Annotated in this window: 51 protein-coding genes (2 of these 51 running past the window's edge); 35 read left to right on the top strand and 16 right to left on the bottom strand. The window is 33.6% G+C overall.

What is annotated here, in order from left to right:
• The 16 genes from BUE10_RS19475 to BUE10_RS19550 all read left to right on the top strand — a co-directional run.
• Window positions 1-162, top strand: partial view of a hypothetical protein gene (locus BUE10_RS19475; RefSeq protein WP_073487829.1) — the final stretch only. The gene continues 342 nt to the left of window position 1, outside the view; the window shows 162 of its 504 coding nt (coding positions 343-504); its start codon lies off the left edge, out of view; it ends in the stop codon at window positions 160-162.
• Between the two features lie 202 nt (window positions 163-364).
• Window positions 365-637, top strand: coding sequence for a DUF4134 domain-containing protein (locus tag BUE10_RS19480; RefSeq protein ID WP_410503646.1), 273 nt, complete (start codon window positions 365-367; stop codon window positions 635-637).
• Between the two features lie 19 nt (window positions 638-656).
• Window positions 657-971: a DUF4133 domain-containing protein gene (locus BUE10_RS19485; RefSeq protein ID WP_073487833.1), complete on the top strand. Its 315-nt coding sequence runs from the start codon at window positions 657-659 to the stop codon at window positions 969-971.
• Between the two features lie 32 nt (window positions 972-1003).
• Complete coding sequence (locus tag BUE10_RS19490; protein WP_073487836.1) at window positions 1004-3472, top strand: TraG family conjugative transposon ATPase; 2469 nt, start codon at window positions 1004-1006, stop codon at window positions 3470-3472.
• Window positions 3473-3483: 11 nt separating this feature from the next.
• Window positions 3484-4173, top strand: a complete 690-nt coding sequence (locus tag BUE10_RS19495; RefSeq protein ID WP_073487839.1) for a conjugal transfer protein TraI — start codon at window positions 3484-3486, stop codon at window positions 4171-4173.
• 15 nt (window positions 4174-4188) lie between these two features.
• Window positions 4189-4803, top strand: a complete 615-nt coding sequence (locus BUE10_RS19500) for a hypothetical protein (RefSeq protein WP_073487842.1) — start codon at window positions 4189-4191, stop codon at window positions 4801-4803.
• A gap of 11 nt (window positions 4804-4814) precedes the next feature.
• Entirely contained in the window at window positions 4815-5450 is a 636-nt protein-coding gene (locus BUE10_RS19505; protein WP_073487845.1) for a hypothetical protein, read from the top strand.
• Window positions 5451-5461: 11 nt separating this feature from the next.
• Window positions 5462-6661 carry a conjugative transposon protein TraJ gene (traJ, locus tag BUE10_RS19510; protein WP_073487847.1) on the top strand — a complete coding sequence of 400 codons (1200 nt, stop codon included), beginning with the start codon at window positions 5462-5464 and terminating at the stop codon, window positions 6659-6661.
• A 30-nt stretch (window positions 6662-6691) separates the two neighbouring features.
• Window positions 6692-7300 (top strand): conjugative transposon protein TraK, encoded by a 609-nt coding sequence (gene traK / locus BUE10_RS19515; RefSeq protein WP_234984774.1) that lies wholly within the window; start codon window positions 6692-6694, stop codon window positions 7298-7300.
• Window positions 7300-7749, top strand: a complete 450-nt coding sequence (locus BUE10_RS19520; RefSeq protein ID WP_073487853.1) for a hypothetical protein — start codon at window positions 7300-7302, stop codon at window positions 7747-7749. The genes traK and BUE10_RS19520 overlap by 1 nt, the downstream gene beginning before the upstream one ends.
• A 14-nt stretch (window positions 7750-7763) precedes the next feature.
• Window positions 7764-9056 (top strand): conjugative transposon protein TraM, encoded by a 1293-nt coding sequence (gene traM / locus BUE10_RS19525; protein WP_073487855.1) that lies wholly within the window; start codon window positions 7764-7766, stop codon window positions 9054-9056.
• A gap of 18 nt (window positions 9057-9074) precedes the next feature.
• On the top strand, window positions 9075-9905 hold the full coding sequence (gene traN, locus BUE10_RS19530; RefSeq protein ID WP_073487858.1) for a conjugative transposon protein TraN: 831 nt from the start codon (window positions 9075-9077) through the stop codon (window positions 9903-9905).
• A gap of 27 nt (window positions 9906-9932) precedes the next feature.
• Window positions 9933-10724, top strand: a complete 792-nt coding sequence (locus tag BUE10_RS19535; protein WP_073487861.1) for a hypothetical protein — start codon at window positions 9933-9935, stop codon at window positions 10722-10724.
• Between the two features lie 5 nt (window positions 10725-10729).
• On the top strand, window positions 10730-11014 hold the full coding sequence (locus BUE10_RS19540) for a hypothetical protein (RefSeq protein ID WP_073487864.1): 285 nt from the start codon (window positions 10730-10732) through the stop codon (window positions 11012-11014).
• Window positions 11015-11042: 28 nt separating this feature from the next.
• The gene (locus tag BUE10_RS19545) at window positions 11043-11378 is read left to right on the top strand and encodes a helix-turn-helix domain-containing protein (protein WP_073487867.1); all 336 of its coding nucleotides are present in this window, start codon (window positions 11043-11045) and stop codon (window positions 11376-11378) included.
• 122 nt (window positions 11379-11500) lie between these two features.
• A complete protein-coding gene (locus BUE10_RS19550; RefSeq protein ID WP_073488022.1) occupies window positions 11501-11749 on the top strand; it encodes a hypothetical protein in 249 nt (82 codons plus the stop codon).
• Window positions 11750-11771: 22 nt separating this feature from the next.
• Here the strand turns inward: BUE10_RS19550 and BUE10_RS19555 are convergent, their stop codons facing one another.
• The 3 genes from BUE10_RS19555 to mnmE all read right to left on the bottom strand — a co-directional run bounded on the left by BUE10_RS19555 (window position 11772) and on the right by mnmE (window position 15144).
• Window positions 11772-12917, bottom strand: a complete 1146-nt coding sequence (locus tag BUE10_RS19555; protein WP_073487870.1) for a tyrosine-type recombinase/integrase — start codon at window positions 12915-12917, stop codon at window positions 11772-11774.
• Window positions 12918-12922: 5 nt separating this feature from the next.
• Window positions 12923-13492: a helix-turn-helix domain-containing protein gene (locus BUE10_RS19560; protein ID WP_073487873.1), complete on the bottom strand. Its 570-nt coding sequence runs from the start codon at window positions 13490-13492 to the stop codon at window positions 12923-12925.
• A gap of 251 nt (window positions 13493-13743) precedes the next feature.
• Entirely contained in the window at window positions 13744-15144 is a 1401-nt protein-coding gene (gene mnmE / locus BUE10_RS19565) for a tRNA uridine-5-carboxymethylaminomethyl(34) synthesis GTPase MnmE (RefSeq protein ID WP_073487876.1), read from the bottom strand.
• Between the two features lie 183 nt (window positions 15145-15327).
• On the opposite strand from mnmE, the gene BUE10_RS19570 reads away from it, so the two are divergent.
• The 10 genes from BUE10_RS19570 (at window position 15328) to BUE10_RS19620 (ending at window position 34375) form a co-directional block, all read left to right on the top strand.
• Complete coding sequence (locus BUE10_RS19570; RefSeq protein WP_073487879.1) at window positions 15328-16161, top strand: universal stress protein; 834 nt, start codon at window positions 15328-15330, stop codon at window positions 16159-16161.
• 70 nt (window positions 16162-16231) lie between these two features.
• Window positions 16232-18004 carry a MutS-related protein gene (locus BUE10_RS19575; protein ID WP_073487882.1) on the top strand — a complete coding sequence of 591 codons (1773 nt, stop codon included), beginning with the start codon at window positions 16232-16234 and terminating at the stop codon, window positions 18002-18004.
• A 620-nt stretch (window positions 18005-18624) separates the two neighbouring features.
• Window positions 18625-19635, top strand: coding sequence for a LacI family DNA-binding transcriptional regulator (locus tag BUE10_RS19580; RefSeq protein WP_073488025.1), 1011 nt, complete (start codon window positions 18625-18627; stop codon window positions 19633-19635).
• Window positions 19636-19929: 294 nt separating this feature from the next.
• Window positions 19930-23022 carry a SusC/RagA family TonB-linked outer membrane protein gene (locus BUE10_RS19585; RefSeq protein WP_073488028.1) on the top strand — a complete coding sequence of 1031 codons (3093 nt, stop codon included), beginning with the start codon at window positions 19930-19932 and terminating at the stop codon, window positions 23020-23022.
• A gap of 11 nt (window positions 23023-23033) precedes the next feature.
• Entirely contained in the window at window positions 23034-24548 is a 1515-nt protein-coding gene (locus BUE10_RS19590; protein ID WP_073487885.1) for a SusD/RagB family nutrient-binding outer membrane lipoprotein, read from the top strand.
• Window positions 24549-25001: 453 nt separating this feature from the next.
• Window positions 25002-26990 (top strand): beta-mannosidase, encoded by a 1989-nt coding sequence (locus BUE10_RS19600; RefSeq protein ID WP_073487889.1) that lies wholly within the window; start codon window positions 25002-25004, stop codon window positions 26988-26990.
• 291 nt (window positions 26991-27281) lie between these two features.
• On the top strand, window positions 27282-29561 hold the full coding sequence (locus BUE10_RS19605) for a GH92 family glycosyl hydrolase (protein ID WP_073487891.1): 2280 nt from the start codon (window positions 27282-27284) through the stop codon (window positions 29559-29561).
• Window positions 29562-29704: 143 nt separating this feature from the next.
• Window positions 29705-31984 carry a GH92 family glycosyl hydrolase gene (locus BUE10_RS19610; protein ID WP_073487892.1) on the top strand — a complete coding sequence of 760 codons (2280 nt, stop codon included), beginning with the start codon at window positions 29705-29707 and terminating at the stop codon, window positions 31982-31984.
• A 5-nt stretch (window positions 31985-31989) separates the two neighbouring features.
• Window positions 31990-33465, top strand: coding sequence for a glycoside hydrolase family 125 protein (locus BUE10_RS19615; protein WP_073487895.1), 1476 nt, complete (start codon window positions 31990-31992; stop codon window positions 33463-33465).
• A gap of 10 nt (window positions 33466-33475) precedes the next feature.
• The gene (locus tag BUE10_RS19620; RefSeq protein ID WP_073487897.1) at window positions 33476-34375 is read left to right on the top strand and encodes an ROK family protein; all 900 of its coding nucleotides are present in this window, start codon (window positions 33476-33478) and stop codon (window positions 34373-34375) included.
• A 64-nt stretch (window positions 34376-34439) separates the two neighbouring features.
• Here BUE10_RS19620 and BUE10_RS19625 read toward each other — a convergent pair whose 3' ends face one another.
• Entirely contained in the window at window positions 34440-35069 is a 630-nt protein-coding gene (locus BUE10_RS19625; protein WP_073487899.1) for a DsbA family oxidoreductase, read from the bottom strand.
• A 412-nt stretch (window positions 35070-35481) separates the two neighbouring features.
• On the opposite strand from BUE10_RS19625, the gene BUE10_RS19630 reads away from it, so the two are divergent.
• Window positions 35482-36135 (top strand): hypothetical protein, encoded by a 654-nt coding sequence (locus tag BUE10_RS19630; protein ID WP_073487902.1) that lies wholly within the window; start codon window positions 35482-35484, stop codon window positions 36133-36135.
• A 415-nt stretch (window positions 36136-36550) separates the two neighbouring features.
• Here the strand turns inward: BUE10_RS19630 and dnaN are convergent, their stop codons facing one another.
• The 6 genes from dnaN to BUE10_RS19660 all read right to left on the bottom strand — a co-directional run bounded on the left by dnaN (window position 36551) and on the right by BUE10_RS19660 (window position 42167).
• On the bottom strand, window positions 36551-37669 hold the full coding sequence (gene dnaN, locus BUE10_RS19635) for a DNA polymerase III subunit beta (RefSeq protein WP_053472764.1): 1119 nt from the start codon (window positions 37667-37669) through the stop codon (window positions 36551-36553).
• Between the two features lie 106 nt (window positions 37670-37775).
• Complete coding sequence (gene gldG / locus BUE10_RS19640) at window positions 37776-39461, bottom strand: gliding motility-associated ABC transporter substrate-binding protein GldG (protein ID WP_073487905.1); 1686 nt, start codon at window positions 39459-39461, stop codon at window positions 37776-37778.
• A complete protein-coding gene (gldF, locus tag BUE10_RS19645; RefSeq protein WP_073487908.1) occupies window positions 39461-40186 on the bottom strand; it encodes a gliding motility-associated ABC transporter permease subunit GldF in 726 nt (241 codons plus the stop codon). Before gldF ends, gldG begins: the two co-directional genes overlap by 1 nt.
• A 157-nt stretch (window positions 40187-40343) precedes the next feature.
• The gene (locus BUE10_RS19650) at window positions 40344-40640 is read right to left on the bottom strand and encodes a putative quinol monooxygenase (protein ID WP_073487911.1); all 297 of its coding nucleotides are present in this window, start codon (window positions 40638-40640) and stop codon (window positions 40344-40346) included.
• Between the two features lie 138 nt (window positions 40641-40778).
• Window positions 40779-41297 (bottom strand): hypothetical protein, encoded by a 519-nt coding sequence (locus BUE10_RS19655; RefSeq protein ID WP_073487914.1) that lies wholly within the window; start codon window positions 41295-41297, stop codon window positions 40779-40781.
• Window positions 41298-41339: 42 nt separating this feature from the next.
• Entirely contained in the window at window positions 41340-42167 is an 828-nt protein-coding gene (locus BUE10_RS19660) for an SAM hydrolase/SAM-dependent halogenase family protein (RefSeq protein ID WP_073487917.1), read from the bottom strand.
• 182 nt (window positions 42168-42349) lie between these two features.
• Here BUE10_RS19660 and BUE10_RS19665 point away from each other — a divergent pair, with 182 nt between their 5' ends.
• From BUE10_RS19665 to BUE10_RS19700, 8 genes are all read left to right on the top strand, one after another.
• On the top strand, window positions 42350-43300 hold the full coding sequence (locus BUE10_RS19665; protein ID WP_073487920.1) for a PhoH family protein: 951 nt from the start codon (window positions 42350-42352) through the stop codon (window positions 43298-43300).
• A gap of 127 nt (window positions 43301-43427) precedes the next feature.
• On the top strand, window positions 43428-43820 hold the full coding sequence (locus BUE10_RS19670) for a c-type cytochrome (RefSeq protein ID WP_073487923.1): 393 nt from the start codon (window positions 43428-43430) through the stop codon (window positions 43818-43820).
• Window positions 43821-43827: 7 nt separating this feature from the next.
• Window positions 43828-44313 carry a hypothetical protein gene (locus BUE10_RS19675; RefSeq protein ID WP_073487926.1) on the top strand — a complete coding sequence of 162 codons (486 nt, stop codon included), beginning with the start codon at window positions 43828-43830 and terminating at the stop codon, window positions 44311-44313.
• Entirely contained in the window at window positions 44310-44672 is a 363-nt protein-coding gene (locus tag BUE10_RS19680) for a DUF1801 domain-containing protein (protein WP_073487928.1), read from the top strand. Before BUE10_RS19675 ends, BUE10_RS19680 begins: the two co-directional genes overlap by 4 nt.
• Window positions 44673-44809: 137 nt before the next feature.
• A complete protein-coding gene (locus tag BUE10_RS19685) occupies window positions 44810-45634 on the top strand; it encodes a Cof-type HAD-IIB family hydrolase (RefSeq protein WP_073487931.1) in 825 nt (274 codons plus the stop codon).
• A 300-nt stretch (window positions 45635-45934) separates the two neighbouring features.
• Window positions 45935-46888 (top strand): phosphoribosylaminoimidazolesuccinocarboxamide synthase, encoded by a 954-nt coding sequence (locus BUE10_RS19690; RefSeq protein ID WP_073487934.1) that lies wholly within the window; start codon window positions 45935-45937, stop codon window positions 46886-46888.
• A gap of 32 nt (window positions 46889-46920) precedes the next feature.
• Window positions 46921-48051, top strand: coding sequence for a glycoside hydrolase family 26 protein (locus BUE10_RS19695; protein WP_073487937.1), 1131 nt, complete (start codon window positions 46921-46923; stop codon window positions 48049-48051).
• A 449-nt stretch (window positions 48052-48500) separates the two neighbouring features.
• A complete protein-coding gene (locus BUE10_RS19700) occupies window positions 48501-48887 on the top strand; it encodes an ankyrin repeat domain-containing protein (RefSeq protein ID WP_073487940.1) in 387 nt (128 codons plus the stop codon).
• Between the two features lie 183 nt (window positions 48888-49070).
• Here BUE10_RS19700 and BUE10_RS19705 read toward each other — a convergent pair whose 3' ends face one another.
• From BUE10_RS19705 to BUE10_RS19730, 6 genes are all read right to left on the bottom strand, one after another.
• Window positions 49071-52169 carry an efflux RND transporter permease subunit gene (locus tag BUE10_RS19705; protein ID WP_073487943.1) on the bottom strand — a complete coding sequence of 1033 codons (3099 nt, stop codon included), beginning with the start codon at window positions 52167-52169 and terminating at the stop codon, window positions 49071-49073.
• 3 nt (window positions 52170-52172) lie between these two features.
• Window positions 52173-53258, bottom strand: a complete 1086-nt coding sequence (locus BUE10_RS19710; RefSeq protein WP_073487946.1) for an efflux RND transporter periplasmic adaptor subunit — start codon at window positions 53256-53258, stop codon at window positions 52173-52175.
• A gap of 12 nt (window positions 53259-53270) precedes the next feature.
• Window positions 53271-54518 carry a TolC family protein gene (locus tag BUE10_RS19715; RefSeq protein ID WP_083598192.1) on the bottom strand — a complete coding sequence of 416 codons (1248 nt, stop codon included), beginning with the start codon at window positions 54516-54518 and terminating at the stop codon, window positions 53271-53273.
• A gap of 87 nt (window positions 54519-54605) precedes the next feature.
• Window positions 54606-55967: a HAMP domain-containing sensor histidine kinase gene (locus tag BUE10_RS19720; RefSeq protein WP_073487949.1), complete on the bottom strand. Its 1362-nt coding sequence runs from the start codon at window positions 55965-55967 to the stop codon at window positions 54606-54608.
• Window positions 55964-56644, bottom strand: a complete 681-nt coding sequence (locus BUE10_RS19725) for a response regulator transcription factor (protein ID WP_073487952.1) — start codon at window positions 56642-56644, stop codon at window positions 55964-55966. Before BUE10_RS19725 ends, BUE10_RS19720 begins: the two co-directional genes overlap by 4 nt.
• 63 nt (window positions 56645-56707) lie before the next feature.
• Window positions 56708-57671 carry the 3' portion of a M42 family metallopeptidase gene (locus tag BUE10_RS19730; protein ID WP_073487955.1) on the bottom strand. It continues 125 nt past the right edge of the window, so only the last 964 of its 1089 coding nucleotides appear in the window; its start codon lies beyond the right edge, outside the window — the gene reads right to left on this strand; the stop codon is at window positions 56708-56710.

Genomic DNA, 57671 nt, shown 5'->3' on the forward strand with positions numbered 1-57671 from the left:
TTTGAAAATTATCTTAGATTATTGCTTTCCGAATACCCGTTTGTAAAGATTTCAGCTTTACGGGAAAATATAAATAAACTTATTGTTTCAGAATCTGAAAAATACCCAAACCTTCTTTTGACATATCCGCAGACCGATAGTTTGTGGGATGATGCTATTTAAACATAAAGAATATAGTGGAGGAATAATCCCTGTTCTCTCTGGTGCGGTATGGCTTAATGTGACAGGAAATAGAGCTGTAACGGTGAGTATTCCTCCGCTTATTATTGAAAATAATCGAAACTTTAAATGATGTGTGATGAGAAAATGTAAAAAGGATCTAAAGTGTTTTTCGAAAGTGAAATTAATATCAGTTCTAGCAGTAATGCTGTTGCTATTTATAAACTTCAAAGGATATGGTCAGGATGGTGTTGCCGGAATAAATGAAGCCAATCAAAAGGTCAGGAGTTACTTTGATGCCGGTACGGAACTTATGTATGCCGTTGGAGCATTACTTGGACTAATTGGTGCAGTGAAAGTGTACCAGAAATGGAATGCTGGCGATCCGGATACTGGTAAAGTTGCTGCTGCCTGGTTTGGGAGCTGTGTTTTTTTAGTTGTGGTGGCTACAGTTATCAAATCCTTTTTTGGAGTTTAAAAATATGAAACTTTGAAAAATGAGCAACAGCGTATACCAAATCAATAAAGGAATTAACCAATCAATTGAGTTTAAAGGGCTAAAAGCTCAGTACATATGGTACTTGGGTGGAGGTATGGTTGGGCTTATGATTCTTTTTGCAATTCTTTTTTTTATTGGAATTCCTTCTCTAATCTGTGTTGCATTTATTGGTGTCGCAGGAACTGTAATGGTTGTCAAAATTTACAAAATGAGCCATCAGTATGGAGAATACGGCATGATGAAAGCCATAGCCAAAAAGCAGATTCCAAAGAATGTAAAAGTCTATAGCAGGAGAATTTTCACTAATGGATAGTTATGGGATCTTAATGGTAAAATTAAGTAGTGATGGAGAAAGTGATAGATGATGTTTTACCAATTATGGACGTTCAGCATGACTGTATCTTGTCCAAGCAGGGAGATGTAACGGTAGTTTTTAAAGCAGAACTTCCTGAGATTTTTACTTTATCGGACCAGGAATATGAGGTGTTTCATCAGAGCTGGATTAAAGCGATTAAAATACTTCCAAAGTTTTGTGTATTCCATAAGCAGGACTGGTTTTTGGAGAGTCAATATAAGGCAGATTTTAGAAATGATGACAGCAGTTTTTTAACCAGAAGCAGTGAGCGGTTTTTTAATGAAAGACCGTTTTTGGATCATTCCTGCTATATTATAATAACTAAAAAACCGATAGGAAGAAAAAACTCAAGTTCGTTATTTTCTAATCTAATCCGAAGTTCCATTGCACCGGAGGAAACACTAAAAACCCAATTGCTTCAAGATTTTATTGACAGCACAGGCCAGTTTAAGAGAATTATGGAAGACAGCGGTTTTGTAAAGCTAACCCGCTTAAGAAACGACAAGCTTAAGAGCCAGAACCGTAATATTGGTCTTGTAGAGAAATATTGTTTTTTATCTGACAATGAAAACTCATTTGTGTATCAGGATATTAAATTTAGTGAAGGATTACAGGTAGGAGATAAGAACTGTCAATTATTTACATTAGGAGACGCTGCTGACTTGCCCGCCCTTTGCGGATCAAGAATCAATTATGACCGGTATTCCACAGATAAAACAAAGTTCAGCGTAGGATTTGCCTCGACTCTTGGACAATTATTATCATGTAATCATATCTATAATCAGTACATCTTCATTGAAGATGCTCAGAAAACCATTCAAAAACTGGAAAGTAAAAGACTGCGATTGCAGTCGTTATCTGCCTATAGCAGGGAGAATCTAATAGCCAGAGATGCTACAAACGATTTTTTAAATGAAGCTATTTCTCAGCAGAGACTTCCAGTTAAAGCGCATTTTAATGTACTGGCCTGGACGTCAGATCTGGAGGAATTAAAGGATATCAAGAACAAAGTATCATCGGCTCTGGCACAGATGGATTCTGCAGCTAAGCAGGAAACAGTAGGAGCACCACAAATTTATTGGGCAGGAATACCCGGCAACGCAGCTGATTTTCCAATGAATGACACCTTTGATACTTTCACCGAGCAGGCTGTCTGTTTTTTAAATATGGAAACAGGTTACAGATCTTCTTTGAGTCCTATGGGAATCCGACTGGGAGATCGGTTAACTGGCAAACCTGTTCATGTCGATATTAGTGATGAACCTGTAAAAATGGGTATATGTACGAATCGCAATAAGTTTATATTGGGGCCATCAGGAAGCGGTAAATCATTTTTTACCAATCATATGGTAAGAAGCTATTATGAGCAGGGAACACATATTGTGCTGGTGGATGTCGGGCACAGTTACAAGGGATTATGTGATATGGTTGGCGGCTATTATTTTACTTATGATGAAAAGAATCCCATCAGGTTCAATCCTTTTTACATCAGCGAAGGGGACAGCCTGGATACAGAGAAAAAAGAAAGCATTAAGACGCTTTTATTGGCTCTTTGGAAAAAAGACGATGAAACTTTCAACAGGAGTGAATATGTTGCTCTGTCAAATTCACTACAATTATACTATGAGAAATTGGAAGCTGATTCTTCAATTTTTCCCTGTTTCAACACCTTTTATGAATTTTTGAAAGATGACTTTGTTCCCATATTGGAAAGTGATAAGGTAAAAGAAAAAGATTTTGATGTCAATAATTTTCTTTACGTGCTCCGTCCGTATTATAAGAACGGTGAGTTTGATTACCTGCTGAATGCGACCGAAAATCTGGAGCTTTTGAAAGAGCGGTTTATAGTTTTTGAACTTGATAATATCAAAGATCACCCTATACTTTTTCCGGTGGTGACGATCATTATTATGGAAGTATTTATCAGTAAAATGCGAAAGCTTAAAGGGATTCGTAAAATGATATTGATCGAAGAGGCGTGGAAAGCAATAGCGAGGGAAGGGATGGCTGAATATATTAAGTATTTGTTCAAGACTGTGCGGAAGTTCTTTGGAGAGGCTATTGTAGTGACTCAGGAGGTTGAAGATATTATTTCTTCGCCTGTAGTCAAACAGGCGATTATCAATAACAGTGACTGCAAGATCCTTTTGGATCAAAGCAAGTATCAAAATAAATTTGATCAGATTCAGGAACTTCTGGGACTCACCGAAAAGGAAAAGGCTTTGGTGCTGTCGGTAAATAAATCCAATGACCCTGATAAAAAATATAAGGAAGTATTTATATCACTGGGAGGAATGCTTTCCAAAGTGTATCGAACGGAAGTTTCGCTTGAAGAGTATCTGGCGTATACAACTGAAGAAAGTGAGAAGGTAAAAGTGAATGCTTATGCTAAAAAGTATGATGGAGACATTAAGAAAGGAATCGCCGCTCTGGCATTTGATATGAGAAATGCAACTTAAATGAAGGAAAAATGAAAACGAAAATGAAATTGATGATTTACGCGCTTTGCTTTTTACTGGTAAGTGCACCTGTCAGACCAGCCGAAACCAATGCTGCAATTCCAATACTCGAGATAGTAAAAGCGGTTACAAAAAAGGTAATAAAAGCTATTGACCTCGGAATCCAACGATTGCAGAATAAAACCATCTGGTTGCAGAATGCACAAAAGCAGGTTGAAAATACACTCTCAAAACTAAAGCTTGATGAGATCTCAAATTGGACAAAAAAACAGCGAGACCTCTATAAAGGCTACTATGAGGAACTTCAGAAAGTAAAATCTATAATTACCTATTATCAGCGAATAAAAGAAATTACAGCTAAGCAGACAAAATTAATTGAAGAATATGAAAGAGCCTGGAACTTGTTTAAACAGGACCGTCATTTTAATGCTTCTGAACTGGAATATATGGAAAAGGTTTATGCTGGAATTCTGGAGGAGAGCATGAAAAATATTGATCAGATATTCTCCATCCTTGAATCTTTTACAACCCAGATGAGTGATCTAAAGAGACTGGAGATTATTAATGATGCAGCTGATCAGATAGATGCCAATTACGATGATCTGACGCTTTTTAATAAACAGAATGTTCTTCTGAGTCTGCAGAGAGCCAAAATCGCCAATGATGTAAATAAAGTCAAACAATTTTACGGAATTCCGTAAACAAACATAAAAAACATGAAAAAGATACTATTAGTACTCTGCATTATGGGGTTATGTTCTGGGGAAATTCAGGCTCAGGCCAAGCAGAGAAAGATGCTGCTGCTGCAGATAGCAGCACTGCAGACTTATATTGGTTATGCTAAAAAAGGATATACAGTTGTCAAAAACGGACTGAATTTTATAGGAGATGTAAAAAATGGAGAGGTCAGTCTTCATGGAGATTATTTTAGTTCACTTAAAAAAGTGAATCCAAAGGTGAGAAATTATCTTAAATCTGCGGAGATTATTTCTTTACAGATTAAAATCTTAAAAGTTCATAAAAAGACTTTAGAACATCTAAGTCATGATGACTTATTCCATGGGGATGAGCTGGATTATATAGAGAAAACTTTTAGGCATTTAATTGATAACTGTAATGAAACGCTTGACCAGCTGTTAATAATTTCAACCGATACCAAACTTGAAATGAAAGATGATGAGAGGATAGAACGTATTGACGACTTGCATAAAACAATGATGGAAGATTATTCTTTCTGCGAAAATTTTAGCCGGGAGATAAAAATATTGTCATTGTCAAAAGCTAAAGATAAAAATGATGTCAAACAAAGCCAGCTTTTACTGGGATTATAAAGTAATTAATCATGAAAAAGTTAGTATTAATTTTTGTATTGTCTTTGCTGTTATGCTTCCCGTTTAAAACGCGGGCGCAGTCTCAGGAAATCCAGCAGCTGATTTTGAATATCGAAAAGCTCTCTCAGTTTAAGAAGATCCTGAGTGATATGAAAAAAGGCTATGATATTTTAAATGGCGGATACAAAGTAGTAAAAGACCTGTCCGAGGGAAATTTTTCTCTTCATAAAACTTTTCTCGATGCCTTGATGCAGGTAAGTCCAGTGGTTAAAAATTATAAAAGGGTTGGAGATATCGTTAAATATCAACTACTTCTTATGAAGGAAAGTAAAATTGCTTTGAATCGCTTTAATAAAAGCGAGAGTTTTACAGTCCAGGAAATTAACTACTTTGAAAAGATATATTCCAACTTGTCAAGGCAAAGCCTTAGAAATCTTGACGAGCTCATTACAATAGTTACGGCCGACAAACTAAGAATGTCGGACGATGAAAGATTGGAGGCCATTGACAAAATATATCTTGATATGCAGGAGAAAGTATTGTTTCTTAAAGCTTTTAATTCTTCATCCAATGTTCTGGCGCTACAGCGTGCTAAGGAGAAAAGTGATGTAACTGCACTACGTCATACTTACGAGATAAAAAACTAATTCTTGTCAATATGGTAAATCTAAATAAGAGGACTGCTTTTGCAGTCCTGGCATCACTTATACCTTTTTTAAGCCATGCGCAGGGAATCGGAGGCGAGATCGGAAGTCTGCATAGTGTGCTGGAACAGCTTTATGATGAGATGATGCCTTTGTGCAGTAACCTGATTGGAGTAGGGCAGGGTATAGCCGGATTTGCAACGATTTGGTATATAGCCTCACGAGTCTGGCGACATATTGCTAATGCGGAGCCGATTGATTTTTACCCGCTTTTCAGACCCTTTGTGATTGGCTTCTGCATCATGATTTTTCCATCAGTTCTTTATTTGATCAATGGGGTTATGAAACCGACAGTTACGGCTACAGGGGCTATGGTAGAAGGATCCAATAAGGCAATTGAAGTTCTTTTAAAGGAGAAAGAAAAAGCAGTAAAAGAAAGCGATCCATGGAAGATGTATGTCGGTGTTTTAGGAACAGGTGACAGGGACAGATGGTACAAGTATACACATAATGATTCCGATCCCGCCGATGAAGGTATGCTGGAAGGAATAGGGAATGATGTCAAATTTGCAATGGAGAAGGCTTCGTATAGTTTTAGAAATTCTGTCAAGGAATGGGTGAGCGAAGTTCTGAGAATTCTCTTCGAGGCCTCTTCATTGTGTATTGATACGCTTAGGACTTTTCAATTGGTAGTGCTCTCAATATTGGGACCTTTGGTTTTTGGAATTGCAGTTTTTGACGGTTTTCAACATACCCTTACTGTTTGGCTGGCCAGGTACATCAATATTTATTTGTGGCTTCCCGTTGCCAACATTTTTGGAAGTATTATAGGTAAAATCCAAGAGCAGATGCTCAAATTGGATATCACGCAGATCAATACTTCGGGAGATACATTTTTCAGCAGGACTGACATGGGATATCTCATTTTTATGATCATTGGAATTGTAGGCTATTTTACAGTACCGTCTGTTGCTAACTATATTGTGCATGCCGGCGGAGGTGGAGCGCTTGGGCAGAAAGTGACCAGCATTTTTGGAAACTCAGCTACTTCTATAATTACAAGAACATCGGGTGGGGCGGGGATGGTAATGGATGTAATGGGTGATGCTGACAGCAGAATGACAAAGAGTATGGCTGCAACGGCAGGTAGCAATCCATATTTTGTAGAAAAGGGAAACTACATGAGTGACAAGCTCAAGGGAAATTCTAAATAATTTAAATCAGAAATAATCATGTTTACCAAGATGAAAAATATTGACACAGCATTCCGCTATATCAGGGGATTTACAATGCTTGTAATTGTCAGCTGTATTATTATCTGCTGTTACACACTTTATAAAAGTTTTACAACTGTTACCCTGATGCAGGACAGGGTTTACATCTTGGTAAATGGGAAAGCTTTGGAGGCTTATTCCTCGGAAAGAAAAGATAATGTGCCTGTTGAGGCAAGGGATCATGTAAAAACATTTCACTTATTTTTCTTTACCCTCGACCCCGATGATAAAGTTATCAAGACCAATGTAACTAAGGCTCTTTATCTGGCGGATGATTCTGCAAAAAGAGTGTATGATGATCTTAAGGAAAATGGTTATTACTCAGGTATTATCTCCGGGAATATCAGCCAGACCATTTCAATTGACAGCATCAATATTGATACTAATGAATACCCCTATCATTTTAAATGCTATGCAAAGCAAAACATCATAAGGACTACCAGTATTTTAAATCGAAACCTAGTTACGGAAGGAACACTCAGAAATGTTTCCAGAAGCGATAATAACCCTCATGGTTTTTTGATAGAACGCTGGAATACTATTGAGAACAAAGATTTAGGAGTTGAAAACAGGAAATAATGCAACTATTTAGAAAAAATAGAGAGATTCGAATAAGTCCAAAATATTATCTGCTTCTGCAGGATAAGTGGGCAAAAAAAATGAGCGTATTGACTTCGGATTTATCAAAGCAAAGTCTTGTCTTTTATTTGATCCTATTTATACTTATCACCGGAGGTATTAGTCTTTATAATGTCTACAGTGGTTTCTCTTCCAAAGAATACAAGCAGACAGGTATTGGAATTAGAATTAATTTCAAGTCTTTAATTGTGCCCAAGCCCTCATTGAATAGAGCAAATGAAACTCTGTTGCCAAAAGAAAAATTTGAAAATATTACAAGCTTCAGCATCTATTTAGACAGTCTTAAAGAGTCAGAAGGAGGAAGAAAAATTTACGACAGTATTAAGAATTACAGACCTGGTCTTTTGGACAGCCTGATATTTATTGAAAATTATTATAAAATGAATTAAAAAAAAATAAACACATGGAAAAGAAAACAATAACAATCAAAGAGCTTAAACAGCGCAAAATGCTACTTGTGCTGCCTATCTTAATACTCCCGTTTTTAACGATGTTATTTTGGACATTAGGTGGAGGCAAAGGTACTGCTGCTGTTAATATAACAGAGGATAAAAGAGGTTTTAATATCGCTCTTCCTGATCCTAAATTCAAGGAAGATTCGTCGTTGGATAAAATGAGCTATTATGATCAGGCAGCAATTGATTCTCTAAAACTACAAGAGCAGATCAAAAAAGATCCAAATTATTCAATAACTGGATTTTCTCATGATTCTTTATTGGTTTCAAACGAATTGGAAATAGATCCTGGAATGTTTAGAAAAGGAAAAACAGCTTTAAACACAAGTTCTCTAAGGGGTGAGACTGAACAGAAAATGTATCAAAAATTAGAAGCGCTTCAAAAGGCAATTACTGAGCCTCCAAAACTCATAGATACTGATCAGGACATGAGAGAATTTGAATATAGAAATTCTACCGATACTGCATCACAAGAGATGAAAAGTTTAGAACAGGTGATGTCTGTAATGAATGCACCTTCAGAACCGGATCCTGAACTCAAACAGCTCGGAGGAATGCTGGAGAATATTCTTGATATTCAGCATCCTGAGCGTGTACAGCAGAGATTAAGGCAAACCTCAAAAAGTCAAAAGGGAAAAGTGTTTGCTGTCAATAAAAAGGTAGAGGAAGAGCATATTACCTCACTACAAGGTACAGGTATAAATCACCCAGCCACACTAAAAGCTAATTCTTTTTATTCTTTAGAGGATACCGGTGTAAATGATGAGATTCAAAATGCACTGGAAGCGGTGGTTCATGAAACGCAGTCTATTATTAACGGCTCCATAGTAAAGCTCAGATTAACGTGCGATGTATTTATTAATGGGACCCTGATTCCAAAAAATAGTTTTGTTTTTGGAACAGCTACTTTAAAAGGGGAGAGGCTGGAAGTTAAGATCAGCTCAATAAAATTTAAGAATTCGATTTTTCCTGTTGAACTCTCTGTTTATGATATGGATGGCATTAGTGGTATCTATATTCCCGGAGCTATAAACAGAGATGTTGCAAAAGCCTCGGCAGACCGTTCTATGCAGAGTATTGGTATTGAAGGATTGAATGATTCATGGGGCGCACAGGCGGCAACAATGGGTGTTGAAGCTGCCAAAACCCTTCTGAGTAAAAAAGTAAAATTAATAAAGGTGGCTGTAAAAGCAGGCTATCAGGTATTACTTTATGATGAGAAAGAAAAAAATGCCAAATAACACTAAAATATTTAAAAGATGAAAAATATTAAATCATGGTTAACCATTGGAATTTTTATAATTACTATTGCTGTATCTGCTCAGGATAATCAAAGCATTAAAGCTAATAATGTGCAGTTAAGTTACGCTAAAACCACTAGTATTGTATTTCCATACGCTGTCAAAAGTGTGGATCGAGGTAGTCAGGATATTTTGGTTCAAAAAGCAAAAGGAGTAGAAAATATATTGTTATTAAAGGCTGGCAAACAAAACTTTACACAGACTAACCTGACTGTTGTTACTTCAGATGGAAAGCTCTACAGTTTCGTTTTAAATTTTGATGAGCTGTGTCCCACTTTAAATTTAACACTAGAACTCGGTCCGAACTTAGATAGAGATGTACTTTTTTCTGCAGAGCATAAAAACCAAAGAGAAATTCAGCAATATTCCCAGCTGGCATTGTCAAAGAAAAAAAAAGTGTCAGGACTCGGTGCAAGCAAGTTTTCTCTAAAGCTCAGGGTAAATGGGATATTCATACATCAGGATGTAATGTATTTCAGAGTACTGATTGGAAATAATTCAAGAATTAATTATGATGTAGACCAGCTGCGTTTTTTTATCAGGGATCAAAAAAAATCAAAACGTACAGCCTCACAGGAATTGGAAATACTGCCACTTTCTGCAACTTCAAATATTTCTAAAATCTCAGATAATTCGGAGTTAACTCTTGTTTTTGCAATACCAAAATTCACTATTCCGGAGAAAAAACTTTTTACACTTCAGTTAATTGAGAAAAACGGAGGCAGGCATCTGGAATTAAATATCAAAAACAGTGATCTGACTCGTTTGGAAATATTGTCAAACTTATAATCAAATACTAATTTAAAATTAAAGATCATGAACGAGAAAAATGTAGAGTACTTGAAAGATCAGTTGAAATATACTGGATTTGGCGACGGATTGGAAAATGCACTTGTAGAGAATATCCAAAAAGGAAGCCCTGAATTTAAATTGGATCACGAAACCAAATATGGAACTGATACTGTTTTAACTTCATTAAACTTCAAAAAGTCAGAGCAGAGTGATATGTACTTTTTTAATTCATATGATATGGATGTCCAAAAGCAAGGACGCCCAGTTGAATTTTCGCAGACATTTTATATTAATAGGGATAATAATATAACAGCGAAGGAAGCCTATAATTTAATGGAAGGCAGGGCAGTTAACAAGGATCTCAAAAATAAAGAAGGAGAAGTGTACAATGTCTGGCTTAAGTACGACTATAAAGAAGCAGACGATAAAGGCAATTTCAAACTTAATCATTACCATCAAAATTATGGCTACGATCTGGAAGCCAGTCTTTCAAAGCATTCAATTAAAGAACTGGAGACCCCAAAGTACAAGGAAGATCTTATGAACTCACTCAAAAAAGGTAACATTCAATCCGTTACGTTTGTCATCGCTGGGGAAGAAAGAAAACAGTTTGTTGAAGCAAATCCGCAGTTCAAAACAATTAATGTATACGATAGTGCAATGCAGAGAATTAATGACCGTGAGAGTAAAGATCAGAAGCAGAACCAGACGCAGGCTAAAACTGAAAGTAAGGAAGCAAAGCAGAATCAGGATGCGGATGCTGATTCAAGTCCGAAAAAAAACGCTAAAAAAAAGAAGCAGGGTAATTCAATTTAAATGTTATGGATAATTTAAAACCCTTATCGGATTTCTTTACAGCAATTGAGAATGATTTTAGGATCAGTACAACGCATATTGCTATGTATGCCGCTTTGCTGCATTGTAGGGTAGATAAGGGTTTTGCTAATCCAATACAAATATTTAGAAGAGAATTGACTCCAATTGCCAAAATTTCTTCACTGTATACTTATCATAAATGTATTCAGGAATTAAGTGATTATGGTTATATTAAATACGAACCGTCCTTCAAGAAAACCCAAGGCAGCAAGGTCTATTTTGTAGATTAAAATCAAATAATAATTAATATTTTGAATTATGAGACATTTTACATTTGATCAGTTACCTGAAGCAGTATCTCATTTATATGAAAAATTGGATAATATAGAAAAGTTTCTAGAACATTTGTCTAATGAATCTATTCAGAAAGAGGAGCTTATGACTATTTCAGCCGCTTCAAAAATGCTAAATCTTTCCGTTGCTACAATTTACAGCAAGGTATGTCGAAGAGAAATACCAGTTAACAAACAAGGCAAACAATTGTATTTTTATAAATCGGAACTCCAGGAATGGATAAAATCAGGCAGGGTAAAGACTAGCCTTGAAATCGCAAAAGAAGTTAAATTAAATCCTCATTCAAAATTAAAACTCTAATTTTTTTGTCTGTGAAATTGTTACAATTTGTGCCATTAACATTATCTTTTTGGCAAAATCAATATCAATTAATTTTTATCTTTGATTTCGAATTAATCATTTATAATTTAAAAATATTTGCAATGGATAAAGCTATAAAACTAAAAGTTCGCAAGGAATTAGATGCTAGACAACAGTTGAATATAATTAAATTAAAAGGTAGTCTGATCTCTAAGGGCTACACCGAAATTATACATATTCTGGATCAGGATGAAGACTTTCATATCAATTCTTTTGAAACTCCATCAGAAACGAATAATGAAGTCCAGGAATTTATTAAAGCTTTCATTACCAAAGAAGACCTAACGGATACTGTCGCACTTTTCAAATAAAGAGGTTATTAACTCTGATTTGTTAGTAGAGGTTTATTCTCTCAGAAGCTTCTCTTTTTCTTTCGTCAACAATTTTTGTATAGACCTGGGTAGTCTGGATGCTTTTATGTCCAAGCATTTTAGACAGAGTATATATATCTGTACCCGAATATAACTGCAGTGTCGCATATGTATGTCTGAAGCAATGAAAAGTAATGTGCTTTGAAATACCAGCTTCCTTAATCCAATTAGGTATAGTACGGTCAAAATCCCATTTTTTCAAATCTTTAAATACAGGTTCATTTCCAGGTTGAGGCTCTCCAAGAAGCTCATAGGCTTGCTTTGGTATTGGAAGGGTTTCCTGTCCATCGGTTTTTTTCTGTTTAAATCGAATAAAAAAACCGTATCCCTCCATAAATTGGATTTCTGACCATTGCAGTTTTGAAATATCGGAGTATCTAAGTCCTGTTAAGATTGAAAACAGGCTTACTAATTTTACAATTGGATCCTTGCAGTCTGTATTAAAGAGCTTTCTGGCTTCCTCAATAGTCAGAAAATTTTTTTGTGACTCTTTTTCAGTAATACCGACAACGGCGGCGTTAATATCGGATCTTAATTTTCCTTCCTTGTAAGCATTTTTCAGTGTTGCTTTAACCTTATTGAAATAGCTGAGTGCAGAATTGTTGGATAATTTTTTCCCATGATTTCTTTTGCTTTGGGCTCTTAGCAGATATAGGCGAAAGTCTTCAATCAACTGGATTGTAATTTCAGAAAATGTGATATCATTGTTATTTAGGAAATCTGAAAAATATCCAATTGAGATAATCCATATCTGATAATTATTACCATTTCTTTTCTCTGCTTCTTTTTTAAAATAGTCAAGAAAAGATTCTGCGGCTATTTCCTGCATCAATAGCTGTTCTTTTTCAAATTCACTATAAATATTATCTTTATTAAGTTCTGTTTGTCTTCTAATTTTTATCAGTCCGGCAATTCTTAGTGTTTCTTCATTTGACATTTTTTCAACTGCACTTTTTGGCTTATCATATAAGTAAAGTTTTAAAAACTCACGCCTGGTTAGCTGATTAGTCTGACCATGTTTAATAGGAGGATAGAAATCCAGGTATAGAGATTTTCTGCCTTTTGATATGGCCTTTTTTCTAAGTGTTATATTAATTTTTTGTACCACGATAACTACTTTTTAAATATTGTTTCAATATCCGCTTTAGCAACATAAGTGAATTTCCCCTTGGTAAACTTGTGAATGTTGTTTCGCTTGATGATGTTATAAAGGGCGCCACTTGAAATATTAAATTTCTGCTGAATCTCTGTTATAGTATAACAGTCTGATATCTCTGTATTTTTTTTCTTTTCTTTTGGGCGTATTACAATTTCATAATTAGGTTCGATAATCTGAAATAGCGCGTCTAATTCAGATCTCTTAATTACTGTCATCCGCTGGGAGAAATTATAAGCAATAATTTTGTTCTCGTTAATTAAGCGGTAAATAGTCTTTGGTGCAAAACCAAGCAGTAAAGCCACTTCCTTTACAGTTAAAAATTCTTTGTCTTTAAGATCAAGTATTGGCTTGCTTCTAATAGTTGTTGTTTCAAGATTACTGCTAGCTATTTTCTGTTGCCTGGTTCTTCTTTTGTACGCTTTACTGCTGCATGTTAGAGAACAAAATTTTGTCTTTGTTGTTTTTGCTGTAAATTCTTTTTCGCAAAATTGACAGATTCTGGTCACTTGTATATTTGAACTCATCTCTTTTATAATTTGCCCCAATATTTTCTCAATAAGAGTATATAAGTTCCTTTAAGGGAACTTAAGGGACATAATTTGTCCAAATTTCATATTGATCGTAACGAATTGATTTTGAGGTACAATTGAGATACAAAAATATGCAAAAAATAGTATTTCCTCCAAATAGAAAACCGCATAAAAAAATGCTATAATGTTTATTTATAGTATTTTAACGTTTTATTTAGTAATGTGTTTTGTGTTGTTTTACAGTCTTATTTTCCGATGCAGAAATTAGCAAAAATATTTCCCAGTAATTCATCATTTGAAACCTGACCTGTAATAAGTCCAAATTGATATAAAGCCTCACGGATATCAAGCGCAATTAAATCACTTGAAAGATTTGTTTCAAGACCGAATTTTACTTTTTGTATTTCATCTAAAGCTTTTAATAAAGAATCATAATGTCTTGTATTTGTGACAATAGTTTCGTTGTTACGTAAAGCTCCAGTATTTACAAAAGACAGTAATTTGTCTTTCAATTCCTCAACGCCAATTTTCTCTTTTGCAGAAATTTTTAAAAGTGTTAATTCTAAAGTTTCGAGTTTTTTATTGATTAAATCAATTTCATTTTCGCTCAATAAATCAACCTTATTTATAACAACCAAAATTGGTTTTAGAGGATATTTATTTTTAACTTTTTCAATTTCGACAATATAATCAGAACCTGAAACCTGAAACTTGAAACCATCAAACAAGAAAATTACAACCTGTGCCTGTTCAATTTTTTCGAAAGTTTTTTTGATTCCGATGCTTTCTACAACATCTTTAGTTTCACGGATTCCGGCTGTATCGATGAATCTAAAACCAACTCCGCCAATTACCAATTCATCTTCAATAGTATCACGGGTTGTTCCGGCTATGTCTGACACGATGGCGCGTTCTTCATTTAATAATGCATTTAATAAAGTCGATTTACCAACATTTGGTTCACCAACAATCGCAACTGGAATTCCGTTTTTAATAACATTTCCAACTGCAAACGAATCGATTAATCGTTTTAAAACAAATTCAATTCGGTTTAATAATTCATGAAATTGTGTTCTGTCTGCAAATTCTACGTCTTCTTCAGCAAAGTCAAGTTCTAATTCAATTAAAGAAGCAAAATTCAAAAGCTCTTCACGTAATTTAGCAATTTCATTACTGAAACCACCGCGCATTTGCTGCATGGCAATTTGGTGAGATGCTTCATTATCAGATGAAATTAAATCGGCAACGGCTTCTGCCTGTGATAAATCCAGTTTTCCGTTTAAAAAAGCTCTTAACGTAAATTCTCCTGCATCAGCCATTCGGCAGCCTTTTCGCAATAATAACTGAATAATCTGCTGTTGAATATAAGTAGATCCGTGGCAGGAAATTTCAATAGTATCTTCGCCTGTATACGAATTTGGTCCTTTAAAAACAGAAACTAAAACTTCATCAAGCGTTTTTTCATTATCTACAATATGACCCAAATGCAACGTATGTGTTTTTTGCTTCGTTAAGTCTTTATTTTTTATGGATTTAAAAACAGAATTTCCTATTGAAATAGCTTCAGCGCCTGAAATACGAATGATAGCAATAGCTCCGGCTCCAGATGGAGTCGCTAATGCCACTATAGAATCTTGATTTATCATGGTGCAAAGGTAAGAAAAAAGCAGAAATTTCTAAAGTCTTAATCACAGGTTAGTTATCTTGTAAAAAGGTTGAAAATGGTAATTATTTAAGAAATCATTAACTGTTAAATTCCTGATAATTATCAGGCTGTTTTGCATTTAGAATGATTAAATTTGAGTAACAAACCTATAATCTGAAATAAAATGAAAAAGATATTATTCCCTACCGATTTTTCTGAAGCAGCTACAAATGCGTTTGTACATGCTTTAGAATTTGCCAAAGTTGTGAAAGCCGAACTTATTTTATTGCATACATTTGAGATTCCGGTTTATGACAGCCAGTTTTTTCCAGAAAATTATGCATCGATATACAGTTCTATAGAATTGGCAAAATTTGAAATGTTTAAGGATGAAATCCCAAAACTTCGGGCAATTGCAGCCGAGCGTAATCTTGATAGCATCGTAATAAAACACCGACTGATGGATGGTGATTTGATTTACAACCTGAAAAATGCCGTTGAAGAAGATGAAATTGATTTTGTAATAATGGGAACCACAGGTGTTTCTGACTGGACAAAATTCTTTACCGGATCAAATACTAATTCGGTAATTTCAGAAGTAAAAGTTCCGGTTTTATGTGTTCCTATTGATGCTAAATTCAGGAAAATCAAAACAATTGGTTTTACAACAAGATATCGTGAAAAAGATAAAGCGGAACTTAGAAAAGTTCTTAAAATTGCGAAGAAAACTGATGCAAAAGTAAAAAGCTTGTACGTTAGATCTTCAAGCACAGATGTTTCGGATATGACTATTAAAGAATGGCAGACTGAATTTGCCAACGAAAATGTAGAATTCCTGGTGTTGCCAAGTGACGAAGTAAAAGAAACAATTCTTGATTTTGTGCTTTTTAAAGACATCGATATCTTAACTACAATTACGCATAAACGATCTTTTTTTGAATCTATTTTTGATTCAAGTTTTAGTCAAAAAATCACAAAAGAAGTTTCTATTCCAGTATTGATAATGCATGAGAATTAAAATTCTACTTTAAATGTATAGCTTTTTTGTAAGTGTAAAACCTATATTTGTATTTCATTAAATTTAAAAAATGGAAGCATATTTAAGCAAGGTCGAGCATTATTCAAAAGTTTTTAATCAAACCAGCAAAAGGTACAACAGCATAAGTCTCTTACGACTTTTAAGCATATTTTTTTGTTTGTTTATGTTGTTTTATTACATCAAAACTAATGAAATTGGATATGCCGTAACTGCTTTTTTATCTTTTGCCGGTTTTCTTTTTTTAATGCGAATCCATTCGAAATTGTCTTTTAAAAGAGAATTGACAAAAGCTATTTTAAAAATTAATGAAGATGAAATATCGTATTTAAAAAGAGAAAAGCTTCCGTTTGAAAACGGATTTGAATTCAACGATTTTCATCATCCTTATGCTTATGATCTGGATATTTTTGGAGAACATTCTTTATTCCAGAATTTAAACAGAACTGCTGTTTTTATAGGTAAAAAAACATTAGCAGATAAATTATTAAGCTTATCATCTAATGAAGTTATTCTTGAAAATCAGGAAGCAATAAATGAATTAAAATCCAAAATAGACTGGCGTCAGGATTTTGAAGCTCTTGCTATTGTCAGTACTGACAGTAAAAGTTCTTATGATTCATTAATTCATTGGATTTCATTTAAAAATAATTCTTTATCTAAAGTTTTAGTTTCATTTTCGATTATTCTTCCGGCACTCTTTTTTGGTTTTGTCATTGCTTATTTTATTACTTCAAAAGCCATACTTTTATCTTACGCGACTTATGTTTTTATTTTCAATTTGATTGTTTTAGGAAGATCATTAAAACGAATTCAATCTGAAATTGCCAAAGCAGATAATATTGATAAAACTATTAAGCATTATAGTTTATTAGTGCAAAAGATAGAATTGGAAAAATTTGAATCAAAAAAACTAATTGCATTACAAAAACAGTTAGTTTCTAAAAATGTATCGGCGAGTTCTCATTTAAAACAATTGTCAGAGTTGTTTTCGAGAATGGATACGATCAATAATTTTGTTACTGCGATTGTTTTTAACGGATCATTTCTATTTAATCTGCATGTTTTAAAAGCGCTTTTAAAATGGAAAGAAGATTATGCGCATGAACTAGAGAACTGGATTAACATTATTGGTGAATTTGAAGCCTTAAATAGTTTTGCAAATTTAGCGTTCAACAATGAAGATTTTGTTTTTCCGGAAATCAATTCAGAATATAAAATTGGGTTTGAAAATTTAGGTCATCCGTTATTAAATCCAGCGACCAGAGTAGGGAATGATACTCATTTTTATCCGGAATCTTTTATGATTTTAACCGGGTCTAATATGTCTGGAAAAAGTACTTTTTTAAGAAGTTTAGGAATCAATATGGTTCTTGGCGGAATTGGTTCAGTTGTTTGCGCTTCAAAAGCTAATATTCATCCACTTCCAGTATTGGTTTCAATGCGATTATCGGATTCTTTGGCAGACAGCGAATCGTATTTCTTTGCAGAAATTAAGCGTTTGAAACAAATTATGGATGCCCTGGAAGAAGGACCTGCCTTTGTTTTATTAGATGAAATTTTAAGAGGAACAAATTCTGATGATAAACGTAACGGAACTATTGAAGTAGTTAAAAAAGTAATTGCAAAAAAAGCAATTGGTGCCATTGCAACACACGATATTGAAGTCTGCTTAACAACTAACGAATATCCTGATACTTTAACTAATCAATGTTTTGAAGTCGAAATTCAAAATAACGAACTGCATTTTGATTATAAACTCCGCAGCGGAATCTGTAAAAATAAAAGCGCGACTTTTTTAATGCAGAAGATGGGAGTGATTTAGAATTTTAGATTTTAGAATGTAGATTTTAGATTCCGAGCTGGGTGTTTTTTTAACGCAAAGCACGCTAAGGTTTTTTTAATGTAAGGTTTTATAAAAAACAAAGTTCGCAAAGCTTGATCAGTACAAAGCTTTGCGAACTTTGCGTATTGTAGATACAATCTATTGTAAAAAATCTTAGCGTGCTTTGCGTTAAAATTGCACATCAAGATTGCAACTTGAAACCTCAAACCTGAAACAAAAAATTTACTTATAAAAATGCCTGACGATTATTAATATTCGTCAGGCATTTTTTTTTACAATTTTCGGTCAGTTTTTACTTTATTTTCAAAATATCTTTAAAATTAAACTCAATTTTTTAGATCTATTTTTTTAAAATTGGCATAAAAAGCAACTTTTTTACCCCATCAAAACCTTATCAAATTATCATAAAAGTTACTAAAAGCGTGATAAAAGTCAAAATGACAATAACTAACTAAAAACCAGTATTTACTGAGTATTGTGTTTTATTTTAGCAATAAATTAACGATTTATTAAAAATAAATTTTACTAAAACGTTTTTGTAAGTTTCGTTTGTTATATTTGCGATGTACTAAAATATACAACAATAAATATAATACTTGATGAAAAAGATTACAATTAGAGATATTGCTAAACAGGCAGAAGTATCTATTTCTACAGTGTCTTTTGTTATCAATGGAAAAGGCGAGAAAATGGCCATTAGTCCGGCTGTAATAAAAAAAGTTCAGGACGTTGCCCAAAAACTTCAGTATAAACCAAGCATGATTGCCAGCAGTTTACGAACTGGAAAAACAAGATCGATTGGGCTTATTGTGGAGGATATTTCGAACCAATTTTTTGCAGATTTGGCACGAGTAATTGAGGATGAAGCAAAAAATATTGATTACAGGGTTTTTTATTGCAGTACGGGTGATGATAATGATCGTTCTGAAGAATTGATTCAAAGTCTTCTGCAGGCAAATGTTGAAGGTTTTATTATTACACCAACCAGAAATTTAGAGAAAACAATTGGCATGCTTTTAAAAATGCAAAAACCGGTTGTATTGATCGATAGGTATTTTGCCAATCAAAAAGTAAGTCACGTTTTGATGGATAATTATGAAGGCTCTTATTCTGCAGTGAAATATTTGATTGAAAAAGGCAGAAAAAATATAGCCGTTGTAAATAATAAATCTGGAATGATCCAGATGAAATTAAGGGAAAAAGGATATATAGAAGCGTTAAAAGAAGAAGGAATTTATAATGAGAATTATACGTTGCAATTAGATTATCACTCGAGTGAAAAAAATAGAATTGATGCGATTATAAGTTTTTTTAAACAAAATCCAGAGATTGATGCTGTATTATTTTTGGCCAACTATCTTGGACTTGCGGGACTTCAGGCTTTTAGGAGTTTAAAATACAAAATTCCAGAAGATATAGCCGTTATCAGTTTTGATGATCATGATAGTTTCAAACTGCATACACCTACGATCTCGGTAGTAGCTCAGCCCATTGAAGATATAGCAGTTAAATCAATACAACTGCTCATGAGCCAGATGACAAATTTTGATGATTTTAAAATAGAAAAAATCCTCAAAAAAGGAAGATTGATTGTAAGAGAATCAGTTTAACATAAATTAAAAATGATCAAAAAAGTTTAGGCTTTTTTTTAATCATTTTACTAAATCGTTTTAGTGAAAATATTCCTAGATTTTACTGCTGTTACAGCTGATTTTCTGAGAAATATTTATATAGTAAAAACCTTGAAATAGCTGCGTTTTTTTGAATATTCATCGTACTATCAGCAAGGTCTTTTATCCAAAATTGAGTTCAAAATTTTATTAATTATTTAAAGCAAACAAAACAAAAACACAAACGAAACAAAACAAAACAAAATCCAAAACCAATAACCAAAAAGAATGCTTATGAAACGAATATTAGCAGTGTTAGCAATGGTATTGTTGAGCAGCTTAAGTGCCGCAGCGCAAAACCGATTAATAACAGGCATAGTAACAGATGCAGAGAACAAAGGAATTGTTGCCGCATCAATCGAGGTTCAAGGAAAACCATTTAGTGCAATTACAGACGCCGAAGGGCGCTTTAGAATGAATGTTCCTGAAGGTAAAGTTACCCTAAACGTATCTTCTATAGGGTTTGAGTCAAAGTCAGTAGTACTTCAGGAGAATGAAACAAGAGTTGCTGTTACTTTAACAGAAACTACACAAGAACTTAAAGATGTTGTAGTAACTTCTTTCGGGGTGAAAAAACAAAAGAAAAGTCTGGGTTATGCCGTTGGAGAACTTAAAGGCGACGACCTGACAAAAAATAAAGAAATTAACTTAGGAAATGCTTTGCAAGGTAAAATTGCAGGGGTAAACGTTTCTGCGCCGGTTACAGGACCATCTGGTTCAAGCCGTGTTGTTATTCGTGGAGCAACTTCTGCTTCTGGGCTTAACCAGCCATTGTATGTTGTAGACGGAATTCCAATTGACAATACACAGCAGGGAAATGCAGGAATGTGGGGAGGTGCCGACAAGGGAGACGGTATGTCTTCTTTCAATCCAGATGATATTGCTTCTATGTCAGTATTAAAAGGTAGTGCCGCTTCTGCTCTTTACGGGTACAGAGGATCAAATGGTGTTATCTTAATTACAACTAAAAAAGGTAAAAACAGAACAGGTGTAGGAGTTGATTTTAGCACAAATTCAACTTTTAATACTCCGGCGAGTCTTTTGAACTGGCAGGATCAATATGGGTCAGGAGCTCCAAATGCAAGTGGCGTTCCAACAAGATTTACCAATTTGCAGGAACTTAGAGATTCGTACTATTTTGCCTGGGGTGACAAATATGACGGAACTCCTTCTCTTGGTTTAGACGGTACAACCAGACCATATAAAGCATACGGAAAAGATAATGTTGAAAATTTCTACAGAACTGGGTATTCTTTCAGTAATACTTTAGCATTTTCTGGTGGAAATGAGACAACAAATTTCAGATTGTCATTCGGAAATACTAAAGATGAATCTATCATGCCTGGAACTACTTTTGGTAGAAATAACGTGGCTTTGAGTTTAAATTCATCTCCAAATAAAAGAATCACTGTAGAGACAAATGCACAATATATTTCTGAGAAAAGTCATAACAGACCTTATTTGAACGATTCACCAAGAAACCCGTCTTTCCCAACTACTTTCATGACACCAGCTACAGATATTAGATGGTTAAGTAATCCATACGATGCAAACGGCGGTGAAGAAGATTATTTAGGAGCAAACGTATATCATACAAATCCTTACTTTGCTGTAGATTCACCATTAAATGATGATCTTAGAAAGCGTTTTATTGGTTCTGCACAAGTAACTTACAATATTACGGATAAGATTTATGCAAAAGGTGTAATTGGAATTGATGATATCAATTATGAATATACTGAAATTGAGCCAACAGGAATTAATTACAGTCCTGGTGGATCTTATGAAAACAGAATAGAAAACCGTTCAGAAGTAAATGCTTCAGGATATTTAGGATACAAAGGAGATATCGTTAAAAATCTTTCATTGGATGCCTTTGTAGGAGCAAACCGTCAGGATAACAGATACAGCGGTATCAAAATGAAAGGAAATAATTTCATTGTTCCATTTGAATATTTCTATGCTAATACACAGCCGGACAGAACTGAAAAATTGTTTTCTGAAAGACAGGTAAACTCTCTTTTTTACTCGGCAGATTTAGGGTATAAAGATTTCTTATATCTTAGTTTAACAGGTCGTCAAGATTGGTTTTCAACTTTAAGTATAGAGGATAACAGTATTTTTTACCCTTCTGTAAGTACTAGTTTTATTTATTCTGAAGTTATTAATTTACCAGAATGGATGTCTTATGGTAAACTTAGAGCAGGATGGGGTAATGTAGGTGGCGGTTTGCAAGAAGCTTATGCCTTAACATTGACTTATACTACGCCAGACGGACAAACTGACTCATTAGGACAGCCAATTTTAGGTATTAATGGAGATGTAGTTCCAAACAAATACTTAAAACCTTATAATGTAAGTACTATCGAATTTGGTTTTGAAAATACATTCTTTAATAATAGAATAAGTACTGATTTGACATTCTATCAAAAGAAAACTACAAAAGATATCGCTGATGCAGATATTTCTATGGCTTCTGGTTTCAGAACAACAAAAATCAACGTTGGAGAAATTATGAATAAAGGGGTGGAGTTTGCTATTACAGCAAAAGCAATTAAAACACCAAATTTTTCATGGACTGTGGGTTATAATTTTGCTTATAACGATAGTGAGGTTGTCAGTCTTTCTGATAAAATTACAACAAAATCATTAGAAGGAAACAGAGACGGAAGAGCTTCTGTAGTTTTAGAAAAAGGACAGCCTTTTGGTATAATTAAAGCTTATGATTATTTAAGAGATGCAAGCGGAAATATTGTACTTGATACAAATGGTAAATTCATGAGAGGAAATTTAATCACTGCTGGACAAGGTGTTGCACCAACTTCAATGGGATTATCAAATGATTTCTCTTATAAAAACTTTACACTTTCGGTTTTTGTTGATGCTAAATTTGGAGGAGAAATCTATTCTGCTACAAACCAGTTAGGAGCTCGTTACGGATTATCTGAAATCACACTTCCAGGTCGTGAAGGCGGTGTGGCAGTAAGCGGAAAAGATGTAAACGGAAATGCAGTTAACACAACAGTTTCTGCATACGATTACTGGAGAAGTTATAGTGATGTAACGTCAAACTTTGTATACGATGCTGATTTTGTGAAACTAAGAGCGATTTCTTTTGCTTACAATTTCCCAAAAATGTTTTTACAAAAAACACCTTTTCAGTCTGTTAGTTTAGCATTTTCTGCTCATAATTTATGGACAATTTATGACAAAGTGCCAAATATTGATCCAGAGTCAAACTACTCTAATAGTAATGCACAAGGTATGGAGAGAGCTTCAATGCCATTGACAAGAAATTATGGTTTTGCTCTTAATGTCAAATTCTAATATTTAAAAAGATGAAAAATAGATATATAAAAATATTTTGTGTCGCAATTGTTAGTGTATTGACATTAGCTTCATGTGATAAAGGATTCGAAGAAATGAATAAGAATCCAAATGCTTTAACAGATCCGGCTGTAAAATCAATGTTTACACTTGCTGAGATCTATGTTGACGGACAGGATTTTTCTAATACCAGAGGAAATAACTTATACGCAGCGCAAATTGTACAACAGTTTTCTTCACTTGGAGGACCAGGTTCTAAGTACACGTATTCTTCTGAATATTCAGCGGCACTTTTTGGAGAAACATACGGAAAAGGATTAAATCAGATTTTCCAATTATTATCTGTAGTAGACAATACTCCTGAAAATTCAAACATGATTCAGGCATGTAGAATCATGAAAGTTTTCTTGTTCCAAAAATTGACAGATACGTATGGTGAAGTTCCTTATTTCGACGCTGGAAAAGGATATAACGGAAACGTTTTTTCTCCAAAATATGATACACAAGAAGCGATCTACAATGATCTTTTAAAAGAATTAGATGAAGCAGGAACTGCTTTAGATGCGACTAAACCTTTTGTAGGCAATGCCGATTTGTACTACCAAAGTGATGTAGCAAGATGGAAAAAATTAGCAAACTCTTTAATGCTTAGAGTAGCGATGCGTTTGTCTAAAGTAAATCCTGCGAAAGCAAAAGAATATGTAGAAAAAGCGTACTCAAAAGGAGTTTTTACTTCAAACGATGACAGTTTAGTTTTAAAACATGATGCAGGTCCTGCTGGGGTTAAAACAAATCCAATTACTTCTTCATGGGTTAGAAATGACTTAAATGGTGGAGAATCAAACATCAAATTCAGTAAAACATTTATCGATTTATTGAAAAATACAAACGATCCACGTTTAAGAATTTATGCAAAACTTGAAGCAACTGGAGATAACAACCCTGCAAGTCAGCAAGGTTTGGCAAATGATGCTAAAGAATTTCCGGGAGGAGACAAAAAACTTTTCTCAGATCCTAATACATCAACAGTATTACGTTTAGACGCACCTACATTAATTATGTCTTATGCAGAAGTTCAATTTATATTGGCAGAAGCTTCAGTAAAAGGATGGAGTGTTGGCGGATCTGCACAGACTTATTACGACAACGGAGTAAGAGCTGCCATGAACGTTTTAACGATTTTTGGAGATAAAGTACCTGCTGTTACACCTGCAGAATACAACATTTACATCACAACGTATCCTTTTAAAACTGCTGGAACAGATGCACAAAAAATCGAGCAGATTATTACTCAAAAATGGATTGTTTTATTGTTCAATGGTTTTGAAGCATTTTCAGAATACAGAAGAACAGGTTACCCAGTATTAGTTCCGGTTAATGACCCAACAGGAGATACTCAGGGAACTATTCCAAGAAGATTAATTTATGATCAGTCAGAGCTTGTAACAAACGGGGCTAATTATAGAGAAGCAATTCAACGTCAAGGTTTAGATTTAATGACCACTAGAATCTGGTGGGATAAATAATTTTTAAATTGGTTGGTTAGTTAAAATAAGTCGGGTACTGAGCATGCCCGGCTTATTTTTAAATCTCTTTATGAATGCGCCAATAACAATCAGTATTAAACGAGTCTGATTTATTGATTTAAAAACCTTTTTTTTCGCAGCCGCAAAGAGTGCTTCTGCTGAAAAAGATGGGATTGTTTTCAAAAATTAAAAAAATCTCAGAACAATACAGATGTTTTAAAGTTCATTGATAATCAGAATTAAAATAACTTAATCTGCATCAAATTAAAATAATACATAAGGCAGTAGTAAAGGAAAATATTTCTAGTTGTTTTTTGAGTTAATAGCAAAAAAATAAATTCTGAGGAGAAGGAATAACTTTAGTACGTTCAATTCCTTCTCTAAACTGCCAAATGATTAAATAGTTGTACCTTTTTTAGTAACTTTAAAAGGTATAAAAAGCATTAGAATAAAATGAATTTTCAAACAAAACTTCTTGGGTTAATCTTCCTTTGTCTTTCAAATTTTTCATTGACTGCCCTTGCACAAAATGTTGATTTGAAGAACAATTGGAGTTATCGGGAAGAAAAAACACAAAAGTGGTTTCCAGCGACAGTTCCGGGCGAAATCCATACCGATTTACTGAACAATAAATTAATTCCGGATCCATTTTACAGGGACAACGAAAAAAAGTTATTGTGGATAGAACTTAAAAACTGGGAATATAAAACCACATTTAAGGCAACAGCAGCAATGCTGAAAAAGAAAAACACAGAATTGGTTTTTGACGGATTAGATACGTATGCATCTGTATACCTAAATAATCAACTGGTTTTAAAAGCCGATAATATGTTTCGTCAATGGCGTGTTGATGTTAAAAAAGTACTCAAATCTGGCGATAATAATTTAGTTATAGTATTTCAATCGGCACAAAATGTTGCTGATTCACTTGCTAAAAAAGATCTGCCATTTAAAATTCCGGACAATCCTCGTGCTTATGTTCGCAAAGCGCAGTATCATTTTGGATGGGATTGGGGACCAAAATTCACAACCTGCGGAATATGGAAAATACCTAGACTTGAGGCTTATAACGAAAAAATTCCAGAGAAACCATACGTTCTTAATCGTAAAATTGAATTAGTACAAGAACCGGATAGTCTTGGCCGATCTTTTTATTTTAAAATAGATGGAAAACCGGTTTATATGAAAGGTGCTAATTATATTCCGTCAGATGCATTTCTTTCTCGCGTAACCAAAAAAGAATACGAAAAAGTAATTTTATCTGCCAAAGATGCCAATATGAATATGCTTCGTGTTTGGGGCGGCGGAATTTATGAAGATGATTATTTCTATGATTTATGCGATAAATACGGCATCAATGTCTGGCAGGATTTTATGTTTGCTGGCACAATGGTTCCCGGCGATAAAGCATTTTTTGATAATGTAAAAGAAGAAGTACAATATCAGGTAAAACGTCTGCGTCATCATCCAAGTATCGTTTTGTGGTGCGGTAATAACGAATCAGACGAAGCCTTTAAAAACTGGGGATGGATGAGAAGCATGAAATTGTCAAAACAAGATTCAACCCGTTTGTGGCACGATTACGTTCGTTTATTTCAGGATAGTATTCCAAAATGGGTTAAAGAAGTCGATGATAAACGTCCGTACTTAAGTTCTTCACCTTTACATCATTGGTCCAAACAAAAAAGTATTACAGAAGGCGACAGTCATTATTGGGGTTTATGGTGGGGATTAGAAGATATTGAAGCAACACAGAAAAAAACAGGACGATTTGTGAGCGAATATGGAATGTTGTCTATGCCGAATTATTCTTCTACAGAAAATTTTACATTGCCGGAAGACCGACATTTATATTCAGATGTAATAAATGCACATCAAAAATCAGGCAAAGGATTTATAAAACTGAATTCGTATTTGAACCGATATTTTATCGATTCAACCAAAATAAAAAAGATGAATGTGGAAGATTATACGTATCTGACACAATGTTTACAATATTATTCGATAAAAAATATTGTAGGTATTCATCGGTCTAAAGCGCCTTATAATATGGGAACTTTAGTCTGGCAGTTAAACGATTGCTGGCCCGTTGCAAGCTGGAGCATAACAGATTATGAAAACCGACAGCCAAAAGCGGCCTGGTATGCCATTCGGGAAGCTTACAGAGATGATAAAACGCCAGAAATTGATCTTACACGCCCAATAGATTTAAAATTAGAAGACCCGAAAATAAGCTGGCAGATAAAAGGAAATAAAGTAATTTTAAAAGCCCAAAAGCAGGCAAAATATGTTTATATTTCCATGAAAAGATACACCGGAAAATGGAGCGATAATTATATAGATTTAGCCGCCGGAGAAGAGAAAATAATTTCATTTGAAGGGAAAATTGTTAACCCAGAGATTAAGGTTTTTTCATTATATGAGGTTTTAGGAAGGTACTAAGATGCTAAGATTCTAAGTTGCTAAGAAAGTGACAAAGTGACAAAGCGACAAAGGTTTTCCGTAGAGACGCACAGCTGTGCATCTCCGCAAAGAAATTAAAAAACATTCGTGTAAATCCGTTTAATCCGTGTCGTCCGTGGGCTAAACCAATATAATAAAAGCGACAAAGATTTTCCGTAGAGGCGCACAGCAGTGCGTCTAACACAAAGAAATTAAAAAAACATTTGCGTCAATCTGTTTAATCCGTTCCATCAGTGGGCTAAAACAATACGCAATCAAAAATAAAAATACATGAGAATAATATTTAGCGGCTTTTTAGCTTTAAGCCTATTTTTTGCCAATCCAGTAATATCACAGCATAAAAAGGCAAAACCAACAAAACAACTAAAACAAACGGATATAAATTACACACAATATGTAAATCCGTTGATAGGTTCTGCGGGTCACGGTCACGTATTTGTTGGTGCAAATGTTCCGTTTGGAGCTGTGCAGTTAGGGCCAGTAAATGTTTTTGAAGGCTGGGATTGGTGCAGCGGATATAATTATGCGAGTAATACAATTTTAGGTTTTACGCATACACACTTAAGCGGAACAGGAATTGGCGATTTAAATGATATTTTGCTTTTGCCAGTTTCAGGAAAAGCAGCACTTACCAAAGGAACAAAAGAAGACATGACAACTGGTTATGGCTCTTACTTCTCCCATAATAACGAAATTGTTAAACCTGGATATTACAGCGTTTTATTAGATAAATACAACATCAAAGCAGAATTAACGGCGAGCGAAAGAGTAGGTTTTCATAAATACACTTTCAACTCAGATGATGATGCTCATGTTTTAGTAGACCTTGCAGACGGAATTGGTTGGGACAGACCCGTAAAAACCTTTATAAGAAAAGTTGATGAAACTAAAATTGAAGGTTATCGTTATTCAGCAGGCTGGGCGGCAGATCAGCGTATTTATTTTGCCATGGAATTTTCTGAACCAATTGCAAATATTGCTTTACACGACAGTACCGCAGTAGTAAGAGGTAATGGAGGCGAAGGTTTAAAAATGAAAGCGGTATTAGATTTTGCAGCCTTAAAAAATAAACAAGTTCTGGTAAAAGTTGGAATATCTCCAGTAAGTTCAGAGAACGCCGCAGCGAATATAAAAGCCGAGATTCCGAATTGGGATTTTGATAAAACAGCAAAAGAAGCCAATTCAAAATGGAATAAAGAACTTAATAAAATTCAGATAAAAGGAGACGAAAAAACAATGAAAGTTTTTTATACTTCCTTGTATCACACCATGTTTGCACCATCAATTTTCAATGATGCCAACGGAGATTATCTGGGAGCAGATAAAAAAGTTTACGAAAAAGCGAATTTTACAAACTACACTACTTTTTCACTTTGGGATACGTATCGCGGTCTGCATCCTTTATATACCATTACACAGCCGGAAAAAATTAATGATATTGTTAAATCATTTTTGGCAATTTATCAGCAGCAAGGAAGATTACCGGTTTGGCATTTAATGGGTAATGAAACCAACACAATGAACGGAAATCATTCAATTGCCGTTATTGTTGATGCCTACTTAAAAGGATACCGTGATTATGATACCGAATTAGCTTACGAAGCCATCAAAAAAACAGCCATGCAAACTCGCGACGGAATGGATTATGTTCAAAAATTAGAATATATCCCAGCCGATAAAATGCTGGAATCTGTTGGAAATGCTTTGGAATATGCAATTGATGATTACTGCATTGCACAAATGGCAAAAGCCTTAAATAAAACAGAAGATTACGCTTATTTCACCAAAAGAGCCAATTTATACAAGCTTTATTTTGATAAAGAAACCACTTTCATGAGAGGTAAATTAACCAATGGAAAATGGAGAACACCATTTAATCCGCTTTCATCAGCACACCGAAAAGATGATTATGTAGAAGGAAATGCGTGGCAGTATACTTGGTTGGTTCCTCAGGATCCGTATGGTTTAATCGATTTGTTTGGAAGTGAAGAAAGCTTTTTAAACAAACTAGATGCTCTGTTTTTAATAACTGATAAAGTTGAAGGAGAAGATGTTTCACCAGATATCAGCGGTTTAATTGGACAGTACGCTCATGGAAATGAACCAAATCATCATATTCCGTATTTGTATGCTTTTGCAGGACAGCCTTGGAAAACAGCAAAATTAATCCGTGAAATTGATGATAAATTCTACTCCACAAAACCAGACGGATTATGCGGTAATGAAGATTTAGGCCAAATGTCGGCTTGGTATGTTTTATCTTCAATGGGATTTTATTCTGTAAATCCTGCAAACGGAATTTACGTTTTAGGAAGCCCGTTAGTAAATACTGCTGTTATAAATTATAAAAAAGGAATTTCATTTACCATAAATGCAATTAATAATAGTGCAGATAACATCTATATTCAAAGTGCTGAGTATAACGGACAACCGTATACAAAATCATATATCACACAGGAAATGATAGCTCAAGGGGGAGACTTGAAATTATATATGGGAAGCAAACCTTCCTTGACATTTGGAGTAAAGAAAGAGAATAGACCTAACTGATTTTAGATTTAAGAGTTTAGATTTTAGATTTAAGAAGTAAGACCATTCATTTTCCTGCAAGGTTTTAAAAACCTTGTAGGTATAAATTTAAAGTTCAGTTTAAAGCCTAAAGCTTAAAGCGTATGGCATAAAAAGTAAAAACTATGAAAATAAAAAGTTTAATTTTTTTTGGATTAATACAGTATTGCATTTCTGTAAATGCACAAGTTAAAGAACCCGTAGAATATGTAAACCCGTTAATGGGAACACAGTCGCTGCATAATCTTTCAAACGGAAATACCTATCCCGCAATCTGCAGACCTTGGGGAATGAATTTCTGGACACCACAAACCGGTAAAATGGGCGACGGATGGGCGTATACCTATACCGCAGAAAAAATAAGAGGATTTAAGCAAACGCATCAACCTTCACCGTGGATGAACGATTACGGTCAGTTTTCAATTATGCCCGTTACAGGTAAAGTGGCTTTCGCCGAAGATGAACGTGCAAGTTGGTTTAGTCATAAAGCAGAAGTTTCAAAACCGTATTATTACAGCGTTTACTTGGCAGATTATGATGTAACAACAGAAATTACAACAACAGAACGAGCAGCACATTTTCAGATTACATTTCCAGAAAACGAAAAGTCTTCAATTGTAATAGATGCTTTCGACAAAGGATCATATATCAAAATAATTCCGTCAGAAAATAAAATTATTGGCTATACAACCCGTAATAGCGGCGGTGTTCCTCAAAATTTCAAAAACTATTTTGTATTAGTATTTGATAAACCATTTGCAGCCAATTCTACATGGATTGATAAAGTCCTGACAAAAGATAAATTAGAAGCAGTTGGACTTCACACAGGCGCAATAGTTGAATTTAAAACCAAAAAAGGAGAAAAAGTTAACGTAAAAGTGGCTTCTTCTTTTATAAGCCCAGAACAGGCGGAACTGACTTTAAAGAACGAATTAGGTGCAGCATCTTTCGATGAAACTTTAGCACAATCTAAAAACGAATGGAATAAAGTTTTAGGAAAAATTACGGTTGAAGATACAAACGAAGATCAGTTAAAAACTTTCTATTCTTGCTTATACCGCACCGTTTGTTTTCCACAAAAACAATATGAAATAAATAAAGAAGGCCAAATTGTGCATTACAGCCCGTATAACGGAAAAGTTCTGCCTGGATATATGTATGCAGGAACAGGCTTTTGGGATACTTTCCGCGCCTTATATCCTTTGCTAAATTTAGTTTATCCTTCTATAAATAAAGAAATGCAGGAAGGTTTAATAAACGATTATAAAGAAGGTGGATTTTTACCGGAATGGTCAAGTCCGGGCTTTAGAAACGTTATGGTTGGGAATAATTCTGCCTCTGTAGTTTCTGATGCTTATATGAAAGGATTACGCGGTTATGACATTAATACTTTATACGAAGCTTTACAGCACGGAGCTAATAACGAAGGCCCGCTGGAAGCCGTAGGCAGAAAAGGAGTACAGTATTATAATACTTTAGGATATGTTCCTTACGATGTTGAGATTAACGAAAATGCAGCCAGAACGCTTGAATATGCTTATGATGATTTTGCAATCTGGAAATTAGCCAAAGCTTTAGATCGCCCGAAAAAAGAAATTAATCTGCTTGAAAAGCGAATGATGAATTATAAAAAGTTATTTAATCCATCTATCGGATTAATGAGCGGACGTAATAAAGACGGAAGTTTTCCACTCAATTTTAATCCGTTTAAGTGGGGAGATGCTTTTACAGAAGGAAACAGCTGGCATTACAGCTGGAGTGTGTTTCATGACATTCAGGGTTTAATTGATTTGATGGGCGGAGAGAAAAAATTTACTGCAAAATTAGATGCTGTATTTACAACTCCTCCGGTTTTTGATGATACTTATTATGGAGCAGTTATTCACGAAATAAGAGAAATGCAAATCATGAATATGGGACAATACGCACACGGAAATCAGCCAATTCAGCACATGATTTATTTATATAATTATGCTGGCGAGCCTTGGAAAACGCAATATTGGTCAAGAGAAGTGATGAACCGTTTGTACAAACCAACTCCTGATGGATATTGCGGTGATGAAGATAACGGACAGACTTCTGCCTGGTATATTTTCTCTGCAATGGGATTTTATCCGGTTTGTCCGGCAACAGAAGAATACGTTTTGGGTGCACCATTATTTAAGAAAACAACTTTACAGCTTGAAAACGGAAAACAGCTTATTATAAACGCTCCAAATAATTCAGATGTAAGCAAGTATGTAAATGAATTGAAATGGGATAATTCATCTTATACTAAAAACTATATCAATCATTTTGATGTATTAAAAGGCGGAGAATTGAATTTTGATATGACAAGTTCTCCAAATTTAAAAAGAGGTACAACATCAGAGGCGTATCCATATTCTTATTCAACTTCAAAGTAAAATTTATGCAGTCACGTAGAAAATTTATAAAAAATACAGGAATTTTTTCCGCAGGATTATTAGCGCTTCAAACCGATGTTTTTGGACTTAATTCAGATGCATTTCAGTTTCCTTTAAAAGATTTCATTAGCAAAAGACCTCCGCTTGCCGAAAGAAAATTTACAAGTAAAGCAGTCGAAGCGGCAATTGTGAGAATCAAAAAACAAATAGCAAATCCAGAATTGGCATGGTTATTTGAAAACTGTTTTCCAAATACATTAGACACTACAGTCGATTTTGAAATCATCGACGGAAAACCCGATACGTATGTAATTACGGGAGATATTGATGCAATGTGGCTGCGTGACAGTACAGCACAGATTTGGCCTTATATTCCATTTGTAACAGAAGATCCAAAACTGGCAGAATTAGTAAAAGGAGTAATCAATCGTCAGGCGAAATGTATTTTGCTTGATCCTTATGCAAATGCTTTTTATAAAGATTTTACCAAAGAAAGCGAATGGAAAAATGACCTTACCAAAATGCAGCCCGGAATTCACGAAAGAAAATGGGAAATTGACAGTTTGTGTTATCCCGTTCGATTAGCGCACGGCTATTGGAAAGAAACCGGAGACATTAGTTTGTTTGATGCAAAATGGAAAGAAGCGATGCTTTTGATTCTGCAGACTTTTAAAGAGCAGCAAAGACTGGATGGAAAAGGCGGCCCGTATAGTTTTCAGCGTCAAACGGCTTGGGCTACAGACGGAGTTCCGTTAGGCGGTTATGGCTATCCTGTAAAACCTTGTGGATTAATCGTTTCTACTTTTAGACCAAGTGACGACAGTACTTTGTTTGGGTATTTAATTCCAAGCAATATGTTTGCGATTGAAATATTAGGTTATTTAATCGAGATTTTCTCTTTACCAGCTTTAAAAGACAATGATTTAGTCGCCAAAGCTACTGAGTTAAGAGATCAGGTTCAAAAAGGTTTAAAAGAAAACGGAATCATTGAACATCCAAAATTCGGAAAAATCATTGCTTTTGAAGTAAACGGATTCGGAAGTTTCCACATGATGGATGATGCCAATGTTCCTTCATTATTGTCATTACCTTATTTAGGTGCGATTGCTCCAAATGATCCTTTATATCTAAATACACGTAAAGTAGTATTATCAGAAAACAATCCGTTTTTCTATAAAGGAAAAGCCGGAGAAGGAATTGGAGGCCCACATACCGGAGTTGATACCATTTGGCCAATGAGTATTGTTTTGAGAGCGATTACAAGTGTAGACGAAAATGAAATTAAAACTTGCATCAGCAATTTGATTAAAACAAATGCCGATACCGGATTTATGCACGAATCCTTTCATAAAGATGATGTAAACAAATTTACCCGTAAATGGTTTGCATGGGCAAATACATTATTTGGAGAAATGATTGTGCACACGAGTATTCATTACCCTCAAATTTTAAAAGAAAAAATATCTAGTACTAAAAGTTAAACGATTAAAAATGAACACATCATATGCCATAGGGCTAGATATAGGAGGAACACATATTACCGCAGCAGTTATCAATAAAACAGAAATGAAAGTCATGGAACTTTCATTATATAAAGAATCATTTGACTCTAATTTACCAGTAAATCAAGTAATAACTATTTGGAAAAAAGTCATTAATACAGCAATTGAAAATTCAAAAGTTGAAAATATTACAGGAATTGCTGTTTGCATGCCCGGCCCATTTGATTATGAAAAAGGGATCTGCTGGATTAAAGATCAATCTAAATACGAACATTTTTACGGATTGAATGTTAGAGAATTACTTTTAGAAAGTCTTAATTTTCCAAATGATTTTCCGGTGCTTTTTGAAAATGACGCTGTTTGTTTTGGAAAAGGAGAAGTTTTTAAGCAACAGGAAAATCTTTCTAAAAAGGTAATGGCAGTTACTTTAGGTACAGGTTTAGGAGCTTGTTTTATTGATAAAGGAGTTTCGATAAGTACAGGAAATCAGGTGCCAACAGATGGAGAAATTTACAATCTTGAATATAAAGAAGGGATTGCCGAAGATTATGTTTCTGTGAGAGGTCTTTTGTCTCATTATAAAACATTAAGTGGTTTTACGCTCAAGAATGGTTTAGAGCTTTATGATTTAGCTGTTAGTGGAGATCAGCAAGCTGTGAAAGTATTCGAAACCATGGGTAAAGATTTAGCCGAAGTTGTAATTCCGTGGATAAAGAATTTCTCGGCAGAGCGTATTATTATTGGCGGTAAAATTGCCAATGCAAGTGATTTGTTTCTGTCTACATTTAATAAAACTGTAAAAGAATCAGGTTTAGAAACACAGGTTTCTATTTCTACAGATAATGAAATTGCAGCTTTATTAGGAGCAGTAAGTTTTCTTCGCGATTAGACTAAAACAAAACAAAACGGATGAGCAATTACTCATCCGTTTTGTTTTATTATTTCTATTTAAATTATTTTAAACCTTCTTTAATTGTCTGAACAAAAGCTTCAACAGGCTGAGCGCCCGAAACTGCATATTTTCGATCAAAAACAAAAAATGGAACTCCCTGCACGCCAATTTCCTGCGCTTCTTTAATATCGCTTTGAACTTCTTTTAAATATAAACTTTCGCTTTCCAGAACTTCCAAAACATCATCTTTGTTTAATCCTGCTTTTTCAGCTAATTCAATTAAAGTTGGACCGTCATTTAAGTCTCTTCCTTCTGTAAAATAAGCTTTAAAGAAGATTTCCTCCATCTCGTCGCCTAATTTTTTAGTTTTAGCCAATTGAATAATTCTATGCGCTTCTAAAGAATTTGAAATAACCGCTTTATCAAAGTTATAATCTAAGCCTGCACTTTTAGCACGTTCTGCGACACCTTTATGCATTTCTCTTGATTGTTCAACAGACATGCCTTTTCGTTCCGCTAAATACGTGTAAACGTCTTTTTCTGGTTGTGGCGTAATAGTTGGATCAAGCTGAAAGCTTTTCCATTCAATTTCAAAATCATTATTTGGAAATTCAGCCAAAGCCGTTTCCAACTGTCTTTTTCCGATATAACAAAACGGACACATGATGTCCGACCAAATTTCTATTTTCATAAGTGCAAAGTTAAAGAAAAATTTGTTTCAGGTTTGAAGTTTCAGGTTGCATAGCTTGTGGAATTTTTTAACGCAAAGCACGCTAAGATTTTTTGATATAGATTGTATTCAGAATTCGCTAAGTTCGCAAAGCTATATCAACACAAAGCTTTGCGAACTTAACGGTTTTATAAACCTAGCTTATTATAAAAAACTTAGCGCGCTTTGCGTTAAAAAACTGCATAAAGTTTGTAGCAGTGTTTTGCACTGCAGTTGAAATTGCTTCGTTCCACGCAATGATGCATTTGTCTGCTTTGAAGTTTATTTTTATGATAAAAGAAAAATCCTTTTCATATGTAAAAAACAAGTATTTTTAGTACAAAAGTCAGTGGAAAACTAATTTGTTGATTTAGATGTAATTATAAAATTTATTATGAAGAAAAACATTATCTATTTTTTATTGATCTTACTTTCAGCCAATTCTAATGCCCAGATTAGAGGTTTTATTGATTTATCGTTTTATCGGCATACTGATTTTCAAGGTTCTAGTTATATTCAGGGTGGGTTAGGTTTAGAAGCTAAAGTATACAAGTTCTTAAAACCTGAGTTTGGGGTAACTTATTATTATGGAACTCTCGAAGATTATAATAAAACAGATGCTGTTGGAAACATCACAAGTGTTGCAAAAGTAAATGCAAAAGCTTTAAATTTTGGATTTACGCCTAAAATATGTCTTTCTTGTGGCGAATATAGTGCTGGAGATGTTCTTCTTCAAATTCTTCCTACGTATAATATATCAAGAATCGAAGCTCAGCAGAATTATACCACAATCAACCAGAATAATCCATCTCAATCGAAAACCAAAAAGGATATTGTTACAGAATGGCAGCAATCTGTAGGTATTGGACTTGGTATAGATATTATTCTTTCAGATAAAAATTATGATTCTTTGGCGATCAATCTATATTATACTGGTGTGAATATGGGAAAAGCGATAGGTGAAGTAGAAAGTACCAATACAAGATACGACAGCCGCACTTTAGGATTTGGATTGAACTATTATTTTGGTTTCAAGAAGAAAGATTAAAAGGCTGGTGAATTGTTTCAGGTTTAAAGTTTCAGGTTTCAGGTTGAAATGCGATTAAACTTTGTGCTGATTTTTAACGCAAAGCACGCTAAGATTTTTTTAAGTTAGGTTTTTATAAAACCGCTAAGTTCGCAAAGCTATATCAACACAAAGCTTTGCGAACTTAGCGCATTGTAAATACAGTCTATATCAAAAAAAACTTAGCGTGCTTTGCGTTAAATTTCACAACGAACCTGAAACATGAAACCTAAAACTTGAAACAAAAACCATCAAAAATAAAAAACCGCAACTCTTTTAAAGAATTGCGGTTTCTAGGTATAAAAAATGGTTGGTTAATAGCGATATTTTTTTTTACAATGATATGTCTTTAATTTCAAATTTAAAAAAATCCCTGTAACAAAAAGAAGTTTTGATGTTAACTATTTAACATTACCGGCATTACCAACATTGTTACCGTTTCACCTTCTTCTAAACCGTCTGCAGGCGTTAAAATTCCGGCTCTATTTGGTAATGACATCTCTAACATAATCACATCAGATTGAAGGTTTGTCAGCATTTCGATTAAGAAACGGGAGTTAAAACCAATTTGTAAATCATCACCTTGATAATCACAAGTCAATCTTTCTTCTGCTTTGTTTGAGTAATCGATATCTTCAGCAGAAACATTTAATTCAGCTCCTGCAATTTTTAAACGAATTTGGTGTGTAGTTTTGTTTGAGAAAATCGCAACACGACGAACAGAGCTTAAAAATAAAGAACGATCAATTAATAATTTGTTTGGATTTTCTTTTGGAATTACCGCTTCGTAATTAGGGTATTTTCCGTCGATTAAACGACACATTAAGATATAATTGTCAAATGAGAAAGTCGCATTTGAATCGTTATATTCAATTTTTACTTCAGCATCAGAACTTCCTAAAATACTTTTTAAGATATTTAAAGGTTTCTTTGGCATAATAAAATCAGCAACCTGAGACGCTTTTACATCTGCACGAGCGTATTTTACTAATTTATGAGCATCTGTAGCAACAAAAGTTAAACCTTCTGGAGAAAACTGAAAAAATACTCCAGACATTACCGGACGTAAATCATCGTTTCCGGCAGCGAAGATCGTTTTACTTACAGCAGTTGCCAAAACATCAGCAGGAACTAAAGTTACAGACGGATCTTCAAGATTTACAGACTTAGGAAATTCTTCTCCGGCTGCGTATGCTAATGCATATTTACCTGAGTTAGAACTAATTTCAACTGTATTGTTGTCTGCAACAGTAAAAGTTAAAGGCTGCTCTGGAAATGTTTTTAAAATTTCAAGTAAAAGTTTTGCCGGTACAGCAACGCTTCCTTTACTTTTAGAATCGATTGATAATGTAGCCGACATTGTCGTTTCAAGATCTGAAGCCGAAACAGTCAACTCACTATTGTTTAGTTCAAATAAAAAGTTGTCTAAAATAGGCAACGTATTGTTACTGTTAATTACACTACCTAAAACTTGTAATTGTTTTAATAAGTACGAACTCGATACTATAAATTTCATCTCTTTTGTTTTATTTTTTGAGGTAATGCCGAGCATTTAGGCGCTGGGCATACGGATTACAAATATATCGTAAACATTCTTAGTTTCGCAATTTTTTTATTAACATCTATCGACTGTATTTCTTTTTTCGGAGAAAGGTAAATACTAATCCGAAAACCAATAAAATAAGGATTGGAAGCCCGATAGTTATGAATTGCGTTGTCGTATAATTTTCGTAAACTTTTTCTTTATCCAATAAAGGCAGTTCAACATCTTTGCTTCTAATGTTAATAAGTCCTGTATCATCAAGAAGATAATTGACACAATTCATCATAAAATCTTTATTGTCATAAAGGTTTCCGGTTCTTTGGTCATAGCCCAATTCTACAGGCATCATGTTTTTATCCAGTTGATTTCTGGCAATATCTCCATCAGCAACAACGATCATTTTGGTTGGTTTTCCTTTTGCCTGAAATGAACTTTCTTTAAAAGGTAAAACTCGATTCTCAAATGCCGAATGGAAACTTCCTTCTAGTAAAACAGAAAGATTTATATTTCCTTTATTAGCATAATCTGCCGGTGTAGTTTTCTCTGTTACAATATTCAGATTAATTTCTGATGGTGTTCCAATTGTTTTAGAATATTGTGATGATTGTAATAAAACGGTCTTTTTAATTCCGTTTTTCAAAGTATCAATCGGACTGGCAAAATCAAATTTAATTCCACCTAAATTCTTTACAATCGGGTGCTGGCTTGATGGCTGAACCAACGGTGCAAATTTCCAGATAAAATCCTGATATTGTGTTGCGCTTCCTTGTTCTCCAGTTGCCAGTTTTATTGGGCTTCCGTTTTCGTCTTTAACCAAATCAGGATTAATTCTGAATCCGTATTTGAAGAACATATCGTTTAAATTCAAATCTCTCGGATAAGCCAAAGTAGCACCAGCCTGATTGTATAAACTGTCCATATCTGCCGCAACCTGATCAACCAGCCATAAAGTTTTACCGCCGTTCATGATAAATTGATCCAGAACTTGTTTTTCTTCGTCTGAGAATTTTTCAGTTGGTTTTGAGATTATCGCTAAATCATATTTTTCCAAGGCATTTAAAGTTCCGTTTGGATTTTTGGCAACAGAATCTAAAGTAAAAGGTCCGATATAATAACTTTCCTTAATTTGTCTTAGTAATTTACCAATATGAATTTCAGACAATTCGCCATTTCCTTTTATAATCGCAACTTTCTTTTGTCTGTCTTTGGTAATTTTATTGATTGCATCGGCAATTGAATATTCTAAATGCTGAATCGATCCAATTACTTTTTGCGTAGTCGAAGCTCCCATAATGTTTTTCAACAAAGGAATATTAACTTCTTTATTATTGTAAACTGCAACAGCCCAAGGAAAAACCATTTCCTGAGATTGTTTGCCTTTATCGTCAACGGTTATGTTTATTGGCGTAAGTCCTTTTTGATAAAGAGATTTTACAACTTCCATATTGTCTTCTCCGTCTTCCATTGGGTTAACGAATTCAAAAACAATATTGCTGTTGTAAGCCTGAAATTCTTCCAGTAATTGTTTAGTTTCCAGTTGTAAACGTCTGAAATCTGCAGGAAGTTCACCTTGCATATAAATCTTAATCGACAGCGGATTTTTAACCTGTTTTACAATTTGTAAAGAAGTTGGTGATAAAGTATATCGTTTGTCTTTCGTTAAATCAAAACGATGAAAAAATAAGCTTCCGAGAACATTTAAAACAATTAAAATAAAAATTGTAATGCCTAATGTCTTTAAATTTAATTTATTAGATGCTTTCATTACGCTTTAAAAGATTTTAATTGATAAACGGTAAAAGATAAAAACAAAACGCTGATGCTTAAAAAGTAAATCACATCGCGTGTATCAATAACGCCTCGGCTCATACTTTTAAAATGATCCTGCATTCCAAATGCCGAAATAATATTCGATTGTCCTGGAACTAATGAAGCTAAACCTTCAAACCCAAAATAAAATAAAAAGCATAAAAACACGGCAATAATAAATGCAACAATTTGATTTTCTGATAGAGTAGAAGTGAAAATGCCAATTGCAGAATAAGAAGCAATTAAAAACAACAATCCGAAATAAGAACCAATTGTGCTTCCCATATCAATATTTCCTTCTGGCAGACCTAAACTCGAAATTACTTTTACATAAATAAAAGTTGGAATAATCGCTAAAATGATTAGAAAGAATGAACCTAAAAATTTCCCGTTTACAATTTCCCAAATCGATAATGGTTTGGTTAAAAGCAATTCAAGAGTTCCTTGTTTTTTTTCATCAGAGAAACTTCTCATGGTAACAGCCGGAATCAGGAAAATTAAAATCCACGGTGTTAAAGTGAAAAACGGAGTTAAATCGGCATAACCGGTATCTAATATATTGTAGTCTGATTTAAATACCCATAAAAACAGTCCGTTGCTGATTAAGAAAATCGCAATGACCAAATAGCCAATAGGAGAGCCAAAAAAGGATTTTATTTCTCGTAAAATGATTGATTTCATTTGTGTTTTTTGTTTTTATTGTTTCAGGTTTCATGTTTCAGGTTTCAAGTTGCTTTACTTTGCGAACTTTATGCTTTACTAAAACCTTTTAAATATAATCTTTGCGTTCTTTGCGGTAAAATTTTAGGCTGTTCAATTAACTTGAAACCTGAAACTTTTAAACTAAAGAAACCAATTTATCAACGCTCCACGCTTCTGGTTTTGCATTGAATAGTTTTTTTGTAAAATCCCAAACTGTATTAAATAATTCAGATTGTCTGTAATTTTCTAAATCTTGTTCGGTTTCCCAATAACTATAGGTAAAGAAAATACATTTGTCATTTTTATCCTGATACAATTCTAAAAAACGATTTCCGTCTGCATTTCGTATTTTATCTTTTACCGATTCAAAATTCTCCAGAAAATCACGAATTTTTTCTTCGTGAAAACTCATTTTTACTATTCTTACGAACATGTATTCAATTTTAGATTTTAGATTGTTGATTTTAGATTTGTTCGAAACCTAAAAGTCTTACGGGTGCGCAAAAATACCAAAATTGATTGTTGTTTTTATAAAAATTATAATTGTTGTGTAAAAATAAGTTCTATGTGGCTAGCTAGACTTTATAACTGCTTTTAATTTAAATTTTTCCTGATTTCTTTCATTCATTGCAGTAATGATTTCACCATTAAAAAACTTCTGTAAAAAGTCCCAACTGCTGGCATTAACACCACCGTTTCCATTTTTGTCAAGATTAATAAGGATGTCAAGATTGCCAATGAATTCGAGATTATCACGAAATTTCATAAAATCTTTTCTCCATATAATAAGTGCATATGTCCCTAACAGACATGGCTTTATTTCAGGATGATATTCCCACATATTGATGAGATCTTGATCTGAATAGTTATAAAGATTGGTTTTGGTCATATTTCCTACTCCAAAAAAATCTAGATTCTTAACTGTTTCTATAGTCGGTTTTTGGATATCATTATAATCTAAAAGAGAAAAAGTGTAACTATGAGGACTTACAGTTTTATTGGTACTTGTACAGAGAATAATGTTGTATTTATTATCTGTATTTGTAAATGTCAAAAGATTTCCTCGATCTATATCTTTAATTTTTTCCATCTGAAGGCCTTTCTTTAATATGGAATTAATAATTTAAATTTTCTATGAAAATTTGATAGTAATCACATCACGATAATTTAATCCCAACAAACTATTCGCAGAACCCACTTTAGAAGGATTACTTCTAAAAATAGCAATTTCAAGAAAACCAGCTTCATTAAAAATGGCCAGTTTTTCACCTTCGTACGTTTTAATAGGATATTTGTCTGAAGTTGCAATAGCAGAATAATTAGGCAGAATGGTTTTAATACTTTTTGGCTTCATCACAATTTCATACGGACGACCTTTAGCTACCTCTAAAAATTGTTGTTTTGAAATATTAGTAACAACGTTTCCAAAATGATCAATATAAATAACGTAACCTTTTAATGAATTTCCATCGGCTGCAATTACAGCTTGTAATTCAGTTACTTCTTTAACAGCAGGAATTTCTTTGCCAATAACATTCAGTAAACCGCCTTTTGCAATATGGCAGGCAACCTGAATAAAAATATCCAAATCACTGAATTCAATTGGGAAACGATCATGAATATTGATTTCGACAATTTTTTGCGGCACAATCTTCTGCGTAAGCATGCTTAAAATTCCGTTATCGGCACAAATAAAGAAATGATCGTTCCATTGCATAGCGATATGCTGGTTCTCTTTATTGCGTTCAATATCGACTCCAATTAAGTGTACGGTACCTTTTGGAAAACTCAAATAAGAGGCTCCAATAATGTAACTTGCTTCGGCAGTGTTAAATGGATCAATGTCATGCGAAATATCAATAATTTTTGCCTCTGGAAGTTCAGAAATGATTTTACCCTTCAGCGAACCCACAAAGTGATCTTTTAAGCCGTAATCAGTAGTGAGGGTAATTATTGACATCATTTTGTTTATAACTATTGATAGTATTTAAATCTAATTTTCATTAAATTTGAGAAATGCAAATCTAATAATACTAAATGCAAATTGAAAGTAGAAAAAACAAATTGCACTTAAAGATATGAACATACCCGACAACAATAGATTTTCAAAACAAATTTATTTTTAATTTAAATTTATCTCATTTGAACGAAAGAATTATCGAGCTTATAGACATCGCTCCAAAAGACTTTTGGGGCGCGCAGGATTCTCATCTTGAAATAATTAAAAAGTACTACCCAAAGCTTAAAATCGTAGCGCGAGGGACAACTTTGAAAGCCTTTGGCGAAAAAGATGTTTTAGATGAATTCGAAAAGAGATTTCAGAGGCTTATGCTTCATTTTACCAGATACAACAACATTGATGATAATGTAATTGAACGTGTAATAATGAGTGATGGTCAGGATGAAAAAAAAGCATACGATCATGATAAAATATTAGTTCACGGAGTTGGCGGTAAGATAATTAAAGCCATGACACCCAACCAGCAGCTGTTGGTCGATACCATTAAAAAAAATGATATGGTATTTGCAATTGGACCAGCTGGAACCGGAAAAACTTACACGGGTGTTGCAATGGCTGTTAAAGCGCTTAAAGACAAAGAAGTAAAAAGGATCATATTAACGCGTCCGGCGGTAGAAGCAGGAGAAAATCTTGGTTTTTTACCCGGCGATATGAAAGAAAAACTAGATCCTTACATGCAGCCTCTTTATGATGCTTTGAGAGATATGTTACCAAACGAAAAACTCGAAGATTACATTTTGAAAGGAATTATTCAGATTGCGCCTTTGGCATTTATGCGCGGGCGAACACTTGATAACGCCTTTGTAATTCTGGATGAAGCGCAGAATACAACGCACTCACAAATGAAGATGTTTTTGACCCGTATGGGAAAAAACGCCAAGTTTATGATTACGGGAGATCCTGGTCAGGTCGATTTACCACGCAGAACTATTTCGGGTCTTAAAGAAGCTATTTTGGTTCTTAAAGATATAGACGGCATCGGAATTATTTATCTTGATGATAAAGATATCGTACGCCACAGATTAGTAAAAAAGGTAATCGACGCTTATAAGCAAATAGAAAACCACGACTAAGTTTTATTTTTAGTGAAATGTTAAATGTAAATCGTAAAATGTGTTTTAACATTTATTAATATTCGTTTTATTCATTTTCTTTTTAGGGATGAGTAAAACGAATATTTTTTTTAAGTAATATAAATAAATGACAGCTAGAATTTTCAGTTTTATAATATTAGTTTTTTTTATTTCGTGCAAAAAGAAAGAAGCAGAAGGAAATAAATTCTTTGAAGAAATTGCTATGCAGAGAAAAGAGATGCTATTAGAAAATATTGGAAAAAAATATTATGAGAATAATTGTGTAAGCTGTCACGCAGGAAAGGATGCAAAGGATAATTTTCTGGCAAGTGCTGTTAGAGACAAAAAATATGGTAACAGATTTTTTATTGATTATATAACAAAACAAGATAGTTTATTAAAACATGGAAATAAAAACGCTTTAGCAATTAAAGAATGGTCTAACAACAATAGTTATTCTCATAGTTTTAAGTTTAATGATAGTGAAGTTAAGGCAATTCTATATTATTTAAATAAGTAAAAATTAAATGAAAATTCAAGTATTAAGTTTCGTATCATTTCTTTGTTTTATTTCTTGCAAAAAATCAGAAACTCCGCCCAATAAATTTGTTGGTGTTTGGTATGATACAGAATATATAATTCCAAGTAAAACGATCTTGAAAATTAACAAAGACAGTTCTTTTGATTATCAAAGTGCAGGTTGTCAATGGCGCGTAATTTCTAAAGGGAAATGGAAAATGGTTGGAGATTCAATAGAACTAAATAATACAAAAAGCGATACTTGTTATAAAATGTCTCCGTTTGTTAATTGTATACCATTTGAAACTAGCAAAAAGAAAGATATACTAACGATACCAAATTGTAATCCTAAAGGAGATACATATTTTTTAATTTTTGCTAAAGAAAGATTTTATATTAAAAATGATTCCTTAGTTTATAAATTAAAGCCAAGTTCGAATTGTCCCGATACTTTGAAAATTATTTTTGCTAAAACTCAAAAGATTAGAAAATGAAACAACTAGATGATTTCTACTTAAACCAAGAAGAACCCATAAAAGGAACATTTCTGGCATTAAAAGATATTATCTTAAAACAAGACAAAGACATTACACATGTTTTAAAATACGGAATGCCATTTTTCTGCTATAAAGGAAAAATGTTCGGTTATTTATGGATTCACAAAAAGCTGAAACAACCTTATATTGGAATTGTGGAAGGAAAACATTTTGAAGAGTCTTTTTTGATTCAGGAAAAACGTTCGAGAATGAAAATTATGATGTTTAATTCTGAGGAAGATTTGCCTTTAGAACAAATAGAATTGGTTATTCAGAAAGCGATAAACTTATACAAATCTGGAATTATTAAAGTTTAATTGTTTAAAATGCAGTATTTAACGGAATAGTTAAATAAATAATAAACTTGCCCCATTTTTGGCTTTCAAGGCTTGTAATCTTTGCTCAGCTGAGCGTAAAGCCGTAAATTTGCACATCATAAATATTTGATATTGATATGACAAAACTTAAAAATATAAAAGTTGTAGTAAGTGATTTAGACGGAACTTTACTCAACACTCAACACAAAATTTCAGATTATACCAAATCCATTTTTCAGGAACTTCACAATCAAGGTTATCTTTTAGTTGTTGCAACGGGCCGCCATCATCTTGATGCAATCGCTATTGTTGAAACGCTTGAAGTTCCCGTTTATTTAGTGAGTTCAAACGGAGCGAGAATTCATTCGCCAAACAAAGAAGAACTTTTTGCATTTAACTTAGATAGTGATGTTGTAAAAGCAGCTTTAAATGTTGAAATCGATCCCGAAATCACAGTAGTTTTGTTTAAAGAAAATGTTTGGCAGACCAACAGAATAAGCGAAAAACTAAATGCTTATCAGTCAGAATTAAATTATCGTCCGGAATTAGTAGATTATAAAACACTGGAAGATTTTGGAGCCATCAAAATATTCTTTTCATGCGATAACCATGAAAAATTAGTAAAACTAAAAGATGACGTTTTAGCCAATTCTTCAGAACATTTACACCATGCTTTCAGTTTACCAACTTGTTTGGAATTTATGGATAAATCAATAGATAAAGCCGTTGCGATTGAACAAGTTTTAGAAAAAGAAGGTTTCACTTTAGCCGAAGCAGTTTCATTTGGGGACGGTTTTAATGATGTTCAAATGTTATCAGCATCTGGAAAAGGTTTAATCATGGGAAACGCACCCGCATTATTAAAAGAAACTTTGCCTGACTTAGAAGTTATTAAAACAAATGCCGAAGATGGCGTAGCAAAATATATCGCTTCAAAAATATTAGATAAAGAACTAGTCTAGAGTTTTTTTGCCACGAATTACACGAATTTCCACAAATTTTTAGCAGCAAAATTAGTTCGATTGTTTCAACAAACAATTCGTGAAAATTTGTGTAATTCGTGGCAAAACAAATACAAATTAGTACAAATTTTTAGCTGGTTAATCAGCTCAATTACTTCAACAAACAATTCGTAAAAATTCGTGTAATTCGTGGCAAACCAAACCCAATTAATAACATTTCTTATTTATCTTTTTCTTTGATGATGTAACTCTGTGAAATAATTTTAAATTTGCATTCATAAAAAACAACACAACAAGATAATGAGCAATACAATTACAACCACAAATTTTAATTTCCCGAATCAGAAATCAGTTTACCGCGGTAAAGTTAGAGAAGTTTACAACATCAATGACGATCTTTTAGTAATGGTAGCAACTGACAGACTTTCGGCATTTGACGTGGTTTTACCAAAAGGAATTCCGTACAAAGGACAAATTTTGAACCAGATTGCGACAAAATTCATGGAATTAACACAGGATATTGTTCCGAATTGGTTAATTGCAACTCCAGATCCAAATGTTGCTGTTGGACATTTATGTGAGCCTTTTAAAGTAGAAATGGTTATTCGCGGTTATCTTTCAGGACACGCTGCACGTGAATATGCAGCAGGAAGAAAACAAATCTGTGGTGTAACTATGGCAGATGGTTTAAAAGAAAATGATAAATTCCCGGAACCAATTATTACGCCAACTACAAAAGCAGATAATGGTTCTCATGATGAAGATATTTCTCGTGAAGATATTTTAGCAAAAGGAATTGTTTCAGAAGAAGATTATTTAGTTTTAGAAAAATATACTCGTGCCTTATTTCAAAGAGGAACTGAAATTGCTGCTTCTCGCGGATTAATTTTAGTTGATACCAAATATGAATTCGGAAAAACAAAAGACGGCGTTATTGTTTTAATTGATGAAATCCACACTCCGGATTCTTCTCGTTATTTTTATGCTGAAGGATATGCAGAAAGACAAGAAAAAGGAGAGGAGCAAAAACAATTATCTAAAGAGTTTGTTCGCCGCTGGTTAATTGAAAATGGTTTTCAAGGACAAGAAGGACAGCAGATTCCAGATATGACAGACGCTTACATCGAATCTGTTTCTGAAAGATATATCGAGTTGTACGAGAACATTTTAGGAGAAAAATTCGTAAAAGCAGATATTGATAATATTGACCAACGTATTGATAAAAACGTATTACAATACTTAGCTTCTAAATAGTAATTTTCGGGTTTAAACTAACTATTTAAACCATGAACTTTATTTCAAATAAAACAAATGCCTTGTTATCTGTATTAATGATAACAGGGCATTTTCTTTTTGCGCAGATTGATAAAAATGCAACAAAAGAAACCAGGATTTTATATCATAATTTAAAAGCCATTTCAAAAGAACATATTCTGTTTGGTCATCAACACGCCTTAGAATATGGCCACGGATGGAGTAATGACCCCAATAAATCGGATGTTAAATTAGTTACGGGTTCACATCCTGCGGTTATTGGAATTGATTTCAGCGGTTTTTCAGGGCATTCAAAAGAAGAAATTGAAAAGACAAAAGCGGTTTTAAGAAAGAATGTTATTGATACTTACGAACGCGGCGGAATCACAACTGTTTCCTGGCATTTTAATAATCCGGTTTCCAAAGACGGATTTTACTGGAAAGATTCAGTTTCTGTAGCAGCAATGTCATTAATCAAAAAAGGAGGCTCACATCACGAAGAATACAAGGAAATTTTAAAAACGATTGCCGATTTTGCTCATTCTGTAAAAGCAAAAGACGGAAAATTGGTTCCAATGATTTTCAGGCCTTTTCATGAATTTGACGGTGATTGGTTTTGGTGGGGAAAAAAATATACTTCCCGTGAAGATTTTATAGAAGTCTGGCAGTTTACTGTTTCGTATTTAAGAGATACTTTAAAAGTCCATAATTTTATTTACGCTTTTTCTCCAGACACCAGATTTAATTCTGAATCAGAGTATTTAGAACGTTATCCCGGAGATGATTATGTAGATTTATTTGGAATGGACGATTATGGCGATTTTGGACGTGATGGAAAATATGATTTAGATGCTGGTATTAAAAGACTTAAAATAATATCTGATATTGCTATCAAAAAGAATAAACTGGCGGCTTTTACAGAAACAGGTTTAGAATCAATCCCAAACGCCACATGGTGGACAGAAACGCTGTTGAAATCTCTGCAAAAAGAAAAAATTGCACTCTGTTATGTTTTAGTTTGGCGAAATGATGCCAAAAGTCCAACACATTATTATGCTCCATTTCCGGGGCAGATAAGTGAACAGGACTTTATTAAATTTTATAATGATCCCTACACTTTATTTGAAAACGATTTGAAGAACATTTATAAGAGGAAATTTTAAATAATTCCCTCTTTTTTTGATTAATGACTAAAAACTATTTCGTTGTATTTTAGGATTTTTCTTATTTTATATACCTGCAATGAAAGTTTTTTATTTTAGTGAGAAATCCACAAAATCTTGCTTAAAAATTTTGTTTTAATGAAAAATTTCTGCCTTTTTTATGCATAATAATATTGTATAGTTAAAAAGGTAGAGTATTGCTTTTAATTTTTCTTAAAAAATCTACTATCTAAATTGAAAAAATATTTGAATTCGTGTAACATTTCTACATTTGCAGCGTCTTTTATATAGAATTTCAATTTTAGAAAGACAATATTTCGAATTCATTAATAAAACGTTAAGAATTAGTTAAAACAAAGTACTTGGTAATACAAGTTACTAAAATTAGATTACATTTGTCAAGAATTTAAATCAATTCATTATCAATCAATTTAACAAACCCAATCATTATGAAAAATTCAGTTATTTATTTAGGATTAGCTTTAGTAACATTTGTAAATGTAGCAACAGCTTCAAATAACACATCAGTTGTTAAAAATCAAGTTGCAGTATCAGCTGTATACGACGACGGAACACCTCTAGTAGTTGCTGTAAGCAAAGGAGATATCGAAACAGTAAAAAAATTCATTGAATACGGTGTTAATGTAAACGAAAGAGCTGATGATATGTCTCCATTAATGACTGCAGCTCGTTACAATAAAGTTGAAATCATTAAAGTTTTATTAGCAGCTGGTGCTCGTCCATCAGACAAAAATGAAAAAGGATATACTGCATTAAAATATGCACAATTATCAAATGCAACAGAAGCTATTGCACTTTTAAAAGACGCAAAATAATAATAGTTTAAAAAGTTTGAGTTAGTACACAAACGGCCTTCTTTGAGCAGAAGGCCGTTTTTTTATGCATTATTGTTTCGTTACATAATTTATATAAGCAAAAAAGCATCATTAATTTTAATGATACTTTTTCTTTCTAAACCAAATTAATCTAACCAAAAATTAATTTTATTGCAAATGCTGCTATTCTATAGGAGCATGTTTTTTCTTGTTGAAAATCCAGAATAAAATAGGGAATACTAATAACGTCAGGATTGTTGCTGTTACCAGACCTCCAATAATAACAATTGCAAGAGGTTTTTGCGACTCAGAACCAATTCCGGTTGAAATTGCTGCAGGCATTAAACCTATCGAAGCCATAAGCGCAGTCATAACTACCGCTCTCGTTCTGGCTTTTACTCCCATAAAAATGGATTCTTCAAGTGAGAATTTTGCCTTGAGATTATGATGAAATTCCGATATTAGGATTACACCATTCTGAATACAAATTCCCAGTAAAGCAATAAATCCAACTCCTGCCGAAATTCCGAAATTCATTCCAGTTAAGTGTAAAGCTATAATTCCTCCAATTACGGCAAACGGAACATTGGCTAAAACTAACAGCGAATCTTTGAAATTTCCAAACAAAATAAATAACAACACAAATATTCCAATTAAACTGATTGGCACAACCTGAGCCAGACGCGCACTGGCGCGAACCTGATTTTCAAATTCTCCAGTCCAGCCTGTTGTATATCCCGGCGGCATTTTTACTTCTGCCACTTTAGATTGTGCTTCGGCAATGGTACTTCCTAAATCTCGGTCACGAACTGAGAATTTTACACCAATAAAACGCTTTGTATTATCTCTGTAAATAAAAGCCGGACCAGTTATCGTTTTAATATCACAGATTTCTTTCAACGGAATTTTTGCACCGCTGATTGTTGGAACTTTTAATTCGGCCAAATCTTCTTCATCTTTACGGTATTCTTTAGAAAAACGAACACGAACATCAAATTTCTTTTCATCTTCATATTTCTGAGTTGCAGTTTTTCCACCAAAAGCCAATTCTAAAACCGCCTGTGCATCGCTTAAGGTTACGCCATAAGCAGCCATTTTTTCTCGATCAAGAATTACGCTGATTTCAGGCTGACCAACATTTCTAAGAATTCCGACATCTTTAATACCAGGAATATTTTTGATTTTTTCTAAAACCTGATTCGATAATTCATCTAATTTATCTAAATCATCGCCATAAATCTTAACCGCATTTGAAGCTTTAAAACCAGCTACAGATTCGGCAACGTTATCAATTACAGGCTGAGAATAATTATAAGTAATTCCCTGATGAACTTTTAGTTTATCATCCATTTCATTAATTAAACCATCCATTGTGATTTTTCGTGTCCATTCTGATTTTGGCTTCAAATCAACCTGTAGTTGAATAAATCCAAATCCGTTTGGATCCGTTCCGTCATTACTTCGTCCAGTTTGCGAAAGCACATTTTTTACTTCAGGAAAACTTTCCAGATCTTTTCGAATCATTGCCGCGGTTTTCACACTTTCAGGCAATGAAGTACTCATTGGTAATTCAGCGGTTACCCATAAAGCTCCTTCATTTAACTGAGGTAAAAATTCTGTTCCTAAAAACGTAGCAGAGAAAAAAGTTGCAGCAATCACACTTAATGAAATAACTAAAGTTTTTACTTTATGTTTAAATGTCCAGGCAAAACCTTTTGCAACATTCCTGTCCCAAAAGTTTACAAATGGATTATTTTTTTCTTTTACGTTTTTATTCAATAAAATATGAGATAAAACAGGAACCAAAGTCAAGGTAAAAAGTAATGCTCCCATTAAGGCAAATCCTAATGTGTAGGCTAGAGGAGAGAACATTTTTCCTTCTACTTTTTGGAATGAGAAAATTGGCAGTAAAGCTGTAATAATAATCAATTTAGAGAAAAAGATGGCTTTACCCATTTCTGTTCCCGTTTTCTTAATAATGCTTCCTTTTACAATTTTATTATAAGCTGTCATTCCTAATTGATGCGCTCGATGATCGAGTACAACAAATAATCCTTCGACCATTACAACCGCACCATCAATGATAATTCCGAAATCGACAGCACCTAAACTCAGCAAGTTGGCGCTCATTCCCATCATTTTTAAACATAAAAAGGCAAATAATAATGAAAGCGGAATTACGATCGATACTGTAAAAGTAGTTCTCCAGTCGGCCATGAAAAGAAACACAACGCATGTAACCAGAATAATACCTTCAAATAAATTGTGCATTACCGTTTCGGTAGTGAAATTCATTAAATTATCACGATCATAAAAAGTTTCAATTTTAATATCCTTCGGAAGAACATTATCATTCAAATCCTTTATTTTATCTTTAATCAAGGCTAAAGTTTCTTGCGCATTTTCTCCTTTACGCATTACAACAATCCCTTCAACGGCATCATCATTTTTACCAATTCCGGTTTGACCAACTCTTGGCATTGAACTTTCATAAACAGAAGCTACATTTTTTACTAAAATTGGATTTCCGTGAGCATCATCTACAATAATGTTTTCAATATCTGATATTGATTTTAAAAGCCCAACACCACGAACTACAAAAGCCTGTCCGTTTTTTTCAATAATATCACCACCAACATTTAAGTTTCCTGAATTTACAGCATTATAAACCTGAAGCGGCGTAATATTGTATTTAGCCAATTTTACAGGATCAACACCAACTTCATAAGTTTTTGTTTGTCCTCCAAAAACGTTCAAATCAGCAACTCCGGGAACTGCACGTAATTGTTTGTCAATAACCCAATTTTGGTAAGTTAACAACTCACGACTGTCGCGGCTGTCACTTTTTACAATATATCTGAAAATTTCACCAGTTGGCCCGTAAGGCGGCTGAACGTCTGGTTCAACATCATCTGGAAGCGTCACATTTTTAAGTAAATTGTTTACCTGAAAACGTGCAAAAGTATCATCGACACCATCATCAAAAATAATTTTGATAACAGATAAACCAAACATCGTAATACTTCTAACGCTTGTTTTTTTCTGAACCGAGTTCATCGAGATTTCGATAGGAGTAGTAACAAAACGTTCTACTTCTTCGGCACTTTTACCATTCCATTGTGTAATGATGATAATTTGAGTATTTGTTACATCAGGAAAAGCATCAATTGGCATATTTTTGAAGGAAATGAATCCGGCAACAGCCAATATTCCAACCCAAAAAAAGGTAAATGCTTTATTCTTAAGTGAAAAAGCAATTATATTTCGTATGAATTTGTTCATGTCTTAATCGTTTAAAGCGCGATAAATAAATAATTGATTATTGGTAATGACTTTTTCATTTTCCTTTAAACCGCTTGAAATGTAAGTTGTATCGCCAACAACTCGGTAAACTTCAACTTGTCTTGTTTCGATATTATGGCGATCTTTAAATATCATGACGAAATTTTTACTTTTATCAAAAACAATTGCATTACTTGGAATCGCAATCATTGATTCATTTTCGTTATATGATAATTTGATATTCGCGTTCATATCAGGTTTTAATAAAAAACCAGGGTTTTGAAGTTTAATACGGGCCTGCATTGCTTTGGTTTCAGGATCAATTACATTGAAAATTTTATCCACTTTCCCTTTAAAAACTTTATCAGGATAACTTAAGGTTGTTACGCTTGCATCAATACCCAGCTTAATTTTATTAATGTCAATTTCATTAATATTGGCCATCGCCCAAACTTCACTGATTTCAGCAATGTCAAAAATATTTTCAGAACGATCAGAACGTAAAAGCATATCCTGATTGATACTTTTTTGAATAATAAATCCGCTGATAGGTGCTGTTACTTCATAAATAGAACCCGCTTTAATATTATAGATTTTATAGGTTTCCTGAATTTTACTCAATTGAGACTGCGCTTTATTTACTTCAGCTTTTGCCTGTAATACATCACTTTCAGAATTTAATTTTCCGTCAAATAATTCCGTTGCAACTTTCAGGTTATTTTTTGCAACCAGTAAATCACTTTTAGCATCGATAGACTGCTTTTCAAAATCAGCAATGTCAGTACTTTTTATCGTTGCTAGAACTTGTCCTTTTTTTACATAATCTCCAAGTTCCACATTTACTTTAATCACGTTTCCGCCCACAAGCGGGTAAACATCAATTAATTTATTATTGTCGGCTGTAATTTTTCCGTAAAAACTTAATTCATTTTTTACAGTTTGTTTTTCTGCAGTTGCAGTGCTTGTAGTTTTTAGCATACTATCGCTCAAGGCGAAAGAAGTATTCGTTTGAGGATTTTCTACTTCCTTTTTACAGCTCGTAAGCGATAAGCTTACAATTGCAATTCCTATAATTAGTGTATGTTTCATTATTATTTAATTTTAAAATAAATCCTTGTTAATGGTAGTATTCAATTCTTCGCCTGATAGAGCCAGTTTTTTCTTCAATTCATTTAACTGAATATTAGCCTGATTATAACTTTCCATAAAATCAGTAAATTCTAATAAGCTGATATTTCGTTTTTGAAAATTGGTTAAGATTCCATTATAAACAGCTTCAAAATCGGAGTTTACCGTTGGTTTAATAACCGCATAGTTTTTACGGGATTCATCCCATTTATTCCATGCCGATGTAATTTCAGTTTCCAGTTGAAGTCCAAAATTTTGTTTTTCTACTTTAGATTGTTCCAGGACAACCTGAGCATTTTTAATATTTCCTTTGTTTTTGTTCCAAAGTGGCAGCGGAATTCCAACAGAAACATTTGCTTCTCTATTAAAAGCACCGCTTCGCTGATCATAATTTGCACCCAAAGTAATATCAGGAATCGAAAGTGATTTTTGCCATTTTACATTCAGTTCATTGGCTTCAATCTCTTTTTGTTTGGCTAAATAATCAGGACGATTGGCAATAGCATCATCTTCAAAAGACTTTAAATCAAATGGAATAATTTTTAGATATTTATTAAAATCATCTTTAGAAACATCGGGAATTATCGTTTCAGTTGAATTCAACAACAATTTTAAATTTGCCTGTTCTTCTATACTGCTATTCACAACTTCCATTCTTTCATTTTTAAAATTCAGATACAGAGATTGTAAACGCACAACATCTCGCAAAGGAATATTTCCTTTTTGGGCCTGAATAGAGTAGGAGTTAATTAAGTCTTCAATATGAACAAGCTGTTTGTCTGTTATTTCAAGACTTTTTGTATTGTAATAAACCGTATAAAAACTTTGGCGTAACTGCAGTTTTAATGTTCGAAGTAAATCATTAAACTGAAGTTCAGCTAATTGTTCATTAGTCTGTGCCAGTTTAACTTCATTGCGTTTTTTACCTCCTAAATAAATTAACTGCTCAATACCAAATACCTTTTGTCCTTCTTTACCAATGTCAAAATATTTGTTTCTTTCGGGGTTGTAAGCATTTAATTCTGCAGTAATTGTTGGATTGTCCCATATTCGGGACTGAATGGTCATGGCTTTTGCAGCATCGATATTATAATGAGATGCAAGCAAAAAAAGATTATTTTTAAGAAACTGACTCTCACAATCTTGAAGTGTGATTGTTTTTTGAGCCATAACTACCTGATTAAGGAGTACAAGTAGTAATAATGCATATAGTTTTCTCATTGTATCTATTTTATTTTGTACAAATATGCTATCGCCAGACTTTAAGAGTGCTTAAAATCTACCTTAAAATTAGCTTAAAATAAAATATTAATGAAAGAATAATTGGAATAAATTTTCTTTACTGTTTGGTATACTGTAAGTTATAAAAGATTTGTGCAGCGTTAAAATACGGTTTACAATACGTAAACCAAGACCAAAACCAGATGTTCCTTTAGAATTTTTTCCGCGCATAAAAGGCTGAAAAAGATTTTTTTGTTCGGCTTCGCTTAAAGTTTTTCCAGTATTTAGGACAGAAATAACCAAATGATTTTCCTGGGTGCTTATTTTTACCAAAGCCTGTTTATTATCTGAATAAACGCAGGCATTTTTTAAAACATTAATTAAAGCAATCTCCAAAAGGTTTTTATTGCCCTTAACTTCTAATGCAGTATCTAAATTGTCACTTTCTTCAATTTCGAATAAAATAATAAATTCAGGAAAACTTTTCTTTAAATTTTCAATTGCTGAGAATAGAATTTCATCCATTCTATGAACTTCATTGTCCTCATTATTTTTATTGTTATCAATTTTAGATAATATCAATAAAGAACTAATCAATTCCGTTAAGTGATTTACATCTGATAAAATAGTAGTTAAGAAAGTTTTTCCTTTTGCAGATGTTGCAGGATCAGCAACTGTATTTTCTATTTGTGCCGTAATTCTCGAAAGCGGCGTTCTAAGTTCGTGCGAAGCGTGAGCCGTAAATTCTTTTTGTTTTTGATAAGAAACCTCAATGCGGTCCATCATGAAATTAAATTCATTGGCAATCAAATCAATTTCATCCTTGTTGCTCTTTGAAGCAATACGAGTATCAAGATTATTCTCGTTGATGTTTTTTATTTTCTGATGGAATAAACTTAAAGGATTCATGGCCTTTTTAACCATAAACGAAGTTAAAACCCAGCAGATACAAGTAAATAGAATATAAGATATAATGAGAGTATATCTTAAAAAAAGCAGTTTTCTCTTTCCGTAATCATCTGTAGCCGAAATTAAAGCATAAAAATCCTGATCTTTGGTATCGTAAAAAACACCATAAACTTCATAATCTCCCTGCTGTTTAAAGAAAGTTTTATGTTTTTTAAGATATTTTAAATCCTCAACAGACCAGTTTATTTTAGCATCATCAATACTACTGTAGATAAGTTTAAAATGAGAATCGAAGACCAAAGTCTTTTCATCATACAATTTATTGATCGAATTTTGATCAATCATTTTCAAAAGCTGGTCATCGACCTCTTTTACATTAACCAAAAGTTTGATATTAGAAAGTGCTTTAATTTCCAAACGATCCCGAAATTCTTCTTTTCTAAAATTAGAATACAAAACAAAAATCACCGTAGAAGCCAACCCAAAAAGGATCGTAAATAGTAAACTTACTAAAAGTGATATTCTGTTTTTTAAAGTCATTCTTCGCTGCTTAAATAATACCCGTAACCAATTTTGGTTCGGATAAGTTTTATCTCGTGATCTTTATCGATTTTTTTCCGAAGGAAATTAATATAAACTTCAATCGTATTTTGATTCGTTTCAATATGATAATCCCAAAGTTTATCAGCAATAAATTGTTTAGACAAAACTTTTCCTTTCGCTTGAGCCAAAATTAAAATCAATTTAAACTCTTTTGGGGTAAGTTTAATTTCTTCGCCAGAACGAAAAACCTTCATTTCTTCTTCCAGAATTTCTAAATTTTCAATAATGATTTTCTTTTCTGTTTGCTGCGGAATTTCTTTTCGTCTTAATAAAGATAAAATTCGGGCGTACAATTCATCAAAATGAAAAGGCTTAACCAAATAATCATCGGCACCATTATCAAAAGAAGCCAGTTTATCTTCAATTTCGCTAAAAGCCGTCAGCATTATAATAGGAGTCTTTTTATCAACCTCTCTAATTCCTTTGCAAACATCAATACCGTTTGTACCGGGAACATTAATATCGAGAATGATTAAATCATATTCGTAAGGAAAATATTTTTTTAATAATAAAGAACCATCATAATAAGGTATACACTCGAATTCTTTAGTAGTAAAGAATGCGGAGATTTCTTTTGATAAAGTAAAATCATCTTCGAGTAGTAAAATTTTCATGCTTTGTTTGTTAATAAATTCGGCTGTCTAAAACTAACAGCCGAATTTATGTTTTTAAAAATATTATTGGAAATAAGAGAAACTCTGATTGTTTTCTATTTTCAACAGCGATTCATAAATTAACTGAATCACATTTTCTACATCTTCTCTGTGAACCATTTCTACTGTTGTATGCATATAACGCAACGGAAGAGAAATTAATGCCGATGCTACACCGCCATTACTATAAGCAAAAGCATCAGTATCAGTTCCCGTTGCTCTCGAAGTTGCATGACGCTGAAACGGAATTTTATTTTCTTCGGCAGTATCTACAATTAAATCACGAAGCTTATTTTGAATCGCAGGAGAATAAGCAATAACAGGACCTTTTCCCATTTTTAAATCGCCTTCAACCTTTTTATCAATCATTGGAGTAGTAGTATCGTGGCAAACATCAGTCACAATTGCAACGTTTGGCTTAATCGTATGCGCAATCATTTCGGCGCCACGAAGACCAATTTCTTCCTGAACCGAGTTTACAATATATAAACCAAAAGGAAGTGTCTTTTTATTTTCATGTAATAAACGAGCCACTTCAGCAATCATAAAACCACCCATTCTGTTATCAATTGCGCGGCAAACAAATTTGTTTTCGTTCAAAATCATGAATTCATCAGGATAAGTAATCACACAGCCCACATGAACGCCCATTGCTTCAACCTGCTCTTTAGTTTCGCAGCCCAAATCAATAAAAATATTACTCAATTTCGGATTTTCTTCTTTATCACGCAAACGAGTATGAATCGCCGGCCATCCAAAAACACCTTTAACAATTCCTTTTTTAGTATGAATATTGACCCTTTTCGAAGGAGCAATCTGGTGATCTGAACCACCATTTCTTATTACATATAGTAAACCATCATCCGTAATATAATTTACATACCATGAAATTTCATCAGCGTGCCCTTCAATTACAACTTTAAAAGGAGCATCCGGATTAATAACTCCCACAGCCGTACCATATGTATCAGTAATAAAAGTATCAACA

Origin of the sequence: Flavobacterium sp. CF108 (assembly GCF_900129795.1) — a bacterium.
GTDB lineage: Bacteria > Bacteroidota > Bacteroidia > Flavobacteriales > Flavobacteriaceae > Flavobacterium.

Bases quoted from the DNA above. Each gene is read 5' to 3' on its own strand.
- BUE10_RS19480 (WP_410503646.1), top strand. From the start codon at position 365: ATGCTGTTGCTATTTATAAACTTCAAAGGATATGGTCAGGATGGTGTT.
- BUE10_RS19485 (WP_073487833.1), top strand. From the start codon at position 657: ATGAGCAACAGCGTATACCAAATCAATAAAGGAATTAACCAATCAATT.
- BUE10_RS19490 (WP_073487836.1), top strand. From the start codon at position 1,004: ATGGAGAAAGTGATAGATGATGTTTTACCAATTATGGACGTTCAGCAT.
- BUE10_RS19495 (WP_073487839.1), top strand. From the start codon at position 3,484: ATGAAAACGAAAATGAAATTGATGATTTACGCGCTTTGCTTTTTACTG.
- BUE10_RS19500 (WP_073487842.1), top strand. From the start codon at position 4,189: ATGAAAAAGATACTATTAGTACTCTGCATTATGGGGTTATGTTCTGGG.
- BUE10_RS19505 (WP_073487845.1), top strand. From the start codon at position 4,815: ATGAAAAAGTTAGTATTAATTTTTGTATTGTCTTTGCTGTTATGCTTC.
- traJ (WP_073487847.1), top strand. From the start codon at position 5,462: ATGGTAAATCTAAATAAGAGGACTGCTTTTGCAGTCCTGGCATCACTT.
- traK (WP_234984774.1), top strand. From the start codon at position 6,692: ATGAAAAATATTGACACAGCATTCCGCTATATCAGGGGATTTACAATG.
- BUE10_RS19520 (WP_073487853.1), top strand. From the start codon at position 7,300: ATGCAACTATTTAGAAAAAATAGAGAGATTCGAATAAGTCCAAAATAT.
- traM (WP_073487855.1), top strand. From the start codon at position 7,764: ATGGAAAAGAAAACAATAACAATCAAAGAGCTTAAACAGCGCAAAATG.
- traN (WP_073487858.1), top strand. From the start codon at position 9,075: ATGAAAAATATTAAATCATGGTTAACCATTGGAATTTTTATAATTACT.
- BUE10_RS19535 (WP_073487861.1), top strand. From the start codon at position 9,933: ATGAACGAGAAAAATGTAGAGTACTTGAAAGATCAGTTGAAATATACT.
- BUE10_RS19540 (WP_073487864.1), top strand. From the start codon at position 10,730: ATGGATAATTTAAAACCCTTATCGGATTTCTTTACAGCAATTGAGAAT.
- BUE10_RS19545 (WP_073487867.1), top strand. From the start codon at position 11,043: ATGAGACATTTTACATTTGATCAGTTACCTGAAGCAGTATCTCATTTA.
- BUE10_RS19550 (WP_073488022.1), top strand. From the start codon at position 11,501: ATGGATAAAGCTATAAAACTAAAAGTTCGCAAGGAATTAGATGCTAGA.
- BUE10_RS19560 (WP_073487873.1), bottom strand. From the start codon at position 13,492: ATGAGTTCAAATATACAAGTGACCAGAATCTGTCAATTTTGCGAAAAA.
- mnmE (WP_073487876.1), bottom strand. From the start codon at position 15,144: ATGATAAATCAAGATTCTATAGTGGCATTAGCGACTCCATCTGGAGCC.
- BUE10_RS19570 (WP_073487879.1), top strand. From the start codon at position 15,328: ATGAAAAAGATATTATTCCCTACCGATTTTTCTGAAGCAGCTACAAAT.
- BUE10_RS19575 (WP_073487882.1), top strand. From the start codon at position 16,232: ATGGAAGCATATTTAAGCAAGGTCGAGCATTATTCAAAAGTTTTTAAT.
- BUE10_RS19580 (WP_073488025.1), top strand. From the start codon at position 18,625: ATGAAAAAGATTACAATTAGAGATATTGCTAAACAGGCAGAAGTATCT.
- BUE10_RS19585 (WP_073488028.1), top strand. From the start codon at position 19,930: ATGAAACGAATATTAGCAGTGTTAGCAATGGTATTGTTGAGCAGCTTA.
- BUE10_RS19590 (WP_073487885.1), top strand. From the start codon at position 23,034: ATGAAAAATAGATATATAAAAATATTTTGTGTCGCAATTGTTAGTGTA.
- BUE10_RS19600 (WP_073487889.1), top strand. From the start codon at position 25,002: ATGAATTTTCAAACAAAACTTCTTGGGTTAATCTTCCTTTGTCTTTCA.
- BUE10_RS19605 (WP_073487891.1), top strand. From the start codon at position 27,282: ATGAGAATAATATTTAGCGGCTTTTTAGCTTTAAGCCTATTTTTTGCC.
- BUE10_RS19610 (WP_073487892.1), top strand. From the start codon at position 29,705: ATGAAAATAAAAAGTTTAATTTTTTTTGGATTAATACAGTATTGCATT.
- BUE10_RS19615 (WP_073487895.1), top strand. From the start codon at position 31,990: ATGCAGTCACGTAGAAAATTTATAAAAAATACAGGAATTTTTTCCGCA.
- BUE10_RS19620 (WP_073487897.1), top strand. From the start codon at position 33,476: ATGAACACATCATATGCCATAGGGCTAGATATAGGAGGAACACATATT.
- BUE10_RS19625 (WP_073487899.1), bottom strand. From the start codon at position 35,069: ATGAAAATAGAAATTTGGTCGGACATCATGTGTCCGTTTTGTTATATC.
- BUE10_RS19630 (WP_073487902.1), top strand. From the start codon at position 35,482: ATGAAGAAAAACATTATCTATTTTTTATTGATCTTACTTTCAGCCAAT.
- dnaN (WP_053472764.1), bottom strand. From the start codon at position 37,669: ATGAAATTTATAGTATCGAGTTCGTACTTATTAAAACAATTACAAGTT.
- gldG (WP_073487905.1), bottom strand. From the start codon at position 39,461: ATGAAAGCATCTAATAAATTAAATTTAAAGACATTAGGCATTACAATT.
- gldF (WP_073487908.1), bottom strand. From the start codon at position 40,186: ATGAAATCAATCATTTTACGAGAAATAAAATCCTTTTTTGGCTCTCCT.
- BUE10_RS19650 (WP_073487911.1), bottom strand. From the start codon at position 40,640: ATGTTCGTAAGAATAGTAAAAATGAGTTTTCACGAAGAAAAAATTCGT.
- BUE10_RS19655 (WP_073487914.1), bottom strand. From the start codon at position 41,297: ATGGAAAAAATTAAAGATATAGATCGAGGAAATCTTTTGACATTTACA.
- BUE10_RS19660 (WP_073487917.1), bottom strand. From the start codon at position 42,167: ATGTCAATAATTACCCTCACTACTGATTACGGCTTAAAAGATCACTTT.
- BUE10_RS19670 (WP_073487923.1), top strand. From the start codon at position 43,428: ATGACAGCTAGAATTTTCAGTTTTATAATATTAGTTTTTTTTATTTCG.
- BUE10_RS19675 (WP_073487926.1), top strand. From the start codon at position 43,828: ATGAAAATTCAAGTATTAAGTTTCGTATCATTTCTTTGTTTTATTTCT.
- BUE10_RS19680 (WP_073487928.1), top strand. From the start codon at position 44,310: ATGAAACAACTAGATGATTTCTACTTAAACCAAGAAGAACCCATAAAA.
- BUE10_RS19685 (WP_073487931.1), top strand. From the start codon at position 44,810: ATGACAAAACTTAAAAATATAAAAGTTGTAGTAAGTGATTTAGACGGA.
- BUE10_RS19690 (WP_073487934.1), top strand. From the start codon at position 45,935: ATGAGCAATACAATTACAACCACAAATTTTAATTTCCCGAATCAGAAA.
- BUE10_RS19695 (WP_073487937.1), top strand. From the start codon at position 46,921: ATGAACTTTATTTCAAATAAAACAAATGCCTTGTTATCTGTATTAATG.
- BUE10_RS19700 (WP_073487940.1), top strand. From the start codon at position 48,501: ATGAAAAATTCAGTTATTTATTTAGGATTAGCTTTAGTAACATTTGTA.
- BUE10_RS19705 (WP_073487943.1), bottom strand. From the start codon at position 52,169: ATGAACAAATTCATACGAAATATAATTGCTTTTTCACTTAAGAATAAA.
- BUE10_RS19710 (WP_073487946.1), bottom strand. From the start codon at position 53,258: ATGAAACATACACTAATTATAGGAATTGCAATTGTAAGCTTATCGCTT.
- BUE10_RS19715 (WP_083598192.1), bottom strand. From the start codon at position 54,518: ATGAGAAAACTATATGCATTATTACTACTTGTACTCCTTAATCAGGTA.
- BUE10_RS19720 (WP_073487949.1), bottom strand. From the start codon at position 55,967: ATGACTTTAAAAAACAGAATATCACTTTTAGTAAGTTTACTATTTACG.
- BUE10_RS19725 (WP_073487952.1), bottom strand. From the start codon at position 56,644: ATGAAAATTTTACTACTCGAAGATGATTTTACTTTATCAAAAGAAATC.